The 57,049-nt window shown below is 38.4% G+C and carries 62 protein-coding genes and 1 pseudogene (1 of these 63 cut by a window edge); 24 read left to right on the forward strand and 39 right to left on the reverse strand.

Annotated elements, in window-relative coordinates; all coding sequences use genetic code 11:
• Positions 1-885: 885 nt before the first annotated feature.
• A complete protein-coding gene (locus tag ACN1CD_RS16800; RefSeq protein ID WP_419131553.1) occupies positions 886-1,725 on the reverse strand; it encodes a metallophosphoesterase family protein in 840 nt (279 codons plus the stop codon).
• A 424-nt stretch (positions 1,726-2,149) separates the two neighbouring features.
• Between ACN1CD_RS16800 and ACN1CD_RS16805 the strand changes: the two genes are divergently transcribed.
• Together ACN1CD_RS16805 and ACN1CD_RS16810 are read left to right on the forward strand one after the other, a co-directional pair.
• A complete protein-coding gene (locus ACN1CD_RS16805) occupies positions 2,150-2,425 on the forward strand; it encodes a hypothetical protein (RefSeq protein ID WP_419131554.1) in 276 nt (91 codons plus the stop codon).
• A gap of 246 nt (positions 2,426-2,671) precedes the next feature.
• Positions 2,672-3,079: a hypothetical protein gene (locus ACN1CD_RS16810; protein WP_419131555.1), complete on the forward strand. Its 408-nt coding sequence runs from the start codon at positions 2,672-2,674 to the stop codon at positions 3,077-3,079.
• Positions 3,080-3,137: 58 nt separating this feature from the next.
• Here ACN1CD_RS16810 and ACN1CD_RS16815 read toward each other — a convergent pair whose 3' ends face one another.
• Positions 3,138-3,368: a hypothetical protein gene (locus tag ACN1CD_RS16815; RefSeq protein ID WP_419131556.1), complete on the reverse strand. Its 231-nt coding sequence runs from the start codon at positions 3,366-3,368 to the stop codon at positions 3,138-3,140.
• Between the two features lie 248 nt (positions 3,369-3,616).
• Between ACN1CD_RS16815 and ACN1CD_RS16820 the strand changes: the two genes are divergently transcribed.
• On the forward strand, positions 3,617-5,035 hold the full coding sequence (locus tag ACN1CD_RS16820; protein WP_419131557.1) for an inorganic phosphate transporter: 1,419 nt from the start codon (positions 3,617-3,619) through the stop codon (positions 5,033-5,035).
• A 24-nt stretch (positions 5,036-5,059) separates the two neighbouring features.
• The gene (locus ACN1CD_RS16825; protein ID WP_419131558.1) at positions 5,060-5,881 is read left to right on the forward strand and encodes a universal stress protein; all 822 of its coding nucleotides are present in this window, start codon (positions 5,060-5,062) and stop codon (positions 5,879-5,881) included.
• A 283-nt stretch (positions 5,882-6,164) separates the two neighbouring features.
• On the opposite strand, the gene ACN1CD_RS16830 is transcribed toward ACN1CD_RS16825, so the two are convergent.
• The gene (locus tag ACN1CD_RS16830; RefSeq protein ID WP_419131559.1) at positions 6,165-6,605 is read right to left on the reverse strand and encodes a DUF2147 domain-containing protein; all 441 of its coding nucleotides are present in this window, start codon (positions 6,603-6,605) and stop codon (positions 6,165-6,167) included.
• An 11-nt stretch (positions 6,606-6,616) separates the two neighbouring features.
• Positions 6,617-7,423, reverse strand: a complete 807-nt coding sequence (locus ACN1CD_RS16835; RefSeq protein WP_419131560.1) for an SDR family oxidoreductase — start codon at positions 7,421-7,423, stop codon at positions 6,617-6,619.
• Positions 7,424-7,522: 99 nt separating this feature from the next.
• Here ACN1CD_RS16835 and ACN1CD_RS16840 point away from each other — a divergent pair, with 99 nt between their 5' ends.
• Both ACN1CD_RS16840 and ACN1CD_RS16845 read left to right on the forward strand, forming a co-directional pair.
• On the forward strand, positions 7,523-7,939 hold the full coding sequence (locus ACN1CD_RS16840; RefSeq protein ID WP_419131561.1) for a winged helix-turn-helix transcriptional regulator: 417 nt from the start codon (positions 7,523-7,525) through the stop codon (positions 7,937-7,939).
• A gap of 161 nt (positions 7,940-8,100) precedes the next feature.
• The gene (locus ACN1CD_RS16845; RefSeq protein WP_419131562.1) at positions 8,101-9,756 is read left to right on the forward strand and encodes a hypothetical protein; all 1,656 of its coding nucleotides are present in this window, start codon (positions 8,101-8,103) and stop codon (positions 9,754-9,756) included.
• A gap of 261 nt (positions 9,757-10,017) precedes the next feature.
• Here the strand turns inward: ACN1CD_RS16845 and ACN1CD_RS16850 are convergent, their stop codons facing one another.
• The 3 genes and pseudogenes from ACN1CD_RS16850 to ACN1CD_RS16860 form a co-directional block, all read right to left on the reverse strand.
• Positions 10,018-10,908, reverse strand: coding sequence for a helix-turn-helix domain-containing protein (locus ACN1CD_RS16850; RefSeq protein WP_419131563.1), 891 nt, complete (start codon positions 10,906-10,908; stop codon positions 10,018-10,020).
• Between the two features lie 173 nt (positions 10,909-11,081).
• Positions 11,082-11,900: an SDR family NAD(P)-dependent oxidoreductase gene (locus tag ACN1CD_RS16855; RefSeq protein WP_419131564.1), complete on the reverse strand. Its 819-nt coding sequence runs from the start codon at positions 11,898-11,900 to the stop codon at positions 11,082-11,084.
• 173 nt (positions 11,901-12,073) lie between these two features.
• Positions 12,074-12,724: pseudogene (locus tag ACN1CD_RS16860) on the reverse strand (DUF2461 domain-containing protein); the annotation flags it as partial.
• A gap of 140 nt (positions 12,725-12,864) precedes the next feature.
• Between ACN1CD_RS16860 and ACN1CD_RS16865 the strand changes: the two are divergent.
• Positions 12,865-13,506, forward strand: a complete 642-nt coding sequence (locus ACN1CD_RS16865; protein ID WP_419131565.1) for a DUF2461 family protein — start codon at positions 12,865-12,867, stop codon at positions 13,504-13,506.
• Positions 13,507-13,702: 196 nt separating this feature from the next.
• Positions 13,703-14,167, forward strand: coding sequence for a DUF1905 domain-containing protein (locus ACN1CD_RS16870; RefSeq protein WP_419131566.1), 465 nt, complete (start codon positions 13,703-13,705; stop codon positions 14,165-14,167).
• A gap of 262 nt (positions 14,168-14,429) precedes the next feature.
• Here ACN1CD_RS16870 and ACN1CD_RS16875 read toward each other — a convergent pair whose 3' ends face one another.
• The 12 genes from ACN1CD_RS16875 to ACN1CD_RS16930 form a co-directional block, all read right to left on the reverse strand.
• Positions 14,430-15,431, reverse strand: a complete 1,002-nt coding sequence (locus tag ACN1CD_RS16875) for an NADP-dependent oxidoreductase (RefSeq protein ID WP_419131567.1) — start codon at positions 15,429-15,431, stop codon at positions 14,430-14,432.
• A gap of 48 nt (positions 15,432-15,479) precedes the next feature.
• On the reverse strand, positions 15,480-16,244 hold the full coding sequence (locus ACN1CD_RS16880) for an SDR family oxidoreductase (RefSeq protein WP_419131568.1): 765 nt from the start codon (positions 16,242-16,244) through the stop codon (positions 15,480-15,482).
• Positions 16,245-16,274: 30 nt separating this feature from the next.
• Complete coding sequence (locus tag ACN1CD_RS16885; RefSeq protein WP_419131569.1) at positions 16,275-17,003, reverse strand: SDR family oxidoreductase; 729 nt, start codon at positions 17,001-17,003, stop codon at positions 16,275-16,277.
• 53 nt (positions 17,004-17,056) lie between these two features.
• Positions 17,057-18,151: an alkene reductase gene (locus ACN1CD_RS16890; protein ID WP_419131570.1), complete on the reverse strand. Its 1,095-nt coding sequence runs from the start codon at positions 18,149-18,151 to the stop codon at positions 17,057-17,059.
• Between the two features lie 55 nt (positions 18,152-18,206).
• Complete coding sequence (locus ACN1CD_RS16895; protein WP_419131571.1) at positions 18,207-18,797, reverse strand: TetR/AcrR family transcriptional regulator; 591 nt, start codon at positions 18,795-18,797, stop codon at positions 18,207-18,209.
• A 147-nt stretch (positions 18,798-18,944) separates the two neighbouring features.
• Positions 18,945-19,544, reverse strand: coding sequence for a hypothetical protein (locus ACN1CD_RS16900; protein WP_419131572.1), 600 nt, complete (start codon positions 19,542-19,544; stop codon positions 18,945-18,947).
• Between the two features lie 807 nt (positions 19,545-20,351).
• Positions 20,352-21,413: a cyclic nucleotide-binding domain-containing protein gene (locus tag ACN1CD_RS16905; RefSeq protein ID WP_419131573.1), complete on the reverse strand. Its 1,062-nt coding sequence runs from the start codon at positions 21,411-21,413 to the stop codon at positions 20,352-20,354.
• 726 nt (positions 21,414-22,139) lie between these two features.
• Positions 22,140-22,826, reverse strand: a complete 687-nt coding sequence (locus tag ACN1CD_RS16910) for a hypothetical protein (protein ID WP_419131574.1) — start codon at positions 22,824-22,826, stop codon at positions 22,140-22,142.
• 415 nt (positions 22,827-23,241) lie between these two features.
• Positions 23,242-23,610 carry a DUF4288 domain-containing protein gene (locus ACN1CD_RS16915; RefSeq protein WP_419131575.1) on the reverse strand — a complete coding sequence of 123 codons (369 nt, stop codon included), beginning with the start codon at positions 23,608-23,610 and terminating at the stop codon, positions 23,242-23,244.
• Between the two features lie 110 nt (positions 23,611-23,720).
• Positions 23,721-24,656 carry a DUF6268 family outer membrane beta-barrel protein gene (locus ACN1CD_RS16920; RefSeq protein WP_419131576.1) on the reverse strand — a complete coding sequence of 312 codons (936 nt, stop codon included), beginning with the start codon at positions 24,654-24,656 and terminating at the stop codon, positions 23,721-23,723.
• Between the two features lie 62 nt (positions 24,657-24,718).
• Positions 24,719-25,588 (reverse strand): SDR family NAD(P)-dependent oxidoreductase, encoded by an 870-nt coding sequence (locus ACN1CD_RS16925; protein WP_419131577.1) that lies wholly within the window; start codon positions 25,586-25,588, stop codon positions 24,719-24,721.
• Positions 25,589-25,659: 71 nt separating this feature from the next.
• Complete coding sequence (locus ACN1CD_RS16930; protein ID WP_419131578.1) at positions 25,660-26,520, reverse strand: helix-turn-helix domain-containing protein; 861 nt, start codon at positions 26,518-26,520, stop codon at positions 25,660-25,662.
• 416 nt (positions 26,521-26,936) lie between these two features.
• On the opposite strand from ACN1CD_RS16930, the gene ACN1CD_RS16935 reads away from it, so the two are divergent.
• The 5 genes from ACN1CD_RS16935 (at position 26,937) to ACN1CD_RS16955 (ending at position 31,577) form a co-directional block, all read left to right on the forward strand.
• A complete protein-coding gene (locus ACN1CD_RS16935) occupies positions 26,937-27,677 on the forward strand; it encodes an SDR family oxidoreductase (RefSeq protein ID WP_419131579.1) in 741 nt (246 codons plus the stop codon).
• A 50-nt stretch (positions 27,678-27,727) separates the two neighbouring features.
• Complete coding sequence (locus ACN1CD_RS16940) at positions 27,728-28,219, forward strand: DUF1097 domain-containing protein (protein WP_419131580.1); 492 nt, start codon at positions 27,728-27,730, stop codon at positions 28,217-28,219.
• 23 nt (positions 28,220-28,242) lie between these two features.
• The gene (locus tag ACN1CD_RS16945; RefSeq protein ID WP_419131581.1) at positions 28,243-28,995 is read left to right on the forward strand and encodes an SDR family NAD(P)-dependent oxidoreductase; all 753 of its coding nucleotides are present in this window, start codon (positions 28,243-28,245) and stop codon (positions 28,993-28,995) included.
• A gap of 263 nt (positions 28,996-29,258) precedes the next feature.
• A complete protein-coding gene (locus tag ACN1CD_RS16950) occupies positions 29,259-30,464 on the forward strand; it encodes a DNA cytosine methyltransferase (protein ID WP_419131582.1) in 1,206 nt (401 codons plus the stop codon).
• On the forward strand, positions 30,465-31,577 hold the full coding sequence (locus tag ACN1CD_RS16955; RefSeq protein WP_419131583.1) for a hypothetical protein: 1,113 nt from the start codon (positions 30,465-30,467) through the stop codon (positions 31,575-31,577).
• A gap of 133 nt (positions 31,578-31,710) precedes the next feature.
• Here ACN1CD_RS16955 and ACN1CD_RS16960 read toward each other — a convergent pair whose 3' ends face one another.
• The 11 genes from ACN1CD_RS16960 to ACN1CD_RS17010 all read right to left on the reverse strand — a co-directional run bounded on the left by ACN1CD_RS16960 (position 31,711) and on the right by ACN1CD_RS17010 (position 41,224).
• Positions 31,711-32,685 (reverse strand): helix-turn-helix domain-containing protein, encoded by a 975-nt coding sequence (locus tag ACN1CD_RS16960; protein WP_419131584.1) that lies wholly within the window; start codon positions 32,683-32,685, stop codon positions 31,711-31,713.
• 115 nt (positions 32,686-32,800) lie between these two features.
• Entirely contained in the window at positions 32,801-33,151 is a 351-nt protein-coding gene (locus ACN1CD_RS16965) for a hypothetical protein (protein WP_419131585.1), read from the reverse strand.
• A gap of 113 nt (positions 33,152-33,264) precedes the next feature.
• Positions 33,265-34,191: a helix-turn-helix domain-containing protein gene (locus ACN1CD_RS16970; RefSeq protein WP_419131586.1), complete on the reverse strand. Its 927-nt coding sequence runs from the start codon at positions 34,189-34,191 to the stop codon at positions 33,265-33,267.
• A 101-nt stretch (positions 34,192-34,292) separates the two neighbouring features.
• Entirely contained in the window at positions 34,293-35,126 is an 834-nt protein-coding gene (locus tag ACN1CD_RS16975; RefSeq protein WP_419131587.1) for an SDR family NAD(P)-dependent oxidoreductase, read from the reverse strand.
• A gap of 858 nt (positions 35,127-35,984) precedes the next feature.
• The gene (locus tag ACN1CD_RS16980; protein ID WP_419131588.1) at positions 35,985-36,392 is read right to left on the reverse strand and encodes a cupin domain-containing protein; all 408 of its coding nucleotides are present in this window, start codon (positions 36,390-36,392) and stop codon (positions 35,985-35,987) included.
• Between the two features lie 18 nt (positions 36,393-36,410).
• Positions 36,411-37,298: a carboxymuconolactone decarboxylase family protein gene (locus tag ACN1CD_RS16985; protein ID WP_419131589.1), complete on the reverse strand. Its 888-nt coding sequence runs from the start codon at positions 37,296-37,298 to the stop codon at positions 36,411-36,413.
• 92 nt (positions 37,299-37,390) lie between these two features.
• A complete protein-coding gene (locus ACN1CD_RS16990; RefSeq protein ID WP_419131590.1) occupies positions 37,391-37,867 on the reverse strand; it encodes a cyclophilin-like fold protein in 477 nt (158 codons plus the stop codon).
• A gap of 10 nt (positions 37,868-37,877) precedes the next feature.
• A complete protein-coding gene (locus ACN1CD_RS16995; RefSeq protein WP_419131591.1) occupies positions 37,878-39,059 on the reverse strand; it encodes an NAD(P)-dependent alcohol dehydrogenase in 1,182 nt (393 codons plus the stop codon).
• Between the two features lies 1 nt (position 39,060).
• Positions 39,061-39,555, reverse strand: a complete 495-nt coding sequence (locus ACN1CD_RS17000) for a cupin domain-containing protein (RefSeq protein ID WP_419131592.1) — start codon at positions 39,553-39,555, stop codon at positions 39,061-39,063.
• 24 nt (positions 39,556-39,579) lie between these two features.
• Positions 39,580-40,650 (reverse strand): alpha/beta hydrolase, encoded by a 1,071-nt coding sequence (locus tag ACN1CD_RS17005; protein ID WP_419131593.1) that lies wholly within the window; start codon positions 40,648-40,650, stop codon positions 39,580-39,582.
• 1 nt (position 40,651) lies between these two features.
• Positions 40,652-41,224, reverse strand: a complete 573-nt coding sequence (locus ACN1CD_RS17010; protein ID WP_419131594.1) for a DapH/DapD/GlmU-related protein — start codon at positions 41,222-41,224, stop codon at positions 40,652-40,654.
• Positions 41,225-41,419: 195 nt separating this feature from the next.
• Between ACN1CD_RS17010 and ACN1CD_RS17015 the strand changes: the two genes are divergently transcribed.
• Positions 41,420-42,316 carry a helix-turn-helix domain-containing protein gene (locus ACN1CD_RS17015; RefSeq protein ID WP_419131595.1) on the forward strand — a complete coding sequence of 299 codons (897 nt, stop codon included), beginning with the start codon at positions 41,420-41,422 and terminating at the stop codon, positions 42,314-42,316.
• 44 nt (positions 42,317-42,360) lie between these two features.
• Here ACN1CD_RS17015 and ACN1CD_RS17020 read toward each other — a convergent pair whose 3' ends face one another.
• A complete protein-coding gene (locus ACN1CD_RS17020; protein WP_419131596.1) occupies positions 42,361-43,032 on the reverse strand; it encodes a DUF2461 domain-containing protein in 672 nt (223 codons plus the stop codon).
• 116 nt (positions 43,033-43,148) lie between these two features.
• Here ACN1CD_RS17020 and ACN1CD_RS17025 point away from each other — a divergent pair, with 116 nt between their 5' ends.
• The 5 genes from ACN1CD_RS17025 (at position 43,149) to ACN1CD_RS17045 (ending at position 46,472) form a co-directional block, all read left to right on the forward strand.
• Positions 43,149-43,370, forward strand: a complete 222-nt coding sequence (locus ACN1CD_RS17025; protein WP_419131597.1) for a DUF2461 family protein — start codon at positions 43,149-43,151, stop codon at positions 43,368-43,370.
• Positions 43,367-43,789: a DUF2461 family protein gene (locus ACN1CD_RS17030; protein WP_419131751.1), complete on the forward strand. Its 423-nt coding sequence runs from the start codon at positions 43,367-43,369 to the stop codon at positions 43,787-43,789. The genes ACN1CD_RS17025 and ACN1CD_RS17030 overlap by 4 nt, the downstream gene beginning before the upstream one ends.
• A 190-nt stretch (positions 43,790-43,979) precedes the next feature.
• On the forward strand, positions 43,980-44,390 hold the full coding sequence (locus ACN1CD_RS17035; RefSeq protein WP_419131598.1) for a DUF1905 domain-containing protein: 411 nt from the start codon (positions 43,980-43,982) through the stop codon (positions 44,388-44,390).
• Between the two features lie 117 nt (positions 44,391-44,507).
• Positions 44,508-45,188, forward strand: coding sequence for a DUF6624 domain-containing protein (locus ACN1CD_RS17040; RefSeq protein ID WP_419131599.1), 681 nt, complete (start codon positions 44,508-44,510; stop codon positions 45,186-45,188).
• Between the two features lie 225 nt (positions 45,189-45,413).
• Entirely contained in the window at positions 45,414-46,472 is a 1,059-nt protein-coding gene (locus ACN1CD_RS17045; protein WP_419131600.1) for a DUF4932 domain-containing protein, read from the forward strand.
• A gap of 135 nt (positions 46,473-46,607) precedes the next feature.
• On the opposite strand, the gene ACN1CD_RS17050 is transcribed toward ACN1CD_RS17045, so the two are convergent.
• The gene (locus ACN1CD_RS17050; RefSeq protein WP_419131601.1) at positions 46,608-48,392 is read right to left on the reverse strand and encodes an ABC transporter ATP-binding protein; all 1,785 of its coding nucleotides are present in this window, start codon (positions 48,390-48,392) and stop codon (positions 46,608-46,610) included.
• A gap of 390 nt (positions 48,393-48,782) precedes the next feature.
• Between ACN1CD_RS17050 and ACN1CD_RS17055 the strand changes: the two genes are divergently transcribed.
• A complete protein-coding gene (locus tag ACN1CD_RS17055; RefSeq protein ID WP_419131602.1) occupies positions 48,783-49,688 on the forward strand; it encodes a pirin family protein in 906 nt (301 codons plus the stop codon).
• 207 nt (positions 49,689-49,895) lie between these two features.
• On the opposite strand, the gene ACN1CD_RS17060 is transcribed toward ACN1CD_RS17055, so the two are convergent.
• Both ACN1CD_RS17060 and ACN1CD_RS17065 read right to left on the reverse strand, forming a co-directional pair.
• Positions 49,896-50,060, reverse strand: coding sequence for a hypothetical protein (locus ACN1CD_RS17060; RefSeq protein ID WP_419131603.1), 165 nt, complete (start codon positions 50,058-50,060; stop codon positions 49,896-49,898).
• Positions 50,061-50,518: 458 nt separating this feature from the next.
• A complete protein-coding gene (locus tag ACN1CD_RS17065) occupies positions 50,519-50,866 on the reverse strand; it encodes a winged helix-turn-helix transcriptional regulator (protein ID WP_419131604.1) in 348 nt (115 codons plus the stop codon).
• A gap of 90 nt (positions 50,867-50,956) precedes the next feature.
• Between ACN1CD_RS17065 and ACN1CD_RS17070 the strand changes: the two genes are divergently transcribed.
• A complete protein-coding gene (locus ACN1CD_RS17070) occupies positions 50,957-51,835 on the forward strand; it encodes an NAD(P)H-binding protein (protein WP_419131605.1) in 879 nt (292 codons plus the stop codon).
• A gap of 65 nt (positions 51,836-51,900) precedes the next feature.
• Complete coding sequence (locus ACN1CD_RS17075; RefSeq protein WP_419131606.1) at positions 51,901-52,206, forward strand: winged helix-turn-helix transcriptional regulator; 306 nt, start codon at positions 51,901-51,903, stop codon at positions 52,204-52,206.
• 14 nt (positions 52,207-52,220) lie between these two features.
• Here ACN1CD_RS17075 and ACN1CD_RS17080 read toward each other — a convergent pair whose 3' ends face one another.
• On the reverse strand, positions 52,221-52,511 hold the full coding sequence (locus tag ACN1CD_RS17080) for a hypothetical protein (protein ID WP_419131607.1): 291 nt from the start codon (positions 52,509-52,511) through the stop codon (positions 52,221-52,223).
• A 244-nt stretch (positions 52,512-52,755) separates the two neighbouring features.
• Between ACN1CD_RS17080 and ACN1CD_RS17085 the strand changes: the two genes are divergently transcribed.
• Entirely contained in the window at positions 52,756-53,802 is a 1,047-nt protein-coding gene (locus tag ACN1CD_RS17085; RefSeq protein ID WP_419131608.1) for an Atu2307/SP_0267 family LLM class monooxygenase, read from the forward strand.
• Positions 53,803-53,923: 121 nt separating this feature from the next.
• Here the strand turns inward: ACN1CD_RS17085 and ACN1CD_RS17090 are convergent, their stop codons facing one another.
• Entirely contained in the window at positions 53,924-54,325 is a 402-nt protein-coding gene (locus tag ACN1CD_RS17090; RefSeq protein ID WP_419131609.1) for a winged helix-turn-helix transcriptional regulator, read from the reverse strand.
• A gap of 111 nt (positions 54,326-54,436) precedes the next feature.
• Here ACN1CD_RS17090 and ACN1CD_RS17095 point away from each other — a divergent pair, with 111 nt between their 5' ends.
• Positions 54,437-55,066, forward strand: coding sequence for an FMN-dependent NADH-azoreductase (locus tag ACN1CD_RS17095; protein WP_419131610.1), 630 nt, complete (start codon positions 54,437-54,439; stop codon positions 55,064-55,066).
• A 116-nt stretch (positions 55,067-55,182) separates the two neighbouring features.
• Here the strand turns inward: ACN1CD_RS17095 and ACN1CD_RS17100 are convergent, their stop codons facing one another.
• The 3 genes from ACN1CD_RS17100 to ACN1CD_RS17110 all read right to left on the reverse strand — a co-directional run.
• Positions 55,183-55,359: a hypothetical protein gene (locus ACN1CD_RS17100; RefSeq protein ID WP_419131611.1), complete on the reverse strand. Its 177-nt coding sequence runs from the start codon at positions 55,357-55,359 to the stop codon at positions 55,183-55,185.
• 68 nt (positions 55,360-55,427) lie between these two features.
• Entirely contained in the window at positions 55,428-56,324 is an 897-nt protein-coding gene (locus ACN1CD_RS17105; RefSeq protein WP_419131612.1) for an SDR family NAD(P)-dependent oxidoreductase, read from the reverse strand.
• 26 nt (positions 56,325-56,350) lie between these two features.
• A protein-coding gene (locus tag ACN1CD_RS17110) for an alpha/beta fold hydrolase (RefSeq protein ID WP_419131613.1) crosses the window boundary here: on the reverse strand, positions 56,351-57,049 show its 3' portion. 231 nt of this gene lie beyond the right edge of the window; only the last 699 of its 930 coding nucleotides appear in the window; its start codon lies off the right edge, out of view; the stop codon is at positions 56,351-56,353.

Genomic DNA, 57,049 nt, shown 5'->3' on the forward strand with positions numbered 1-57,049 from the left:
TACCGCCATTTAAATTTCGACGCGCTAATCCGACATCAGATCCAAGCCTTGATTTTTTTGTTACTTTTTTGATCAAGCAAAAAAGTAAGAGTCCTTCGGCGGCTAGCCGAGGAAAGCCAGCGCAGCGAAAAAAACGGCCCCTATCAACCTGGCGGCACTTTTCCCCGGGAGTGAAAGGGCGCAAGAAAAAAGCATTTATCGCACCTCGCGATCGGCACCTACTATTTCCACCCTGCAATCTGCACCCTGCTATCCGGCATAGGAGATGATGGAAGGAGAAGCCGTTGAAATTTTTACACCAACGTTCAAATACCTCAAACCCAAGGTAGCGCGAACGGCTCCTTAAAACAAATCTTTATTAAAAGTCAAATCAAGCCCTTGCGCTACCGCCATTTAAATTTCTACGAGCTAATCCAACATCAGATTCAAGCCTTGGGTTTTTGTTACTTTTGGGCCAAGCCAAAAGTAAAAGCCCTTCGGCGGCTAGCCGAGGCAAGCCTGCGCAGCGGAAAAACAGCACCTTTCCCCGGGAAGAAAAGACTGTCTACGAAGAGAAGACAAGGATTTTTCGCAGCTAGCGATTTAAAAAACGTTCGGTGTCAGTAGTAGTAGTAGTAGTAGTAGTAGTAGTAGAAAACGCTGTTACACTTCGTGCCTCAGGATATAGCGTGAGAAAGGAAAAGCAATATGGCTAATAAAAAAGTACTGAATCAAGTTACCAATGACAGATTAAAAAGCTATTTCTGATTTTAATTAAGAAAGGCTCTTAATCCGCTTTAGCAAAAGATAAAAATCGAGCACCATAAATAATTTCACAAAACGTGCTTACGTCGTTATTGGGTGATATCTGTAAAATTTCAATACTACAGCAAACAGAATTCTAGGCTATAGTTTCTGTTCATTCAATATAGGGCTACCACTCGCATTAATTTGTCGGGTAAAGATCTTGTCATCCATCGCAACCTCCACTAACCTGAATCCTTTGTAAGAAGTACCCCAATTACCTCCAATGTGTGAATCAAAGAAATGAGGCAATTTATCAGTGTAGAAGACTGCATCAAGGCTATGATCATGGCCATGAAATACGGCCTTAACATTTGGATAATCGTGCAGCAGCGAAATAGTTGTTTCTGATTCTACAAACGGATTCTGTGGCACCCATAGATGTGGTGGGATATGAAGGATAACAAAAACAGTAGAAAGAGATCTAAACTTATACAGCTCTCTTTTAAGAAATGTATTGTCTGGAGCCAGGTAAATGCCTTTCGCATTTGAGGTATTAGCCAGCACAAACCCTACACCATTCTTTTCAAAAGAAAAGTTATCCTCATATCCAAAAACTGACATCCAGTGAGCGGTATCTGCATGGTCATGGTTCCCTGGAACGGCATAAAATGGCACTTTCAACCGATCATAATATTGATTTTTTAATTCCTTTAAAAGTGCTGGCTGATCGTGCACAAGATCTCCGTTTATGATAACGAAATCAAGAGGCGCTTGCTCATGAGCTTGGTTAAGCCACCGAACCATATTCTCATGATCTTTTTTATAATCAGTGCCTGGCTGGCCATAGTGCCCATCGGAGGCAATGGCAAAACGCAACTTAACCCCAACATTTTCTGGTGCAGGAACATGATCTATGATATCAGTAGCACTGTTGGAGATACCTGCCAGTACTAATCCTGATACTGTTGCCTTTATAAAATTTCGTCTTGATGATGCCATATATTTCAAATGAATGAATTCTTATTATGCGAACTTAATCAGTTATGATTTCGTTTTCCCTAATTAAGGATAAACTTAATAGAAACTTAATCTTGCTTATCTACCAAAATCCAAACATTATATGAGAATCATTAAGATAGATAGGATAACAATTGACCTTAAGAAATGGATATCGTAGTGATTATCCAAAGGATTAACATCTGAGCGAAAAACAAACAAAACGACCTTACTGAAAATTACGCCTGTTAACGATAATACAACAAAGTGCTAACCTAAAGTAAACATCTCTTTCCTAATTTGTTTTCTGCGTTTGCAATAGCATTACTTTAAATACAACTCAGCCTGGTTAGCAATACTGCTTAAAGCCATGTAAAACCAAAGTTCCCGCTATAAAAAACTTAAACTTATATCTTAACCAAGCCATATGATACAGAAACCAGAAGCAAAACCGGGCAATCTTGTCGAGTTTAATTTCAGCCAATTTAAGCTACCAACCTTTGTTACCAAATTCAAACCAATGCTTTTTAAAGATGGAGGCTACTATTACGCCGTACTCTCTTTAGAAGATGAAAATAGTGTAACAGGACTGGGAACTTCTCCAGAGGATGCACTGATAGACTGGAATGATAAGATTTGTGAACAACTCTCCATATCAGGTTCCATGTGTGCAACACTAAAGCGCTATAACAAAACCAGGTAGAATTATACTAGAACACAACGGAATTAGGCCTGCCGGTATCTTTGAATAAAATTCCAATTTATCTTCTACATCATTTGCTACGACATGGAATATAACTTATCTTCTACTGCCTCGCCCCTGCTAAATGCGACTAGCAAGCCCCAATTGCGACTCCACACATTCATTGAAATTAAAAAACCCTGCGACTGTTCCCTTTCAGAACTCTATTACTTTTTTTTATTGCTTAAAAAAGGAAACAAGGTTTCTTTGATTGATCTTTTTCAAAAAATATACAACTGCGAATTTCTGGGATTCTGCTATCTGGGAAAACGATTGGTTGGTATTTCAGCAATCAAAAGACCCTCCAGATTTTATGTAAAGCAAATTCAATTGAAAGCTGGCATTGAACGTAATGCAAATGATTTCATCTTTGAGGTTGGATACTCCTTTACCGAAGCAGATGTGCGAAGGGTAGGAATTAGCAGCACCCTTAAAGGAATGCTTCAAGATAAGATTATGCATTACCACGGCATGATATTTTCAACAACAGCTACTCCAAGTAGTCAGCGCTACTTAAAATCAAAGGGATTTAGCGCTTGTGGAAGCCCTTATCAAGGAAATTTTGACAGCAACATCATTTATTTCGAAAAAAGTTTATCTATTCAAAATCGGTAAAGAATCTGGTCGCTCTAAGATATAAGGAGATAGTTCAGATCTATCAACAAGCATAATATCAAAGCGAAAGAACTTCAAACCCTTTGTAACTGAGCATCTCCGCATTGTGGCTAACAGAAAGGTTCAAACCCATTTTATCTATAATGGCATTTGCCCTCAACATACTGCCGTGTAAATCGTAAATACCCCTGATCTCAATTCCGCGGGTTAGGATTTTAAATTTGCTTGGTTCAAACTTTTGGATAAACTGCTGTAGATCTGCGTTAATTTGAATGGTACCGTTTTGCATATAATTTGATTATTTAATGCAACAAATATCACTTAGAGATCTTAATTCAAAAAAAACTGTAGGTTAAGTTTTCAAGCATTGTGAATAAATAAATTGCCTTTATTCAAGCTATAAATGAGTTTCACGTACTAGCGATTAAAAAATTGTAAGCCATAACATAACAGTTATTTAACATTAAACATATACACACATCATCATTAAGATGGTAATTTGTAAAAAGTTGCCATACCTAATTTTCGATACATTTTATGCCATCCATTAACGTTATACTTCCCTTTTTGGGCGATACTCATTTAAGCACCCCACTACTGCTAATATTCTTATTGTGCTTACTCGCCGTGATTGCTTTTGAGTTTGTCAATGGATTTCATGATACTGCCAATGCAGTAGCGACAGTTATTTACACTAAAGCGTTAAAGCCAGTCATAGCTATCCCCTGGTCTGGATTCTGGAATTTTATGGGCGTATTTACCGGTGGAATCGCTGTCGCGATGGGGATTCTCAAGCTTGTACCCCTCGATGCACTGATGAATCTTCCTATTGGTGTGGGCGCGTGCATGGTACTTGCTGTATTAATTGCATCCATTGCATGGAATCTGGGTACTTGGTATCTCGGAATTCCCTGCTCCAGTTCTCATACTATGATCGGAGCCATGATTGGTGCCGGACTAGCATTTACCTGGTATTATGGAGGTAATGGAGTAAACTGGGGAAAGGCAGAAGAAATTGGATTATCACTTATCCTTTCTCCAATAATTGGATTTGGTTTTGCTATCTTACTGATGTATTTCTTAAAACATGTAATTAAATACCATGCCCTCTTTCATATCCCTCATGGCGAAAATGATCGGCCACCACTATTGATAAGAGGTTTATTAATCACCACCTGCACCTTAGTGAGCTTTTTTCATGGAAGTAATGACGGACAAAAAGGCGTTGGTCTTTTAATGCTTATCCTAATTGCATTCCTGCCAGCAAAGTTCGCTGTAAACCACAATATCCCTAAACAGGATGTAATGACTGAATTAAATGCTACAGAACAAGTCGTAAAAAATATCTCTAATCTAAATCATGATAAGGGCATTAACATTCTTGATTTTACGAGTAAAATAGAACAGACTAAAAAACATCTTTTATTAAAAAGCGAGACTGATAAGGAAAACACTTACAAGTTTAGAAAGCAGATTGAGGGTGTAATTGCTGTTATAAAAACAGTTGAAAATGATAAGAACCTGGTTATTAACAAGCATGATCAACAAATACTCACCAAAAATAAGGAAGAACTTTCAAAATTGGTAGAGTTCGCTCCGTTGTGGGTAATCCTTACCATATCAATAGCGCTTGGATTAGGCACCATGATCGGGTGGAAACGCATTGTGGTAACTATTGGTGAAAAAATCGGGAATGAACATTTAAACTATGCCCAGGGTGCTACATCAGAGATTGTAGCGGCCTCAACCATTGGCTTAAGTACCGCCTTTGGTCTTCCGGTGAGTACCACCCATGTATTATCAAGCGGAATTGCAGGAGCTATGGTGGCATCTGGCGGAACAAAAAACCTGAATAATAATACCCTGAAAAGTATCGGCATGGCCTGGGTACTTACACTGCCCGTATCAATCATTCTGGCTATATTGTTATTCATGTTGTTTCATCTATTTATCTAACCTGATTTTCAAAATATCTAAACCATGAAACAAATACTTGTTGCAACAGATTTCTCAAAAAGTGCAGCCAATGCATTCGCTTATGCCCTTGCCATGGCAAAAGTATTAAATATGGATGTTGCCGCTATTCATGCCATTCATCCTACAGAAGGGATAAACAATAGCACCTACAATGCCATATTTATAGAATCTTACTATGAAAATAAACGAAATGCCCTGGAACACTGGGCAGCGCAGATTCGTGAAGAACAAAAGCTAACAGAAATTAAAATATCGACCAGTTGTGACGTGGGTTTTTTAAGGGCTGTTATCTCTGAATATACAAAAAAAAATGCGGTAGAATTGCTTGTGATGGGAATAACTGGTGCAACAGGAATTACCGGAATTGTTGGGAGTAATGCGAGTATGGTCGTTTCGAAAATGAGAATCCCTACCTTAATTGTTCCTATAGAAAGCAGCTTTCCATCGCAACCTATAATCACTTTGGCAACAGACTACGAGACCAGGTTATCTCAAAATGATATTCTGGCACTGAATGAAATGCTAAAGGCATCTGGCACTCAAAAAATGCAGGTACTTTATGTAGCGGAAAGGTCAGACGAGCAACACATACAAACTGGAGAAAACAGCATTAGGGCGCTGTTGCCAGAAACCCAGATCGAGTTCAACTATATCAAAGATAACAGTGCACCCAACGGCATCATGGATTTTATTGAGCAAAACCACACCGATATTTTATGTTTGGTTAAGCATCACCATAATATTATCTATCGCTTATTTACCACGAGTACAGTTAATAAGGTACTGAACAGATCAGTAAAAGCAATATTGGTTCTTCATGAATAACTGATTTCTGTGATTAGTTAATAAGCTTAAAGTTACTAACTCTACAGGCAAAATACTCGTCAGAGTTAGTAACTTTTTATCAAAAACTAGGCTGGTTGGTGAAACACCAACCAGTAGGTTAATCTTCGTGTTCTCCGTGATTTTTTCTCTTTGCCCTCTGTGGTTAAATTATTGGGAGATAAATATTTAGGCATACATTTCTATCGGTTGGTGTCTCACCAACCGAAAAATAATGGACTGAAAAGCTAACCATCAGATCCGTCCTTTTTAAAAGGGGCTCTTATTATTTAGCCCTTTCCCAAATGGCAGTTCTTCCGAGAAGAGAAATGCCAATGTATCCTCGAATATTCAATTTTCCATCTGATATTTTCATGGTGCAACTATAGGTTTTGCCACTATAAGGATCGTAAATTTCACCATTATCCCAAACCCCATCATTGTACTTAAAATTTTTGAGCATGAGCAGATCTTTAAGATTGCGGGATCTAAGTTTTTCATCTTTGTTTTTTACATCCTTTTTAGAGGTAGATCCATCGGCTTCATACATGGTTTTACCCCAGATTAGTTTTCCGAAATATTTATTGTCAGACTTGTAAATCTCAATTTTACCATCTTTCTCCTGGCTCATCCAAATCCCCAATATCTTGTCGGAAGAAGCATTTTGAGCCATTGCGTTAAAAATCGATAGAACAGATAGTATTAGTACCAAATATATTTTTTTCATGACTTATTATTTTATTTTTTGAATTTGTTAATGTTTTTGATAATCGCGTTTTCAAATGTTTTGAATGAAAAATACTGTAAGGCCGGGAATAAGGTAGAACCTTTCCCCACCGGATAGTTATATGTCGGATTTTCGTTTTCGACTAATTTTAGAAGGACCTTAACAACAGCATCCGGTTCCTCTGATTTTGAAAACAGATCCTTTGTATAATCCTCCAGTTTTGTGCGATATCTATCATAATCACCGATTTTATTGTTCGCAACTTTTGAGTTACTTACAATATTGGTTTTAAAACCCACTGGCTCCACTATACTTACCTTTATATTGAATTCTTTTAGTTCAAAGCGCAATGCCCTGAAGTACCCTTCCAGTGCATGCTTGGAAGCCGCATAATAAGATCCACCAGGAAGACTGATCAACCCTGCAATGGATCCTACGGTAATTATTTTACCAGAGCGTTGTTTTCTAAAATGCGGCAATAGTTCATTGGTGAGCATAACGGTACCCCAAAAGTTGGTATCTAATTGCTGCTTTCCCTGCTCAATAGTAGTTTCCTCGGCTAACCCTGATAAATAAAATCCTGCATTATTGATCAATACATCCAATCTATCGATTTCGACGAAGAGCTGCTTGCCAAAGGTTTTGATAGAATTACTATCGGTAATATCTAATTCCAACATTTTAAAGGGTACAGACACCGCTGTTTTTTCAGGGTTTCGGCTTGTACCAATAACATTGTATCCTTTATGATGTAACTCCTTTGCGAGCATCAAACCAAAGCCGGAAGATGCTCCTGTTACTAAAATATTCTTCTTCATTTTTAACTATTTAAATTTTTATCAGTAAATTTGCTTGCAATTTGCAAGTACAAATATATAAACAACTTTTAAAATGCAAGTTGTTTTTGCTAAAAATCTATGGAAAAAATAAAAAAAAGATCAGACTGTCCAGTTAGTTGCTCATTGGATGTTTTTGGCGATAAGTGGTCTCTGATTATAATAAGAGATTTAATGTTTTATAATAAAAGTACTTATAATGATTTTCTAAAATCGGAAGAAGGAATCGCAACCAATATTTTAGCATCAAGATTGAAAGTGTTAGAAGAAAATGGAGTTATTGAAAAATTGGCACACCCAGATAGTAAGGCAAAAGTTTTATACAGGCTCACACAGAAGGGCGTTGATTTATTGCCCATCATCATAGAAATTTATATTTGGTCAGAAAAATATTTCCCTACTTCTCCTGAATTGAAAGCAAAAATCAAGGAAGTGAAGAAAGACAAGGATAAATTTATAAAGCAGATGAACGAAGACTTGAAAAGTAATTGGATATAAAAAGCTGTTTTAGTTTGATGCAACGAGGAACGGGCAGACCATGCAACGTTTTAGAAAAAGTGATGTCATTTATGCCCCTAATTTATTGATTAAAATTTATGTTTAACACTTCATTCCTTAGCTACTTAAGATTCTTCAGTCTTATCATTTCCATTACTTTTTTGAGTAATTTTTTAAACGCATTTGGTGCCGGGAACACGGTAAACAAAACCCTTGTATTGCATTTAAAACCATTATATGACAGTGATGGAAAAGCAAACAGCATGCATGTTTCTTATGAAGTAGTTTTTGAGGATGATCTTCGGTCTCATAACCTAAATCTGCATCTGGATCTGATGCAAAGCCTGGGCAGAAAAGCCGACCAAATTTTTAATCTTATTGTTAAAGATGATGATGGAATGGTGTATATAAATCCATCAAAAAAAGATTCTATACATAATACCATGGTGTACGAGGCTTCAAGAACGGTGAATGGAAAAGTAACAGTAGAATATACTATTATGGCAGCCAGTCCTTTTCGCAACCGGGGTGGAAACATTGATATGCAGGCAAGCGGAGGTGGCCTTACCGGGTCTTTTATTAGCATATTGCTTTTACCACCTTTAAAAAATAAATTCTTTGTCAAACTAGATTGGGATTTAACTGAGGGTAATACTGCAGTTTCAAGTTTTGGGATTGGAAATGCAACTTCGCGCACTAAACTCTCTTATACAAGTTTGCAATATGCGCAGTTTATTGTAGGTAATCTTCACATGTATCCTTCTCCTCTACCTGATAAAGGTTTTAGTGTTGCAGGATTGGGGTTAAACGAGGAAAAAATTGGAAATTCTTTACCTAAATTCCAGAATGTTTATGAATATTTAAGGAAGCAATTTCAAGCCTCACCAGACCTGGCCTTTCGCTTTTTCTTTCGTTCTTATCCAAATTTGGAATTGTCTAGTGGTTCAGCAGTACAGGGAGATGGTTATGGGTCTTTTCTACTTTGTATCCCACCATCAGAAAAACTCAAAGATAATGACGATATGCTTTCACTAGTCTCGCATGAAATGCTGCATATATTTATTACGGGTGTAGGTGAAGAATGGTATAGCGAAGGAATAGCCGAATATTTATCGACAGTATTACCCCATAACGGGAAATTTTATTCTGATGAATTTTACCTGAAATCCATTAATGAGAAAGCAGCACAGTATTATACTAATGCGATAAGAATGTTGCCAGATTCGGCTAACAACAACTTGAATTTTTCTACGACAAATTCATGGACCTTACCATACACACGAGGCTTCCTTTACTTTGCCAATCTTGATGCAAAATTAAAATCTCTGACAAAGGGAAACAAAAGCACCGTGCTTTCCTTAGCAATGGAACTTGAGAAACTCAAACAGACCCAAAGCATTACGGAAAAAACCTGGATCGAGCTGCTTCAGAAAAGAGCCGGAAATTGGGCAGTCTCCGATTGGAAAGCTATGAAGGATGGCAAACTAATCATTCCTTACCCTGGTACCTTTGGAAAAAACTTTGTTGCAGAAAAGATAGAAGCTGGCATCTTTGATCTTGGCTTCAATAAGTCAAAAGGTGTATACAAAGGTCAGATCATAGCAGACCTGGTTAAGGATTCTAATGCAGAAAAGGCCGGAATTAAAGAGGGAGACGAGATTATGGAGTTTATTGATTTATATAATTACTATGGCAGCTATGATAAAATACTAACGGTGAAAATTAAAAGGCAAGATCAAATCCTGAATTTCTCTTATTATCCAAGAAGTGGATCGGTAGAAGGATACCACTGGATAGCGGTAGAAAAAAAGGAATAGTTTACAATTCTGGATAGTTCCCAAATATTAGCTTTAAAAGCTGTTTAAAAATTATACCTTTATTAACTTACGAAATTTCAAAAGCCTTGGCGCTGAAGAATTTCGTGAGTTTTGATGATAATGCCACAAACTTTCGAAGTATTTCCCCAAAAAGGCCACCAAAACTTCGCAAGTTGATCTTCGTTTATGAAAAAATAGACAGTTTCTAAGTCATTAGAATAGAAATGATTTAATTAGCACAATAGATGTACAAATAGCATATTAATTGAAAAGTTGATTTTTAAATTGCTTAGGTGTTAAACCTGATTCTCTTTTAAACAAACGTGAAAAATAGGAAAGATTCTCAAATCCCAGTGCATAAGCCGTTTCTGTTACATTGGTATTGGCATCCATCAATAAGTTTTTAGCTTCGGAGATAAGGTAAATATGAATGAGTTCTAGTGCTGTTTTGCCAGTTTCTTGTTTAAGCAGGTCGCTAAGGTAATGTGCAGATAAATTAAGTTTTTCTGCCATATATTTGACAGTTGGAGCCCCATTTTCAATTATTAAACCGCTTTCAGAATAATTTATCAAAACCTCATTGAATTTTGAGGCCGTTTTGCCTGTTAATTCTTTTCGATTTATAAACTGCCTTTTATAATAGCGTTGAGAGTATCTTAAAATGGAGTCAATGTGCCCTATCATAATTTCCCGGCTGTATTCATCCTGGTTATTTAGATATTCAGATTTAATCTTGTCATGAAGATCCCAGATTAGCTTTTCCTCATTAGGAGATAGATGCAGTGCCTCATTAACATCGTAATTGAAGAAATTATATTTTTTGATGCTTTGATAAAGTGGGTGACCGCTTAAGAAATCTTCATGAAAAAATATCAAAAAATCATCCTGCTCAAACTGCAATTCCTGGAAAGCGATTACCTGCCTTGGCCTTACATAAAACATGGAGCCATTCTGATGATCATACTTGGTTTTTCCGTAACTGAAGATTCCTGACTGAATTTTTTTAAAAGCAATCATAAAAAAATCTGTTGTAAATTCATCATTTCCCATACCACAGAAACCACCACATTTCACTAAACTAATCAATGGATTTTCTGGTGGAATAAAATTCTTTTCCTGGTGCAATGCACTCAAACTTTTAAAATGTTTCATATTTAAAATCAAATATAGAGGCTGTATTATAATTATTATTTTTTATTAAGATTTGTTGTGCTGAGCCTTTCGAAACACTATTAATAATCTTTTTCAAAAATCCTTTTACAGGCTACCAATGATATTTCGAATTGATGATACAGCCTCTATTGTAAAATTAATATTTAAATAGTCTATTTTCCGTGTGCCGATGCTGAAACATCTTTCCAGCCTTCCCACACTTCCAGTTTATTCTCATAAACAGACTTGATCCATGGATAAGCTACTTTTCCTAAAAACAATCTCGATGGAGGGTTATCATTATCAACCAGTTCAAGCACTGCTGGAGCGGTTGCAGCAGGATCTCCATAGTCTTCTGGCTTCACACTGCTTTGAAAAGCATCATGAACTGCTTGATATTCTGCCATTGGTTTACTTTTAACAGCAGACGGCCCTGCCCAGTCAGTGGTAAATCCATTTGGTTCCAGCAAAGTTACCTTAATTCCAAATTCTTCTACTTCTGCTGCCAATGCTTCGCTTAATCCCTCTACCGCAAATTTCGATGCACTATAAATACCCAGAGTTGCAACACCAGTTAGGCCCAATGCGCTAGATAACTGGATAATATGACCACTTCCCTGATTTCTCATAATGGGTAAAATAGCCTGAGTTACCCAAAGCAAACCAAATACATTGGTGTCTATTTGTTGCCTTGCTTCTTCTTCAGTAGTTTCTTCAATAGCACCAAATAATCCAAATCCTGCATTATTAATTAATACGTCAATTCTGCCTAAAGTAGCGTTAGCATATTTTAATGCCTCGAAAACAGCATTTCTATCATTAACATCTAATTGTATAGGCGTTACTAAATCGCCAAATTCCTGAACCAAATCATCCAGATCAGATAATTTTCTGGCTGTTGCAGCCACTTTATCTCCACGCTCTAAAAAGGATTTTGCCCACAGCTTTCCAAACCCTTTGGAAGCTCCTGTTATTAAAATTGTTTTTCCCATTATTTAAAATTTGATGGTACAAATCTAGTGCCTCCAACATTTTTAAAATAATACAAAAAAGGGTTTTAATGACACAAAAGAAGTATGCGAAAGGATTATATTACACCAGCTGACAAATTTATTTTTGCCATAACTAAAGTAATTCCTTTATTTTAAACCTATTAAATTGGCGATTATCCATCTATTGCCTTATTAATAAAATTATTTAATTTTCCCGCAGATTTGTAGCTTTCAATTATGGTGCTCAGATTTTCTTTTTTTAAAAAGAATTCATCACTATAGTTGTGAGCAACATAAAAGTCTTTCATCTTTAGAAATTCCAAAGCCGGATTACTTTCTTCTGTATCTTTTGGCGTTTTTTTGAGGTATTGATTGGAGATGATGCCTGCTGGAAATTTCAACAAAAGATCTTGATCTTCTACAGTGGTAAGCCATTCCTTAAAATTAAAATCGATCTCCTGATGAAGCTTCTTTAATATTTGCTTATCAGGTTGAAATGCGCCGGCACCAATGCCGCTTTCACCTGGTTTGATCACGATATAATAAACAGCATTGCCACTTTTCCGCCCATTTTTACTTATAACAGCATATAGATAGGTTTTGTATGGAGACTTATCCTTTGAAAAACGAAGATCTCTATTTAGCCTCGGTATGCAATCTTTCGCTTTCAAATCAGATTTAGAAATGTCGCCATCAAATTGTGCAATTTCGTTGATCACCATTTGTATAAAATCTGAGAAATCGTCCATGCACTTATTATAGGCATCACGATTGCTATTCATCCACTCCGTATTATTATTTTTTGCTAGTTTAGATAAAAATGTAAACGTTGCTTTATTTTACATGTTTTTAAATGAAATGGTAAGTGTAAATCAAAATAGATTTTTAATTATTATGACGACATGAAAAAAACATTTACAATGTCATTTTGTTTCCAAATTTGTATTCCATGCTCATCCATCACATGAAAAAAACCCTTGAATTTCTACTTAATCTAAAATCCAATAATGATCAGACTTGGTTTATGGATCACATTGGCGAATATGAAAGGGCTAAAACTGAGATCGGTGATTTGGCCTATCTATTATTAGAACAGCTCACTCCTATCGATACCAAGTTAAATGATGAAATTGAAGTGGAAAGGTTTATCTCAAATCTTGTAAATTTCAAGCCCAAAAAGGCTATTACCTACAATGCCTTTTTTGAAATAGCGATTAGTCCATTAGCAAATAATGGTAATGAACCTGTATACCTTGTACATATTGAACCTGGCCTAAACTATATTAGCGTTAAATACGATCCTGATATTTTTGGACTACAGGTAATGAGGAGTTACATTTCAAAGCATGCAGAACGGTTTGACAGGATACTTCAGGATATCTATTCATCGGGATTCACTCTAGAGCAATCTTCATCGTTAAGTTCCTTACCTAAGGGATATCCTATTGGAATTCCTGGCGAGGCTTACATCAAACTTCAACGATACGAACTGAAAAGCCCAATAGATATGTTAAAAACTAAAGATGAATTGATTCAGGATATACTCTTCAGCTTTAGCGCCGCATTACCCTTTATTCAGTTTTTACGTAATGGACTTGGATTATAGACTGATGCCTTTTCCAATATCAATGACTTAAGCTCCGGCTCACTTTTACCCCCTATTTTCATCAATACCAATCAAGATTAATGTTCAATTTTACATTTAGTGTTTGGATAAAAAAAATCCGAAATGGCGAAACAAGATAATCTGTCATTGCGTTATTTACGGGATTATATCTATCAAATAATGTGAAAAGAAAATTATGAAAGAACTTCTGAAAAACGAAAAATTGAAGATCCGGCACGAACCGGGTAAGGGTGCATGGACGTATAATCTGGTGATTCCGGGCACTAAAGATATTCGAGGGAAATGGGGTTTCATGAAAGTTTCCGGCACAATTGATGGCTACGAATTCAATGATTTAAATCTGGCACCACTTAAAAATCAAGACAAACGCATCTCCCTAAACAGCACCATTCGCAAAGCTATAAACAAAGGTGGTGGTGATGAAGTAACAGTAAGTATGGTAAAAACATCAGATGACCGATTAACCCATGAAGATGAGGTTAAAGATTGTTTCAAGGATGCTGAGGTATATAAAAAATTCATGAGCCTGGCGGAGGATGAAAAAACGGCTATCCTTGATGATATTGTTTCTCAAAAAACGGAAGACAGTCAGGAAAAAAGAATCATTGCCCACATCAAAAAACTGGACTCAAAAAAGTAACAGTCCTATGTTCCTCTTCCGCAAACTTTAAAATAACTGGGCAACTATAAAAAAGATGAGGGTACACCATTTGTGTGCCCTCAGGAACGAAGATTATTTTTGACTCCTGATGATTTTAAGTCAAACCCGCATTCATTAGCTAAACGATGGGGCTATGTGCTTAAGTTAAAGAATTAGTTGCCTTCACCTTGTAAGTAAAATATAAAGAATTTAGAATCAGTTGGCGAATAATCTGTTCGAATAACGATACCCCTTAATAAACTTATTTTACCTTAATCACCACTTTTCCTTTTGCACGTCCACTTTCCACATATTGTAGCGCTTCATTGGTCTGTTCGAAAGTAAAGATCTTATCAACTACTGGCTTAATAATATCAGCCTCAATTAGTTTAGTAATCTTTTCAAGCTGGCTTCCGTTGGCTTTCATAAAGAGAAAATAGAAATCAATGTTACGTTTTTTTGCTTTTCTTCTGATGCCAAAACTGATTAATGATAAGACGGTCTTCAAGTACCATGGCAGTCCGATTTCATCAGCAAATTCGGGAGTTGGCGGACCAGAAATGGAAATGGCTTGGCCTTCTGGCTTCAGGATTTTGATTGATTTTTCGAGTGTTTTGGTATCCTGGCTGTTGAGTACAACATTGTAATCTTTCAGCATCGTTTCAAAATCCTGCGTTTTGTAATCAATTAATACATCTGCGCCCAGGCTTTTTAATAATTCAAAACTTTTATTACTGGCAGTGGTGGCAACAGTTGCGCCCAAATGTTTTGCCAGTTGGATAGCGATCGTTCCCACCCCACCAGAACCTGCCTGGATAAACACTTTCTGCCCTTTTTGCAAATCAGCACGCTCAACCAATGCCTGCCAAGCGGTAAGTGCTACCAATGGAATGGAGGCAGCTTCTTCCATAGTCAGGTTTTTGGGTTTAAAGGCTACATCCTTTTCGTCTATGGCAATAAACTCTGCCAATGTACCGATGCGAAAATCAGCAGGACGCGAATAGACTTCATCACCGACTTTGAATTTTGTTACTTTTGAACCAACCTTAGTAACTATACCAGCTACATCATGACCTAAAATCAATGGGAGCTTATAAGGTAAGATCAGCTTAAACTCTCCTGTTTTAATTTTGGAATCCAAAAGATTTAGGCCCGATGCGTGTATCTCTACTAAAACATCGTTTTCTTTAATATTCGGAACGGGCAATTCAACAAGATTTAGTTTATCGGTTTTGCTATACTTAGAAATACTGTATGCTTTCATGTTTCTGTTTTTATTGGTGTTCTATTCGTGTATTTTTATGTTAAACCCTCACCTAAGTATCTGCTCATCCTTTTTCGGATTAATTAGTCCGAAGGTCAGCTTTGGAAAGAAACGATTAAGCTGATAAACCAGTTTTGTATCGCCTATGCGTATAGTGTACTGATCTTTCTGAAGTCCACTTATCAAAGCTTTCACAAATTGGTCCGGACTGAGTTTCTTCTCGCTTCGCTGTGCGGTCATTTCGGTATCTACCAGAGGCGGCAACAGTTCAAATACCTTTATGCTGCTGTCAATAATGCGCAAATGCTCCCTCAGCGATTTGGTATAAAAGGCCAATGCTGTTTTAGATGCAGAATAGGTAGCCTCCAAAAGAGATGGTACCATGCTGAGTATAGATGTGGTGTTAATGATTGCGGCCTCCTTTCTGGATTTAAGCATATCCATAAAGAGATTATTCAGTCGTATTACCCCCAGGTAATTTATTTGCATTTCATAGGCCGCACCTTCCAAATGCTTGTCGCTGGGAACTCCTAGGTTGGTTGGTGGAACGCCTACTCCTGCATTATTATATAGGATATCGATGCCTCCCAATTCTTTTACAGTATTAAAAAGGGCTTTTGCATCTGCTTCATTTCCGGCATCACTTTGTAGCGCAATTAGTGCCGGATATGCTTTTATGGCCGCATCCAGTTTCGCCTGATTTCTACCCGTAATGATTACTTTAGCACCAATTGCTAAAAATTGCCTTGCCGCTTCAAGTCCGATGCCTGATGCACCACCCGTAATCAGGATTGTTTTTCCTTTTAAGTTCATGTCTTTTGAATTTTATTTTTTAAAAAGAAATTAGTGAGGTGCCTGTTCTGTGATTGGGTTTAGCAGGGAGTGTAGTTTTTTACTGTCTCCAACCGGAACTTCAAATTGATTGTTCGCTAAGGCTGTAAACAGTTCATCGGCTACTTCTGATGGAGGTATGCCATTAGCGCCTCCAATTTCTGCTGAAAATTCGGTATTAACCAAAGGCGGATATACTTCGTAGACATTCAATTTTTCGTTTTCTGAAAAAGTATCTCTCAGTCCCTGTGTGTAACTGTGGAGCGCCGCTTTGCTGGCAGAGTAAGTAGGCAGGTATTTATTTGACCTGAATGCAGCAATGGAAGTGATGTTGATGACTGCAGCTTCTTCCTGTTGCAAAAGCTGTGGAATTAACAGCGAAGTAAAATGGATCACGCTGATATAATTGGTATTTATTTCCTGATACGCTTTCTCAGCTGCGTTATTATTGTGATCACTTAGATCATTGATAAAGGCAGCACCGGCATTGTTTACAATGATATTCAGCTCAGGGTAATTCGTTTTCAGGTCTTCTGCAATGCGAATCCGGTCTGCTTCTACCGATAAGTCACCTTGAATGGCAACGGTATGATCTAATTCTTTTAAAGCGTTTTGAAGGCGTTCTTCGCTACGTCCGTTGATGATGATTTTATTGCCGGCAGCACTTAGCTTTTTGGCAATTGCCAAACCGATACCTGCACTTCCACCGCTGATGAATATGGTATTTCCTGTTGTTTTCATTATTTTTTATTTTTAAAATCTAGAAATATAATTTTTGTTGTTCTTTTTAAAGGCTATTCAGATATAAAAGGATAATCGGTATAACCCTTTTCGCCTGGTGTGTAAAAGGTATTTTGATCGGGGGCATTGAGTGCAGCATCTGTTTTAAATCTTTCTACCAAATCTGGATTAGCAATAAACGGAACACCAAAGGATACAAGGTCAGCATCGCCATCATTCAAAACTTTTGTAGCGGTTTCTTTATTAAATGCCCTGTTAATGATGATGGTACCTTTGTAGATCTTCCGGAAATGCTTTGCCACTTCCTGTATCGCTTCCGGAATTGCAGAAACATCTGTGAATGGCTCTATAAGGTGGATATATGCTAATCCGTAGTCATTTAATCTATTCACGATAGCATCATAAAGCGCAATCGTTTCATCATCAACCAATATCCCCATTATACCATTTAATGATGGATTAAAGCGGATGCCAACACGATTTAAGTTTACAACTCCTTTTAATTCATCCAGAATATCGAAAAGAATCCGAGCTCTGTTTTCTACAGAACCTCCGTATTCATCCTGACGTTGGTTGCTGTTCTTGCTGAAGAATTGCTGTAACAGATAGCCATTTGCCCCGTGCAATTCAACGCCATCAAAACCCGCTTCGAAAGCATTGATTGCAGCTTGTTTAAAGTCAGCTACCGTTTGTTTGATGTCTTCCAAAGTCATCGCTTTCGAACACTCACTTTGCTTAAACCCGGTTGGAGTAAAAACCTCTACATTAGGGTTGTAAGCAGATGGTGCAAGCGGAGATTCGCCATTATGGTGCTCAGGGTGCGAATATGAGCCTGTATGCCATAATTGGGCAAAGATTTTACCTCCTTTTTCATGTACTGCTGAAGTACTCAGTTTCCAGCCTTCTACCTGATCTTTAGTATAGATACCAGGAACGTTAGGCACGCCAACCGCATCCTCGCTAATGAATGTACCCTCTGTAATAATAAGACCAGCAGTGGCACGCTGACTATAATATTTTGCAGTCAATTCAGTTGCGGTATGTTCTTCGTTATCAGAACGGCTTCGGGTCATGGGAGCCATAACAATCCTGTTTTTTAATTCAATATCCCCGATTAAATGAGGATCAAATAAATTTGTAATATTCATAGTCTATAATTTATATTTTATACCTTTTAGTATATTTTAAGCCAAAAAAAGAGCATTAATGCTCATATTGTGCTAATTCAGATTTGAAACCTTTAATTAATACCAGCATTGGTTTACTTACTTCCATAGCCCTGCACATTACCGTAGCACCTTCAATGGCCGCCACCAGCTTAAACGCAAAGTTTGCCGGATCCAGTTCCGTTGAAAACTCTCCATTGTCAATCCCGCTTTGAAGTAGTGCAGTAATTTCCTGTTGACCAGCCCTTAATACTTTTGCCACTTTTTGTTTTAATGCCGGATAATTATCATCCGTTTCAACAGCTGTATTGAAAATCGGGCACCCCCCTGGTATAAGCGAATTAAGCGGATCCTTATAAAAATCCATAAATGCCCAAACCTTAGCCTTGGCAGATTTCCCCTTTGAAACGACAGATCTGATGCGTTGAGAAAGTTTATCCAATGAATAATCAACAACTTGGGCAGAAAGATCCTCTTTACCATCAAAATGCCCATACAAAGCCCCTTTAGTTAGTTTGGTAGCGGAAAGAATATCATCAATAGTCACCCCAGATATACCTTTTTCGTTATATAAGGGCGTTGCCGTTTCCAATATAAATTGCTTTGTCTTCTCTGCTTTTGTTAACATAAAACCTAATTCGTACACAAATATACTAAAAAGTATATTTTAAACAAAAATAATTAAAAATACTTTTGTCTATTCCATTTGCCTTTTGTATTGAAGCGGATGGATATAATTTATCAACTTACGAAATTTCAAAAGCCTGTAAAACGGTTAAAGAAAGTGATTGCTGGCGTACGTCTGATAAATTCTTGCCGGCACACGATGCCAAACGCCAGGATACATCCTTTGAAAATAGCTAAACCTGGATGAAGGTGAATCCAGTTTTGAAAGAATACTATAATGGTTGAGATCCCTGATGGCATTAGGAAAAATCAAATGGGTAAACAGGCGGTTCAGGACAGGAAAAGCCTCGCATCCTGATTCTAGTTCTTTCCTGGAAATAACGATCAGCAGCGAGTGATCTATAGCTTCCAGATTCACCGCTTGCGACCCATCACCCGACCTATTATAAATAAATACGCTATTAGATTCTCCCAGCCATGTATCGTATCTTTTTCCTAAACCAGAATTCAGGTAACCGCTTACCAGACCCTTGAGTAAGATAATCATATTATCACCCTCACCCATAAGCCTTTCCGACAATGCCTTCTCTCCCACTGCGAGCTGAACAAACACCGCATGCCTATAAACATACCTTAATGCATGCCGGTATTGGTCCCCCAGAACCGGAACAAATAACGCCAAAAAAGCTTTTCTTTCACAAACGGAGGTACTTGACAAAGTATTTAATTCAGTTTTATTTAAGTCCATAAAATCCATTTATAAATAGGAGGATGTGCAGCAATCAGTTCAAGGTTCATAACGAATTATATTGATGACAGTAGAACCTGATGAAAACCACCCAAATATTCTACTCTTTTGACTAAAAAAATTTGATTATGGACAACACCAGTCTTGATTGTTTTCAAAATGATGTTAACTTAGGCTGGTTGGGTAACTATGTTGGGTACATAATTAACCACCGAGTGCACAGAGGTCTACACAGAGAAAAAACAGAGCAATAATTTTAAATCCAGCTTAGCGTTCTCTGTGCCTTCCCTTATATTTCTTTGCGGTTAAAGCCATTTAAACCAAACTTTGTGTGCGCGGGTGGCTTTTTCTCTTTGTCCTCAGTGGTTAAAATGATGATGGTAACTATGTTGGGCACATAATTAACTACCAAGTGCACAGAGATCTGCACAAAGAAAAGACAGAGCAATAATTTTAAATCCAGCTTGGGGTTCTCTGCGCCTTCTCTTATATTTTTTTGCGGTTAAAGCCATTTAAACCCAGCTTTGTGTGCTCAGTGCCTTTTCTCTTTGCCCTCCGTGGTTAAATAATGATGGTAACTAAGTCGGGTGCATAATTAACCACCGAGTGCCACAGAGGTTACACAGAGAAAAAACAGAACAATAATTTTAAATCCAGCTTGGCGTTCTCTGCGCCTTCTCTTATATTTCTTTGCGGTTAAAGCCATTTAAGCCAAACTTTGTGTGCGCGGGTGCCTTTTTCTCTTTGCCCTCCGTGGTTAAAATGATAGGCTGGTTGATGAGCCACCAACAAGTAGATTAGCCAAGCTTAGTTTTTCATGCCTTTCAGCTGTTCAGGCTTCCTTAAAATAATCTCATTTCCATCTTTTTCGATCAGTCCCTCGCGTTGAAAATCCCCCAAAACTCTACTGAGCGTTTCTGTTGCAACCCCTACTGCGCATGCGAGGTCATTTCTTGGCATCACAAAACCGCTCTTCTTTGCGGAGTCATCTGATTGTTTGCTGAAATTTAATATGCTTTTTGCAATCCGCTTCCTTACTGAATAATAGGCAATATCCAAAAGCTTTCCGTGGCTTTCATTAACCTCCCTTGCCAATTGCCTGAAAAAAAACCTGTTTAAATCCGTATCCTCAGTTAAAATACTCTCGATACTACCCACTTTAAGGATGGAGATTTCGGCAGAATCCATTGCTTCAGCACTCTCCATGCTTTCGCTCCCCAAAATAGCACCAAGGAGGCCAAAGCATTCACCAGGTCCAAAAACACCTGTGATAAATTCATTTCCTGCATCATCAACCACATAGGTTTTGACCCGTCCTGATAATATATAATATATTTCTGCCGCTTTATCACCTGGATAATAGATTACCTGATGTTTCCTGATCATTCTGGGTATCAGCCCATCGAACCTTGACCTGAGCCACACCATTTCATCGTTCCTATTCCCGCCATCACTAAACCTTTCTTTGTGTTTTGAAAAATACTCCCGCTGAAGTCTCTTTTTTCTTATCCTTACTTCTACCTGATTAAGAAGTTCCCCATGATCAAAGTGGTTTAGCAAATATCCATCCGCACCAAGCTCCATAACCCTACGGGTTTGGTCATGCTCATCGGCATTGAGCAGCATAATAAAGCCTACGCCTGCATTTTCAACAAATTTATTGACCATGCGCAGAACGCCAAAGCCATCAATCTCTAAGAGCTTTATGCCACTTATAATAATATCTACCGGATATCTGCGGATAATGTCCATCGCCCGTTTTCCGCTATTGGTCGAATTTACATTATACTTTCCCACTGTAAGTATCTTGGAGATTTTTGACATTAAATCGGCATCATCCAGAATAATCAGGATTTTAGATCCTTCCATTCAAATGTTTGGTTTAATCCCGATCTGGTCACCCTTCTCTGGGATAGCTATAAAAAATTATCGGTTAGTTATTAGGTAACCAACGAACAGCTGGAACCTAAAAATCTTTCATCCCGGAGTGTAAAACTTCCGGCAAGAGAGAATTATCAATATTACTGTTCCAGGGAGAATCTACGGAACCTCCCAACCCCTAAAAGGCCAGAGCGCGGATATGTTCCCAAAAGTAATAGGAATATTAACATGTAATATGCATACATAGTAACAATATAAAAAAACTTCATTTACAGGCTATGATTTGGCCTATCAATCGGCATCCATTAAAGCTAATCCTCAAAAAATTATATATTGCATACAGCCCATTGCAGCAGGTCAACTGATCTTTTTACCTATAGAAATATATAATATTGAAATGCATAAATAGAATCCTGATAGGATCATGTTAAATGATAGACAATTACCCATGAAAATCGGAAATCATTCGTGATGTAAGCTTGATGGCTGTCAATAGTACTATTGACCACAGTCAATAATCATGAATTAATGATTTATTATATCATAAAAACAGATCTTCCCCTTATGCATCCTGAATGCAATACGCAGCGATTGCAAAACACTTCATTATTGATCCAGACAGTTAATTAATCATCACCCTTCCTTTAGGAATTATGCGGTCATGCCTAATAATCAGTATAAAAATGAGCTTTTAAGCATTTTTCCTTCAACCATCTATTGATACATTCTGTTGAAGTCTGGCACCTGGGGCATAAGAACGGTGCAATCCCTGCCCCGGTCATAGTACATATCCCATTCCCCGATGCATCCGATAAAAACCGAATTTTTTAAAATGCATGATGGTTCTGAATAAACACAATCGGAAGGGCTATTAAGACACTTAGCCGCCTGCGTATCAGCATTATTACATGCGGCATGCGCAAGAATGAGTGCAAACAAGAAAAAGACATGCATGGAAAAGTACCGGATCTCAAACTGCCGGACATGATAAAACACAAGCCATAGGGAGATGGTTAGCACCATTACGCCTGCCGGCCATACCGTAAAGAACACTTCTCCATTATTCAGCATGCTGGCCAACAACCAGATCATGGGCAATATACCTAGAACAAAAAACAGTTTTCTACAAAAGCTGACTGATAAGATATCCCTGAGCCAACAGTGTCCTATAAAGATGATACTAATGACTAATGGCACTGCCAAAAGAAAGATCAGCTGACCCCAAATCGACAAGGTCCTATGGGACATCAGCACCTCCACCGGGCCTGCGAGTTCCAAAATATCAACTTTGAATCTTCCATAATAAACGGTTTCCCCAATAATTGAGGAAATGGCAAGGAGGATACCAGCAAAGAGCATATACTTCAAAAAAAGCATAAGTATATTGATCTGGTTATCCATGACAATGAATTTTGGAACTTTTCAACAACGGAGTTCTGACTGTTCTAAGACCATACGTATGGCATCCTGGATCGCCATGACTACTAAAAAGCAGTACTTTTACTTTGAAAGAGTTAATAGACATAAATGGGTTGATTGTACGGTAAAACTCGACATACGAACCCTAAACGCTCTTAACTTAAATTAACCATATCATTGATTTTGATCAGAAGAAGTTGCATAAAAAGAATATTGCGATTTTTTTCTCGCATAGAAGCTGACAAATTATTAATCACAAGATTATAGCGGAAGTACGAGTTAATGGATTTTCATTTAATAGAAAAAGGATTTTCATTGACGCCTATTTTAACCAATCTTGCAGAATGGTATGAATCCTAAACGATATGAATTTCACAGCGGCAAAAGCGCTGCCGGATTAAGTGTTTCTGTCCTGGTTTTTATTTTCACACTGGATTTGCTGCTGTAAGAATAGCTTACGCTGTTCAATCGCATTCAAAAAAGCAGTTATATCTTCAGGCTCATGCAATATGGAGGTTACTTCCACACCATCAGCTGGTATCTGTACTTCATGAATATCTGCAACACAGATAAACTTCCAGGTTACCAACTCGCCGATACAGTTTTTAAAAGGCAGTTGAAAACCATCTGCCTGGTTTTCTGCTTTTCTGAATGCATCATTAATATCAGGTGCTTGCATCAGCCTGAATTGCTCGTCAAACTGAGTGTTATAATTACCTTCACTGCAGACAATCTGATAAATATATTTTACCATGAACCATTTCATAAAATAAGGTTTAAAATTTTTAATAACTACACCACCTCATAACACTATCCCCTTTTATGAACACTCTTTTTCGGTTATATTACCCACCTTAATTAACAGGGTTAGCATTTTCAAAAAAGGTAATTGATCCCTACACCCACCGAAATACCAGTTTTATTGAGTTCTCTCAACGGAATCCTATCATCCAGGCTGTCGAACGGTGCCAGGTCTATCTTTTGATCTTTGTTATAAATCCCGAGTTTTTGAACGTAGTTATAACCTGCATTGAACTCAATTGAGAAATTTTTTGATGGCATATAATTATAGAATAAAGAAATTTTAGATTGCTGCGCCTGGAAATATGCAGCGTTCATTTCCTCCGATAAACGGTAGGTACCGCCCCCTATTCCAAGATTATTGTTAATACCTAAAGCGTTTTTAGCAGATAGGCTGTATTTTAATCTTTGAGATACAGGTAGCGATCCAGATAGATTAAGTTTGTTATTGATCTGCCAGTCGATTCCTACCAGAGGCAGCAATAAAGCACCGAAAAACTGCTTTGAGTAAACCGCTCCAAGAGAATAAGAAAATCTTTCCGAAACCTTTACCTTAAATGCAGCCGCACCCGTGTAGATCATATCTTCACCGGAGATATCCTTCAGATCGGATGAAAGCGTGGGTATAAAAGTTACAGAAAATGAATACCTGGTTGAAAGTGATTTCTGATAGCTAATTGGAATTGAAAGAGAATGAAAAGCAGATGCTCCAAGTTCAGTATTATTACCAGAAAGGAATAGCCCCGTATACCCTATACCAGCGAGTAAAAAATCGAGTTTCCCATCTTTTAGTTTACTATAAAGAGGAAATATCAGACTGGTATTGGCCTGCTGTGCCTGCACATCTTCGCCGTTAACATTAAATGGTGAGTAAGTATAATCGGCTTTAAAAGCGCCCAATTGGAGAGTCGGTTTGGTGCTGCCCTGTTGAATTGATTTTTCTTGTGCCTGAACATTCAATTTAAACAAGACAGAAACTATAGCTATTAATACAGATACTTTTATTTTCATTTTTGTGATTTTTAAACCTCCAACTTATTTTAGAGGCTAGATTTACGTTGAGATAAATTTGATTATGCGTGCTGACCCAATTCTTTCTGCATGGTCTTTTTAATGGCACTATCAATAATTTTTTCGGGAAGAAGAGATATTAAGAAACTTTGTATGGCATGTGGCCAATAAGGCATAATACTCTTTCTGCCACAGCCTACAACCGAAAGCACATGCCTGGCATATGTTGCTGCACTGGGGCGTAAAAACGTAACCGGCTTGGTGTTACTGCCCGTATTTACGCTTCCGGTTATCAGCGAAATCACTTCAATATTCTCCAGTTCCCGGGAAAGCGAAATAGAAAAAGCATTATTGTAAGCCTTTGTAGCTGCATAAACCGCTAAATAAGGAGGTGGGTATATTCCGGTATACGATGAAACATTTAAAATAAGTGATTGCGTCCTGTTCAGTTGGGGCAATAGTTTACGTGTCAGCTGTGAAGGGAATAAAGTATTAAGGGTTATAGTTTCAGCGATTCCATGATTTGTAAATGCTGCAAATCTCCCCATTGGGCCGGCACCGACATTGTTTACGAGTATGTTTATGGGTAAATGCCTGATTTTTTCAACATCCATCTGGCTATCCCTGCTTCCGTCATGGAGCATGCAGACTACCTTACGAGCTGGATAATCCGAATTTATTTTCTTCTCTACGGCCTGTAACTTAGCAAGGCTACGTCCATGTAAAATAATATTGAACCCTTTTTCTGCAAGCGCAATAGCAATAGCCTTACCTATGCCATCGGTAGCACCTGTTACCATCGCGAAGGCATCATTTTGAAGGTATTTTTTGAGATTTGATGCGCTGATGTAAGGGTAAATAAAATATATCAGACTATAAAACAGCCGTATAACACACAAAACACCTATAACAAAGACAATATGATTTCCCATTTCTAATTTTTTGAACAAAGTTAGAGGAGGGCACTATCGCTGGAAATGGATAAACTATGGTAGCTGTTGGATTATTTGCGGTAGTTCATCCTAAAAACAGAGGGAGACTGACCTTCAGCGTTAGAAAAATAGCGGGTAAAGTAGGCATGATCAGTAAAACCCAGCAGATAGGCTATTTCTTTTACTGTTGTATCCGTAGCATATAGCAGACGTTTTGCTTCTAACATAATAGCCTGTTGTACCCAAAAACCTACCGGAAACCCAGTAGTGAGTTTCACCGCTTCGTTTAGGTATGCCGGACTGATATTCAGATCTGCGGCGTAATCTGATGTACTTTTATGGGTCTTAAACTGGAGTAGAAGCAGCCGTTTAAACTCCCTTGTCAAAATCTGTGTACGCAGTACGGCTTCTTCCCCATTCTCTACCTGTTGATAGGCAGAAGCAAAAATACCCACACAGGCACCGATAAGCGAGTGCATTACGTGAGGAAGAAAATTCAGACCATCCCGGTCTCTATTTATCGATGCCATCAGTTCCACGCAATTATCCAATAAGGCACTTTGCGCATCTGGCAAGGCCAAAGGAGTACACTGAAAATAATGGTGATCAAAAATTGCCCTATAATCATTTGCTATAAAATTGCTATCTATAGTAATTAACCAGGCTTCGGTATGATCACAGACAGCAACACCATAATGAACCTGCCCTGGCAATATAGATAGCACGGTACTTCCTATTAATTCTACATCTTTGAAGTCGATTACAATTTTGCTTTTCCCGCTTTTTTGAAAAATAAACAGATAGTGGTCATCCCTCCGATGTGCAGGTTTTGTATAAGACACCAAATTACTCTCACTTCCAATAAATTTATTTACACTGATTACCTGATCCGTAATGTCTTTTAAAGAGTGGGTCGAAATTCTATCTGTCATAAGGTCCCTGAAAGGATGGTAGTCCAATTATAGGAATAAAGATCCTGTTTGCAAAAACAAAGCCCAGCTTTGTAGCCATCAACTTATGGATTTTATTACAGATTCTGCGGTAAAAGTATATGCAAATTATTTATGAATGTAATGCAGTATTGAACGTTTATTGTCGTGATAGTTCTTTGATCCTTAAAAACTATCAAATTCATGAATGAAGATCAACTCGCGAAGTTTTGGCTATCAAGGTGTACATAGAGTAGCCATCTTTAAAGAAGATTTCTATTCAGATCAGCTGCAGGTGACTTTCAAAGTTGCAGTCTTTGAATTTTGCATACAATGCTTTGGATCCTGCATTTTTCCCGGATGTTTTAAGTAGACCTTTGGTATATCAAAAAGAAACAAAAACTTAAAACAACAACGACATGAAAAATCTAACAGAAAAAGTAATCCTGGTAACCGGGGCATCAAGAGGAATCGGAGCCGCAATTGCAACTACATTAGCCGCTCGCGGAGCCAAAGTGATCATCAATTTTGCGGGAGATGAAAATGCAGCCGAGCAGCAGGTGCAGAAAATAAGAGCTACTGGTGGCGATGCCATTGCCATCAAGGCTGATGTGAGCAAAGCTAATGAGGTAAAAAATCTATTTGATGCTGCCATTGCTCACTATGGAAGAATCGATGTGCTGGTTAACAATGCCGGCATCATGATTACCAAATTGCTTAAGGATACGACTGATGAAGATTTCGCCCGCCAGTTCGACATCAATGTAAAGGGAACTTTTAACACCATGCGGGAAGCAGCAACAAAGCTTGCCGACAACGGTAGTATCATTAATTTCTCTTCAACCACCACCCGTGTAATGATGCCTACCTATAGCACCTATGTAGCGTCGAAAGCGGCAGTTGAACAACTTACCAGAGTGTTTGCCAAAGAGGTTGGTACCAGGGGCATAAACGTGAATTCAGTATCCCCAGGCCCTACCAATACCGAGCTTTTCACAAAGGGGAAACCACAAGAAGTTATCGACCGCCTGGCTTCACTATCTGCTTTTAACCGCATCGGTGAGCCCGAAGATATTGCAAAGATTGTGGCTTTTCTTTCCAGTGATGATGCCAAATGGATCTCGGCACAGAACATCGGGGCCAACGGCGCCATGGCATAACGGAGCAATCAATAATCACTATTCATTCACAACCATTAATCTTAAAATTTATGAAAACGTTTATAACCGCAATCATTTTCGGCCTGTTTGGCGCAGTTGCAGTAAGCATTTCCTTCGCTATGGCGTGGCCAACCTGGGTAATGTTCATCGCTTGGGTAAGCTATTACCTATTTGGAAAAACAGTATTATCCTCACTTAAGGCATTTATGCAGATTGGCCTTGGCATCCTGATGGGCGTGCTGATCCAAATAACCGGCGGTGCACTTAGCAAAGAAATTGGTGCCTTTGGCTTTCCAATTGCCGTGTTCCTCTTTATCGGATCATTGGCCTATTTCGCCAGAACAAAAACGCTGAACAATATCCCAGCGTGGTTCTTAGGGTTGATTGTCGTATTCGGCGTACATCCGCCCTTGGCCCCGCTCCCAATTTTACAATTAGCCATTCCATTATTCTTTGGGTTTCTGTTCGCCTGGCTTAACGACTCGGCGGTAGAAAAAGTACAGGCCCAAAAAGCTAACCATTCCCTTAACCAAAATCATTAATAAACATTTTAACTATTCAAATCATGACAAATTTAACTAACAAAGTAGCATTAATCACAGGCTCAGCAAGAGGCCTGGGAAAAGCAATCGCAGAACGTTATGCAGCATTGGGCGCAGATATTATCATCAACTATTCACGCGACAAATCCTCCGCAGATGAAGTAGTGAGCAACATCAGGGCCATGGGCGTTAGGGTAATTTCCGTTCAGGCAGATGTGAGCAAGGTAGCAGACGTACAACGCCTGTTCGCTGAAGCCATCAGTGCTTTCGGTAAGATTGATATCGTAGTGGCAAATGCGGGCATCGAACTGGTAGAAACCGCGGTAACCGACTTTACAGAAGAGCAGTTCGACCGCGTATTTTCCATCAATACCAAAGGCACCTATTTCACCATGCAACAGGCAGCAAAGCACATAACCGATAACGGCCGCATCATTTACATCGCCTCTAGTACAACCTCATATCCAGTTCCTGGAATGGCCGTGTATGGCGGTAGCAAGACCACACCAAAATACCTTGTAGAAATCCTTTCAAAGGAGATTGGCCACAAAGGGGTTACAGTAAATACCATCATTCCGTTTGCAGTAGATCACTCTGGAATATTCGCCGAAGCCGATAGCTATCCCGAACTCCGCAAGCAACTGTTAGACAGCTGTCCAATGGGACGTTTAGCAGAAGTGGAAGACGTGGCCAATGCGGCAGAATTCTTTGCAAGCGACCTTTCCTCTTTCATCTCTGGCCAACACCTGTTGGTAAACGGTGGGGCAACCAACTAAGCTGAAATATCGATAGAAAAAACTAAAGATCCCTTTTTTGACTGGCATGAATTCTATTTCATGCCAGTTTTTTTATGTTATTTGCTGGATTGCTCCAACTGTATTAGCATTATAAAAATGGGGATTATTTTGATTAATCGGAATTAACCAGATAAATCGAATAATTTTCAAACATTCATGTTGAAAATTATATGAAGGAACTTAAAGAAATAATTGACCGAATTTAACGACATTGCAACGATTTATTCGACCAGAATTAGTAAATGATTAAATATTCAACAGTAAAGAAAAAATTGAAAATTGAAGTTGACAAAGCTTTCGATAATGGAATCGCCCACCTCACACACTATTTTCAAAATCATTTAAATGGAGTTTCTCAGCATTATAAAGAACCGGCTAAAGAATACCTGCAATCAATTACCGAACAACTAAATCTAGTTGAAGAGCCATTACAGCTCTACTTACCAATGAAATTTGATGTACCATTTCCTCCACCTGAAGAACCTGACTTTACTTTCATTGACCTCTTTGCTGGAATTGGGGGGTTTAGGATACCCCTGCAAGAATTAAAAGGCAAATGTGTATTTACTTCGGAATTTAATTTACATGCTCAAAGAAGCTACGAAGCTAATTTTGGCGAAGTTCCATTTGGTGATATTACAAAACTTGACTTAAATATTGTTCCGAAACATGATGTTTTAACCGCAGGCTTCCCTTGCCAGCCATTCAGTATTTCAGGTAAGATGAAGGGTTTTGAGGATACTAGAGGCACACTAATCTATAACGTTTTTCAAATCATAGAAAAAAGAAAGCCGAAAGTTGTTTTTTTGGAAAATGTAAAACATTTAGTGCATCATGATAAAGGAAATACATTTAAAACCATAATAAAAGATTTAGAAGTCTTAGGATATAAAGTAACTTGGAAAGTTCTGAATGCTTCAGATTTTGGCGTAGCCCAGAATAGGGAGCGAGTTGTTATAATTGGACATCAATCAAAATATTTTGATTTTAACAAATTAGCAACAAAACCTAAAGTAAATTTAAAAACAATTTTAGATAAAAATGCTGATTTTGAGTATCTAAACGAACCTTATACACTTATTGAAAATTTTAAAAAGCAAGAATCAGGTTTAATTTTCATTGGCTATCGAAATAAAACTATTCGCAAAGCTGGCGTTAGACCGGGAACTGAACATTTATCTCGTGTACATAAACAGCCTAATAGAATATACTCAACAGATGGTTTGCATCCTGCATTACCTTCTCAAGAGTCTTCTGGAAGATTTTGGATTTACAATAATGGTCAAGTTAGAAAGTTAACGATTAATGAATGTTATAAGATTATGGGGTTTCCAGAAAAATTTATAAAAATAAACAACACGTCCGAGCTTTATCGTCAAATTGGAAATTCAGTTTGTATACCTATGATAAAGGAAATATCAAAGCAAATTAAAACTCAATTGTTGTAAATGGCTCCAGCTACAGAAGATTTTTTAAATGGGTATTACAATATAGCAATGACTGCTGTAGGTTCGAATGAAAACATTTCAAGTGATTTAAGTGAAGCTGAAAAAGCACTTTTAGATACCGTTCTGCAATATTCAGAATCTGCAAAGGGTGTGCTAACCGTATTTATTACAAGTGTTGTTTATAAAATACTTCATCCCACTCAAGATATTAGAAACCATCAAGATGGAATCCAAAATGGATATTCGGGAAGAACTTTTGATAGTAAAAACATAACCCCGTTTTTAAAAAAATGCAAATTTCCAGCAATGGCAGAAAGTGGTTGGCTAACGCGTTCTCTTGAGCAAAAGGTGCCTTACGATCAAAATTATACTGGAGCTATTAATCCTAGTGGTTTAAAAGCAGCATTCCTTACGTTATTGGACAACATTCAAAATGGAGCTGACTGTAAAAAATATCTTCATTATATATTTCAAGGTCTTATAATTAAGCGAAATCAACATACAATTGACCTAGCCAAACCAACCACTTTGTCGATAAATTCAATTTTAGGAATTTTAGATGAGCATTTTCATTCTTCATACAAAGCAGAGGGTGCATCAAGATTACCGGTTTTAGCGATATATGCTATTTACGAATGTTTGTTACATGAGGCTAAAAGGTTTGAAAACAAAAAACTTCTACCAATTGAAAGTCACACTTCAGCTGACTCTAGAAGTGGAAGAGTTGGTGATATTGAAATAATTGACGATAATAACAGAACATTCGAAGCCGTTGAGGTGAAACATGGAATAACTATAACCTTGCAAATTGTACAAGATGCGTATTCTAAATTTCAAACAACTCCGGTAAATAGATATTATATACTTTCGACAGGGCAACCACCAAATAAAGAAGATTGGGCTAAAATACAAGCTGAGGTACAAAAAATTAAAAATGTCCACGGTTGTCAATTGATAGTTAATGGTATAATGCATTCTCTAAAATATTATTTGCGATTACTTGATAACACATTTGAGTTTATTGATAAATATGTAAATCTAATAGAGAACGACACAGCCTTAAAATTTGAACATAAAGAAAAATGGAACAAAATTATTAGCGAGTTGCGCTAATTGCCAAAAGCAAAAACTTCAGTTAACAAGCTTGCAAAACTGGCGAAAAACCCTCTCCCACCTTCCCAATTTATTAGTTAATTTTATCTTAACCGCCAAATCATAAAGACTTGGAACAATATGCGAACACCTACTATTGCGAAAGCTTGATATGTTCGCTACGAAAGCTAGCAGGAGAAATTTTAGTATGCTTCTTAAAATAATTGCTGAAGTGTGCCGATTCGGAAAAACCCAACATAAAACTAATCTCCTTGATTGAAATAGACGAATTCTGCAACAGGGACTTTGCCTCCGCTATCGTCTTCTCCGCTATCCAGGTACCAATGGCCTTTCCGGTCTTTGCCTTGATTACGCTACTGAGGTAATTGGGATGCAGGTTCTGGTCATCGGCATACTCCTGCACACGGAAAGCACGGTCAAGCAGACCACTACTGAGGTCACGATAGTGCTTTTCAAGGAGCCTTTTAAAGTTCTTAACGATATGCGAACTCCTGTTGCCCTCGTATATAGGGTTATAATCAAGCCAAAAGTACTCCTTGATCTTGAGCAACAGCACCACAAAAAGATTCCCGATCAGGCGGTTGCGAAACGGTGAATGAGACACGTACTCTTTATGAATCTGTAGATAAAGTCGTTCAAATTCTTCAAAGACCTCGGGCGTGAGCACACGTGCCGGAAATGTTTCGGCAAGCAGAAAAGGAAACTCCTCGAATATATCTGCATGTACATTCTCCTTCAGAAAGGATTCGCTCAGGGTGATCAGATAAACCTCCTCAACTTCTGCCCAGTCGAATGATCTCGAGTGCCCCGGGTTGGTAAAATATACGGTACTCGGACGGATATCAAAACGCTGTTCGTCGATGGTATAGTTCCCCTGGCCGTTCTTCACAAATGCAAACACAAAAAAATTCAGCCTACTAATGGGCGAGCGGAAAGTAATCACGTCTTTTATATCCGCAAGATTGAAGATGGTAAAATCGCTCTGCCTGTCCATCAGCGAAACAGGCAATCCAAGATGTTTATACTGTTCATGGAGATCATTGAAGATCCTTAACTTTTCCTCTTTCATGTGCGTCGAATTCTCGCTAAAATTAACAAGTAATTCCATAAAACCCAATCCATTCGAGCCAGCCTTAACAAAATAAGGTTTTGGTCCTTAGAACCAAAACCCATTTCTATTGCTGTCGAACGGAGGAAATATTAAATTCAGAAATGTCAAAATTCTATTTTTTTATCGTTGGATATTGAAAGTAGATCAGTGCAAGGTTCATTAATAGAAAAGGCACCTCAATCATTGCGCCCCTGATATCCATTATTGAAAGCTGGAGGCACAAGATCAACAGGATCAGGGAAGCCATCAAAACATTACCAACTACATAAGTTTGTGGGAACAGCACCATAATCGCTGCCAATATGGTTAGTCCTCCAATTACTTTTACCCAAAACCTGTTAAAATTGAACTTACCGAACATTTCCAACATACCATCATTCCCATTGAACATCGCCAGGCCCTGTTTTAGGCCCATCAGCACCACCACAATCAGCAATACAGCTATAAAAATTCTTGCCATCATTTCTTTGTTTTTGTTTGAACAAAGATCCTCAATAGACGAAAGAAAGAATTGCGAGAACCAAATGAAGAGTTGCAAATAACGAAGGAAGCAGGTTATTTGGGATGAGGCTTTCTTTAGTTCGGACCAAAGGAATTCCTATATTCCAAAGGAGAAACAGCGGTCTTCTTCTTGAACAGCTTATTGAGCGATTGTGGGTACTCAAAACCCAACTGGTAGGCAATCTCGCTTACCGACAGGTCTGTTGTTGCCAATATTTCCTTCGCTTTTTCAATCAAATGATGATGGATATGCTGCTGGGTATTCATTCCCGTAAGATTGCGGAGCATATCGCTCAGATAATCTGCCGATACATTTAATTCGGAAGAGATGTACTGAACCGTAGGAATCCCTAATGCCTGTACCTGCCCACTGTTGAAATAATTAGACAGTATGTTTTCCAATTTGATCAGCAAGTCGTTGTTTGCCGTGCGTCGGGTTATAAACTGTCTGTTGTAAAAACGGTTGCAATAATTTAGTAACACCTCGATGTGGGATACGATAACGTCCTGGCTATAATTATCAATGGGAAAGGCAACTTCTTTGGCGATATTGGCCATCACGGTCTCCACCATTATTTCCTCGCTTTCCGAAAGATGCAAGGCTTCATTCACGGCATAATCAAAATAACCAAATGATTTTATTGTTTTCCCCAACGGATAGTTACGTATGAAATCCGGATGCAGCACCAACCAATAGCCCGACAGTTTTATGCCATCTAAAATATGGGTGGTTACCACTTGCAAAGGCGAAAAAAAGGTCATTACGCCGCCATCAAAATCATAATACTGCTGCCCGTATTTCATCTTCCCTTCAAAATTTTTCTTGATGGCGATACAATAGAAATTATAGGAAACAGACCGCAGCACTTCGTCATCGAAGCATTTTATTTCCTCGAAATTGATTACGCTTACCAGCGGATTTTTAGGCTGTGAAACTTCTAGAACCCGGTGCAGATCAGCAATGGAATTAAAGACGTATGGTTTGTTCCCTGCTTTTTTCATCTATATGAAATTTGTTTTCAGTGGTGATGAAGCTATTATGTTTTTTTTTTCCATGTTGGCTTTGGAAAAATCATGATGGTTTCATTTTACAAATATAAGGATTAATCGAAATTGGTGGACAGGGTCAAATGCTTCCATGCTTCAAATTCCTGCATTTCCTTTTCACGATGTGCCTTCAAAAGCTCATACGTATCAGGGCCCAAAAGCAGATGTAATGGCGGATTCTCCAGGGCTGCTATCTCAGTTAAAATTCTGACTAGTTTTTCCGGATCGCCAGCTTGCTGACCGCTGAAATTTGTCCACATTCTTTCTGCTTGATCCAGGCCATACACATCAATCCTGTTTTTTGCAAATGTTAAAGAGCCTTTATCCATAAAGTTTGTCCGGAACTGTCCTGGTGCTATCACGGTAACCTTAATGCCAAAAGGATTTACTTCTTGTGCCAAGGCTTCGGAAAGTCCTAAAACTGCAAACTTAGCGGCATTGTAACTCGATGCATTGGCAAAACCTACATAGCCTGCGTTGGAAGAAATGTTAATGATATGCGCAGATTGCTGTGCCCTTAAATAAGGCATCGCATTTCTTATAATATTAACTGTACCAAACAGGTTAACATCTACAGTTTGACGAAATTCCTCATCTGTCATTTCTTCCATGCTGCCTACCAGGGAATAACCAGCATTATTTACAATTACATCAATTCTGCCAAATTTTTCAATACTTTGTTGAATTGCGTTCTTTACGTCCTTGTCAGAAGTAATGTCCAGTTTCAAAGGCAGAAAATTCTCTTGATGTTCAGAAATTGAACTTTTGAAATCCTCAATATTTCTGGAAGTTGCAATCACCTTATTGCCTTGTGATAATACTAATTTGGTCAGTGCAAGTCCTAGACCTTTTGATGCACCTGTGATCAACCATACTTTTTGTTCGTTCATAATTTTATTTTTTAATTATGATACAAAACTCCGCAAGTTGAAGAACATGGAAGTATCCAAATCCAGTTAAGTTGTATCCGAAATAGGGAACCTTTTTATGGTCGTTCGAGAACATATGACCTCGTTTATTTATTTCCAGAACAGGCATTTAAACTATATGATGCTAGCAAAATTTCAATCCCTCCAAAATTCAGCAGCATCGAACCAAAAATTACTGTACTAGAAGCAAAGCTGCCATAAGTCGCTATTAATCTTATGGGGTTGTGTGATTTGGAGAGTATATTGGATGGTGCAATTGACAAGTTTACCAGATTGGATAGAATCTACATTGATTGCGACGTTTCTGTCCAGAGAAAAATAATTGGTTCGATGTACTCTGAAAAATTCACTTTTGAATTTGAGACATCGACGACTAACCTTAGCTTTTTATTGAGTATTATCTATCAGAAAAACAGCAAATTAGAAGAAAAAATGCAAGCGACCGTTTTACGGTGCTTGCCAATTATGGCTGCGGACACTGGGCTCGAACCAAAAATCGGCCTCTATTTAAGGTATACAACGATTTGAAAATCAGTTAAAAACAAAAAAGCCCTACATCTCTGTAAGGCTTTAAATCTGCTCCCGAAGCTGTGTACTTTTCTAGAAATTTGCTTGATGACTTGACTAGAATTTCAAAGATTGATGAAGATTATTCAGAATAATGCAAAAATTAAATTTAATTAATATAAATATTTGAATGCATTCACCAAAACTGGTCGACTTAATTTCATTTCAAACTGTCAATGCCGGTGGTGTCGATTTCGTAGCAACGTATCGCTGGGCTATAGATTAACGATGGAATAAGGACAAACCAGGAGTTTAAATTTGGTTGTAATGTTCGTCGTTTACAGGTTCCAACCATTCAGGCGTCCCCGCCGTGATTACAATATGCTCAAACCAACTATCTTTTGTGGCACCATGCCAGTGTTTTACACCATCATTAATTACGATCACATCTCCAACTTTCAGGGCTTGTGCAGATTTTCCAAATTCCTGGTACCATCCCTCACCGCCGGTTACCATCAAAATCTGAAATCCACCATTATGGCGATGCCAGTTATTTCTGCAGCCTGGTTCAAAGGAAACATTACCTACGCCCACGCTTATATTAGGGTCTGCGACTAAAGCATTATAATAACTCTGTCCAATAAAGTATTGAGCGTATGCATCATTTTTTTCGCCTATTGGAAATATAACTCCATTTTGTACTTCTTCGTGTTTTGCCATTGCGATAAATATTATATATTAATTTTCGATAAAAATTTCATTTACATAAGCCAGTGCATTAAGTGTTCTTGGAAATCCCATATATGGTAGACACTGGGTGATCACGCTAATTAATGTTGCTTTATCATTTCCAACATTCTTATTGGCCTGTACATGTGCTTTCACCTGACTATCGGCGCCACCAAGACTGCTTACCATGCTGAGTGTTAACAATTCTCTCGTTTTTAGATCAAGCCCGCCACGGGTGTAGAAATCGCCAAAGCAAAATGCAGATAAATAATCTTGTATATGTTTTTGGTTTTCAGGTGCATTTGCCCTCATCTTTGGTATGAGATCACCAAATATTTCTGTCTGCACAGCAATTCCCTTACTTAAACGAGTATCTTCTGTTACCGTCTTTTGACTTTTAAGAGGTAGCACAATGTTATTTGCTTTAAATACCTCATTTATTTCATGGATAGCATTCAATGTTTTTGGGAAACCAATATATGGTGCGCATTGGTAAACTGCTTCTTTTATTTCGATCGGCGTTACTCCAATATTTAGTGCCGCAGCAACCTGTGATTTAAGTTGAAGCAAATTTTGGTTCACTGTAAGCACAACTATTGTTGTAAGCTCACGCATCCTGTTATCTAGTTTGCCCTGTTTATAAACCTCTCCAAAAATGAAGCTGTTCATTATTTCCTGAAAATCAGGATCAGTTGCTTCTATGCCATTTATCTCTTCGCCGAACAACTGTTTAAATTTTTCTTCGCTCTTCTCCATACGTGTCATAATTGTTATCTCTTTTATTTTTTGGTTATTAACCTCGCCTTCCGACTTGCCTTTAGGAAAAACTGCCTCTACTTTCGATTTGGCCGACTGTTTGGTTTCCTGTGAATAAGCTGTGCTTATGAATGTAACCAAAGTTAACATTGTAATTAGCGAAGTTTTTATCATTATTTTTATGCTTTCAATTTTTTTGGCTTATCTGATTTCTTAAACATTTCTGATAATGTTTACTGTGATTCAAACCTGACATTTACATCTCCAGAACCCAATGCAGCAACAAGCCCGGTTACATTATCGATCTTACCAAGTCTGGTGTAACTATATGAAGTATTGAAGCCCTTGTAAAAAAGCACCAAACAGTTATTACCATACAACATTAGATCTCCAACCTGAATATTCCCTCCCACAGAAGCACTGGTTGGCAAGGTGCCAGGGAAATTATAAAATTTCTCGTTCGCGTTGAGATCCTCCATTTTGATACTGAGCGGCAACATAGCTTTCAATGCATTAGCAGACTGGTTATCGTTAAGTGTTGCTGTAAAAACAGCTGCTCCTACTGTGATCTTCATCTTACTTGCTGTTGGATTGCTTGTGTTTCCATTCTCCCTGTCTGTCGCTACAACTGCATCCTTGTCTTTATCACAACTGGACATGCCCAAACACAGAGAGCCGAGCAACATGGTACTCATTAATAAATGTTTCATGATTTTAATTTTAAAATGTAGCCGCATCAATCACATACCTATACCTCGCTTCTTTATTCACGACTTTCTCCCATGCATCATTTATTTCCGAAGCTTTAATGATTTCTATTTGCGGATAGATTTTGTTGTCGGCACAATAATCCATCACTTCCTGGGTTTCGGGAATACCACCAATCAGAGAGCCGTTGAAATTTACCCGATTGAAAATCATATTGAAATTATTGATGGCCAATTCGCCATTAATAGGTTGCCCAACTTGAGTAAAGTACCCGTATTTTTTTACACAATCGATGTAGGGCGACATTTCATAAGCATAAGGCACGGTAGAAATCATAAAGTCGAGTTTGCCTTTGTAGGGCTTTAAATCTTCTGCCGATTTTACTACTATTACCTCTTTTGCACCAAAGCTTTTGATGTCACTTATTTTTGAAGGCGAAGTAGTAAACGCGTACACTTCCGCTCCTTTAGAAACAGCCAACTTAATCGCCATGTGTCCTAAACCACCAATTCCCACTACGCCAATCTTATCTCCTTTTTTAAACTTCACTTTCATCATGGGAGAATAGGTGGTGATACCGGCACACAACAATGGCGCTGCGTATTTCAAATCGATACTTTCGGGAATTTTAATGGCAAAATGTTCTGTTACCACAATATTATTGGCATAGCCGCCTTGGGTAATTCCTGAAGGTGATGATTTTTCAGGTGAACCGTAAGTGCCTACCATTCCCGTAGTTTCGCAATGGTGCTCTTCGCCATTTTTACAGCTTTCACATTCCATACAGCTGTTTACCATGCAACCAACGCCTGCCTTATCGCCTATTTTGAACTTGGTCACCTTTTTCCCGACTGCAGTAACAATCCCCGCAATTTCATGTCCTGGTACTTGTGGGTATTGTTGTGGCCCCCAATGCCCTTTAATGGTATGGATATCTGAGTGGCAAATGCCAGAAAATTTGATGTCGATCAATATGTCGTTGTCCCCAACCGTCTTGCGCTCAAAGTTCCAGGGAACCAATGTTCCTTGTTTATCTTTTCCTGCGTAACCTTTTGATGCTATATTATTGCTCATGATTTTTTTATTATCTGTTTGTGCTAGACTTTTTATTGGACCTGCAAGCATTAACCCTGCGCCTACAACTGCCGATTGCTGAATAAATTTCCTTCTTGATGTGTGACCTGTATGTTCCATGTTAAAATTGTTTATTAACTGTCGAGTATTCTTCGTCTGTTACCCTCTGCAACCAGGTTACAATGCCCTTTTCTGTCTTTGGCAAGATGTACATTTGTAGCATTCCGGTTTGGGGGCTTGCACCATGCCAATGTTCTACATTTGGCGGGCACTTCACGATGTCGCCTTTTTTGAGGATCTGTCTTGGCTGACCTTTTATCTGGTGATAACCCTCACCATCGGTGATGATCAGTATCTGTCCCGAGGGATGTGTGTGCCAGTTGCTTCTGGCACCAGGCTCAAAATAGACATTTCCCACTACGGTATGATAGACCGTGTCATTTTCTACCAGACCGATGTTCCAGGCCTTCCCCGTGAAATTTTCAGCAGGTCCAAGTTCACCTTTCGGAAATATAAAATTCAGTTTATTCTGATCTGCCTTACTGGCGATCTGTGCACTACTGCTAATGCCCAGGAGCACCATGGAAGTAAATGCGATCAACGATAATATCTTCATATGTTTTTTTGATTTAGGTTTTCACTATCTTTTTTCTTTTAGATGTTTAGCAAAGAAAGTTTCCAGCTTATCGAATGGGATCAGGTCAGTTTTGTCGTAAAGGTCAACGTGGCCTGCGTTTGGAACGATGACCAATTCTTTCGGTTGGCCCGCACGTTTGTATGCATCTTCGCTAAATTCCCTGGAGTGGGCCTTATCTCCGGTAATAAACAACATCGGACGGGGAGAAATGGTTTCTATGTCATTGAAAGGATAGAAGTTGTTGAACTTTGTGTTACTGCTCAATGTAGGATGTGTGGTAGTTTTCGGTGATCCGCCTTTTGGGGTATATTCGCCCCTTGGGGTGCGATAGAATTCATAGAATTCACGCTGTATTGGATGAGTATTTTCATCCAGCTGATGGGTAGTCCCACCGGTGTATTTCGTCTCGCCACCAGTAAATTCAACATATCGTTGTTCAGCGGCTTCAGCCTGATTTTTTTTCCTTTGTTCAAGGCTTTGCGAATGATTCAGCGCATTTCGGGTGGCCGAACCCATATCGTACATGCTTACTGTCGCAACGGCTTTCATCCTTGGATCAATCTTAGCAGCACTGATCACAAAACTTCCACTTCCACAGATGCCTAAAACCCCAATATTTTCCCTGTCAACAAACGGGCGTGTACCCAAAAAGTCGACAGCCGCACTAAAATCTTCTGCATACATATCTGGCAATACTGCATTGCGGGGTTCGCCCTCGCTTTCGCCCCAGAAAGACAGGTCTATTGCCAAAGTGATAAAACCTCTGTCTGCCATATTCGAAGCATAAACATCAGCACTTTGTTCCTTTACCGCACCCATCGGATGACCAACAATGATTGCCGGATTTTTGGCTTTTCTGTCCATATTTTTCGGAACAAAAAGGTGTCCGGCTACTTGCAGATTATATTGATTTTTGAACCTTACGGCATACAAAGTAACCTTATCACTTACCTTAAAAGTGGTATATTCTTTAGCTGAGATTTCTTTCATCTGTACTAGGTTTAATGTTGATTGTGCGCTTGCGTTACCATAGAAAAGCACTGCTGTAAGCGCAATAAAAATTGTTTTTTTCATGTTAAATATTTTTGATAAATCTTGCCGGAACCCCTCCGACAACGGTATTTGGAGCAACGTTCTTCGAGACAACGGCTCCGGCGGCAACGACAGCATTTTCTCCAATGCTAACTCCAGGAAGTATGGTTACTCCGGCACCAATCCAGGCATTTTGCTTAATGATAATAGGCCTTGTAATTAATGCTGTTCTATCTCTGGGATCCAAAGGATGGTTCTCCGTTACCAGGTTAACCCGTGGCCCGATCAGCACATTATCTTCAATAGTAATACCACCCATATCAAGAAATGAACAGGCATGGTTGATGAACACGTTCTTACCTATAGTGATAAACTTTCCGAAGTTGGTATAGAAAGGGGCAAAAACGGTGGTACTGTCATCAATTCTCGCACCAATGATTTTACCAAGCATATCGCGTATAGAATTGATGTCGGCAGCAGTATTAAGCAACTGCGAAAGTTTTATTGTTCTGTTAACAACCTCACTTATCCTGTAATATTCTTGGTCGTTCAACCTAATGGGTTCACCAGACCTTAACCTATCTAAAATATCCTCTTGTTCTACTACTATATTCATGCTCATAGAATTTAAATTTTGTGTACCCATCTGGATAGGCTTACCTCATCCAAAAAATCCACATTGCAAATATCACTAGTAAACACTGCTTCCGTTTTATACAGATTACAGTATTGTTTACCACTTTTACTGATTCGAGGTCAGAGGTGAGCAAGAAAGATTCGTTTTTGTTAAATTTGATCTATAAACAAGGTTATGGAAGAAGTGAAAAGGCTGGACACTGTCCGCCAGTATAATGATTATGTTGGGGTAGATACATTGCATCCATTGGTTACAGTGGTTAATTTCAATGAAGCACCAACCATTATCCACTACAGGCATTACATGGGCATTTATGCCATATTCTTCAAGAACATAAGATGTGGAAATATAACTTACGGCTGCCAGTCTTATGATTACGAGGATGGAACTATGGTATTTGTTCAACCTGGGCAGGTTTATGGGATAGACAGCAATGGCCAGGCAGTGATTCCTTCCGGTTATGGGTTGGTTTTTCATCCCGATCTGCTAAAGGGAACACATCTAGGGAAGACCATTGCAGAGTACAGCTTCTTTTCATATGAGGTGAACGAGGCCCTTCATCTTTCAAAAAAGGAAAAAAAGACGATAATAGAATCCCTGGAAAAGATTTCGGCAGAAATAGAACAAAATATCGATAAGCATAGCAAGACGCTAATCGTTTCCAATATCGAACTATTCCTGAACTATTGCATGCGGTTTTATGATCGCCAGTTTATAACCAGGAGCCATGCAAATAAGGATATCCTTGTACGTTTCGAGAATCTGTTGACCGACTATTTCCGCTCTGGCAAGGCATCGCAATTGGGCCTGCCAGGTGTGGCCTATTGCGCAGAACAATTGCACTTGTCTCCTAACTATTTTGGCGACCTCATCAAGAAGGAAACGGGCAGTACTGCACTGGATTACATTCAGTCTAAAATGATAGACCAGGCAAAAACCTACATTTTTGACCGTTCAAAAACTTTCAATGAAATTGCCAGCGACCTGGGATTTAAATACCAACAGCATTTCACAAGGTTGTTCAAGCAAAAAACAGGATTGACACCCAATGAATATCGGACATTAAATTAAGATAAAGCATTCTGTTACATGCCTTAGGTCATCATAACTGGCGTTTATTCAGCTAATGCCGTATTAATAAAATCTTTCAATTTTCTGGCAGATTTGTAGCTTTCTATTATCGTGTTCAGGTTTTCCTTTTTTAAAAAGAATTCATCATTATAGTGATGGTCAACATAAAAATCTTTCATCTTTAAAAACTTTAAAGCGGGATTACTTTCTTCCGTATCTTTTGGCGTTTTTTTGAGGTATTGATTGGAGATGATACCTTCCGGAAATTTTGATAAAAGACCTTTATCTTCTACAATGGAAAGCCATTCCTTTAAATTAAAATCAATTTCCTGGTGAAGCTTTTTTAATATTTGCTTTTCTGGTTGAAAGGCGCCGGCACCAATGCCACTTTCGCCTGGTTTAATCACGATGTAATAAACTGCATTACCACTTTTCCGGCCATTTTTACTGATCACCGCATAGAGATAGGTTTTGTATGGAGACTTATCCTTTGAAAAGCGAAGATCTCTATTTAGCCTCGGTATGCAATCTTTCGCTTTCAAATCAGATTTCGAAATGTCGTTATCAAATTGTGCAATTTCGTTAATTAACATTTGTACGAAATCAGAGAAATCGTCCATGCAATTATTATAGGCATCGCGATGGTTATTCATCCACTCCGTATTATTATTTTTTGTTAGTTTAGATAAAAATGTAAACGTTGCTTTATTTAACATGCTTTTAAACCCTAAGTGTACAATCAAAAATAGATTTTTAATGATCATAACGGCATGAGAAAAATATTTGTAACGTCATTTTGTTTCCAAATTTGTATTCCAATCTCCTTAATCAAATGAAAAAAAAGCTAGAGTTTTTATCTAATTTAAAATCGAATAACAATCAAACCTGGTTTATGGATCATATTGGCGAATATGAGCGGGCAAAAACTGAGATCGGAGATTTGGCCTACCTCTTATTAGCGCAGCTCTCTCCTATCGATACCAAGTTAAATGATGAAATTGAGGTAGAAAGGTTTGTCTCAAATCTGGTAAACTTTAAGCCTAAAAAGGAATAACCTACAATGCCTTTTTTGAAATAGCCATTAGCCCTTTAGCAAATGATGGCAATGAACCTGCATACCTTGTACACATTGAACCTAACCTAAACTATATCAGCGTTAAATACGACCCTGATATTTTTGGCCTACAGGTGATGAGAAGTTACCTTTCCAGGCACACAGAAGAGTTTGATCTGATCCTTCAGGATATGTATTCATCAGGATTTAGTTTAGAACAGTCTTCATCATTAACTTCCTTACCAAAGGGATATCCTATTGGAATTCCTGGCGAGGCTTACATTAAACTTCAACGATATGAACTGAAAAGCCCGATAGACATGCTAAAAACGAAGGATGAATTGATGCAGGATATACTCATCAGTTTTAGTGCCGCATTACCCTTTATTCAGTTTTTACGTAGCGGCCTTGGCTTATAGGTTGAGGTCTGTTCCAAAATCGATGGCTTAAGTTCCGGCACGTTTTTACTTACTATTTTCATCAATACCAATTAAATGGTGAAACAAGGCAATCTTTAATTGCGTTATTACCTCTATCAAATTTTAAAGAAAATTATGAAAGAACTTTTGAAAAACGAAAAATTGAAAATCCAGCATGAACCGGGTAAGGATGCATGGACATATAATTTGGTTATCCCGGGCACTTAAAGATATTCGTGGTAAATGGGGATTCATGAAGGTTTCGGGCACTATTGATGGCTACGAATTTAAAGATCTGAATCTGGCTCCGCTAACTAATAAAGACAAACGAATTTCGCTGAACAGCACCATTCGCAAGGCAATAAATAAAGGTGCTGGTGATGAAGTAACGGTAAGTATGTTTAAAACATCAGATGATCGGTTAACCCATGAGGATGAAGTTAAAGATTGTTTTAAGGATGCCGAGGTATATAAAAAATTTATGAGCCTGCCGGAAGATGAAAAAACAGCTATCCTGGACGACATCATTTCTCAAAAAACGGAAGATAGCCAGGAAAAAAGAATTATCGCCCACATTAAAAAGCTGGATGCTAAAAAGTAAAAAAGGTGATGCCGTTTAAATAGGAATCAAGACACGAATTGTTACAGGCTTATTTCTTTTACAAAAATCACAGATGAATCTCTGGCATTTCATAAACTTCTATGTTAAACCTTCAATATGAGTAAATTCATACTTCTGATCTTACTATGTCTAATTGGATTCGGATGTAAATCCCAAACTAAAATCAATAAAGATTTAAAAAAACAACTTGATAGCATACTTGTTCAAGACCAGGTATTTAGAGAGTATACTGATAATCAAACCACTGACTTGCGAAAGCAAGAAATAGCAAGGATAGTTGGCTGTAAAAGAGACTATTTAGACAAAAACATCTGGACATTAATAACAAAAACAGACAGCATTAATCTAATAAAAGTCGAAAATATTGTTCAGAGATATGGTTACCCCGGCAAAACAATGGTTGGCGAACCAACCAATACTGCTGTTTTTCTTGTTATACAGCATTCTCCAAAAATTGCCAAATACTATCCATTAATTGAGGAAGCAGGAAAAAATAAAGAGATACACCTTACTGATGTTGCCATGATGCTTGACAGAAAATTAACAGAGGAAAGGAAGCCACAAATCTATGGCACGCAGTTGGAAGGAAAATTTATCACCGATAAGCAAACTGGCGAAAAGCGACAGATAATTTATGTATTGCCGATTGAGAACGCTAAAGCGGTAAATAACCGAAGAAGAAAAGTCGGATTTGAGACTACTGTAGAAGAGAACGCAAGAAGATTCGGGATTGAATACAAGCAATATACCTATGAAGAGATTAAAAAGATGAAATAAACTATGGCATACCACAATTATCAGCACCATTGGAACGCCAGTCTCAAAAAACTGCCCTGGTATTTATCAATCCCTTTAACATCATCTACAGGAAAGTTTCCGGAAAATCAATGATCCATTTGGCAAGTCTTTCAAAGCATGACGATTTCATATTAACCCAAAATAAGGAAAGAAACATTTAAAGACAATAAGATATTTTACAAGATCTCTTTATAAATTTGGAGCATGAGCAGAAAACTTTTCCTTCATTTTCTTTTGGTTTTAACCTTAACACTTTTACAAACTGCATCGTATGGACAAAAAATATTTTCCATACAAACTGACCCTAGAGTTGAGGCACTGAGCATTTTCTTTACACTTGCTACCGCTGATACACTGGACACAAAACCAACTCCATCAACCTATTACAGGGATGTATTAACTTATTTCAAACCGTACAATAACCATCCATCATTAAACTGGTACAGAAAACTAAAAAATTGGGACGGACCTGATATGGCTTCGTTAGGTCTTTTTTTATCCAATAAGCATCCCTTTAAATTGGAGATCAAACCAGAAGTTAATTATATCAGAAATGCTCCCCTGGATACGTTTCTATTTCGGTTCAACACCTTTTATAAAGATTGCCAGGTAGCAAGGTTCATTAACCAACATCGCAAAGCATACGAGCGTATTAATAAGAATGGAGAATTATATATTGGGAAAAGTGGAATACTCAATAGCGTGGATTCCTTTTATAGATCAAAACAAAACGGAGAATATGTGATTTATACGGATATTCTATGTAACCACGGCAGTAATGCGGTAAGCTCAAAAGATAAAAGGTTTGCTGGAAAGATCATAGCTAAGGCAGGATATATTGAAGATAAATCCAAAAAACTGACCAATGATAGTCCGGTAGTTTTTGAGCCGGCATTAAATGTGGTTGCTCATGAATGTAGTCATATCTACCTGAAAAACTTTGTAAATAATTATCATGACCGATTATTTAAGATCAGGAATAATTTCCTTACTACAGCTAAAGGAAAAAAGCTGGCTGATGAGCAATGGGAAAATGAAGTTGACGAACTATTGGTAAGAACCTGTGTAGCAAAAATACTGGCGCAAAAATTTGGAAACAAAAGTGGTGAAGAGGAAATTTCCAACCAAGCAAAGCATTTCAAATGGGCGAATGATTTGTATTTATTTATGGATAAATATATCCAGCATGGCGATCAATATCGAAATATTGAAGACTTCTACCCTGAATTGATTTCTTTTTTGGAAACTAAAACCAGCATCTAAGTTGACAAAATTTCTATGAAACCTGTTTTCAAATTAACTTACCTGTCTTCTAAAAAAACCTCTCCTGCTCTTTAACTTCTTACTTTTATTTTTAAATAATATCGCTTTAGTTCGGCAACAATCTCGACGTACTGATTAATTCAGTAATAATTCATCAAGTTTATTAATTTCATCAACCAGTTTACGCCTGCCGATTTGTTGGCGCCACATGGCATAATAAAGCCCTTTTTGCTCAATTAGTTCATCATGATTACCGCTCTCCACAATTTCCCCGTTTTCCAGAACATAAATTCGGTTAGCGTGCATGATCGTTGATAAGCGGTGGGCGATGATTAAGGTAATATGATCTTTAAGTTCAGATAACTTATTCACCGTTTTAGTAATTTCCTCTTCTGTAAGGGAATCCAATGCCGAAGTGGCCTCGTCAAACAGCAAAACATTTGGCTTTCTTAATAATGCCCTCGCTATGGATAATCTCTGCTTTTCGCCACCAGAAACTTTTACGCCACTCTCTCCGATAAGCGTATCAAGGCCATCTTCTGCTCTCGATAACAAAGACTGGCAGGCGGCTTTATTAAGCGCTTCCATGCACTCCTCATCTGTTGCATCAGGTCTTACAAACCTAAGGTTGTCTCTGATATTGCCAGAAAACAGCTGCGTATCCTGCGTTACAAAACCAATCTTCCTTCTCAGCTCATCAAGGTGAATTTCATCTGTGTGCGTCTTATTATAAAATACATCTCCTTTAAATGGTTTGTATAAGCCAACCAATAATTTAATCAATGTGGTTTTCCCTGATCCGGAAGGCCCTACAAATGCGACTGTCTCCCCTTCTTCGGCATGGAAAGAGATGCCATTCAAAGCATTGCGATTGCTGTTTTTATATTTAAAGAACACATCCTTAAATTCAATATGATCAATTTTGTGTAATGCGGTCGGTTCATCGGGTACGGCTTCCACAGGCATATCCATAATGCGTTTGAAGTTACCGAAAGATATTTGAGCTTCACGCCAGGTTAAAGCCATATGTCCGAATTCCTGTAATGGTCCAAATAGAAAATAGGAATATAATAAGAAACTAAAGTATTGACCGGCTGAAAGTTCTTTGTCAAAAATCAGCATAAGCATGACTACAATCATTACACTTCTCACAACATTAACCGTACTTCCCTGAATAAAACTCAGCATTCGCAAAATTTTGGTTTTTACAATTTCCAGGTTTAGAATCTTATAAGTTGCCGAATTTAAGCGATCAATTTCCTGTTCGCCCAGGCCGTGACTTTTTACCAGCTCAATATTTCTCAGCGACTCTGTAGATCGTCCTGCCAAGACTGAAGTCTTGGATATAATTGCCCGGTGAATAACCTTTACCTTCTCAGATAGCTTCCAGCTTAAATAAGTAATAATTGGAACGGAAGCAATGAACACCAATGTAACTTTGTAGCTAATTAAGGCAGAATATACACTTACAAAAATGATCCCAAATAAGGCCATAAAGGTGACATTGATCGAAGATTTTATAAAGTTCTCGGAGTCGCTTCTCACCCTGCCTAGCATGTCGAGCTTTGCTCCGCTTCGTTGCTCTTCAAAAACATAATAAGGCATATCCAACGAATGTTTCATTCCATCGGCATACATTTCTGCCCCTGTTTTCTGAGCAATGGTGATGGTAAAAAAGTCCTGAAAATTATTGGCTATCCGGGAGATCAGCGATGCACCTATACCTAAACCGATTAAGGTCAGAATCCCTTTAAAATATTCAGCCCTGGTGAGTAGTTCTCTCTTATTGATGTAATCATCAACAAGTTTCCCGGTAATTAATGGCTCAACGAGTGAAAAACCCTGATTGATTGCTGTCATCAACAACGCCAATAAGACAATATACTTGTGTTTTTTTAAATAGCTTAACAGAATCTTCATAGTTTCGGCAAATTACATACGGTATTTTATAACGTAATAAAACTTGTTTTATGATTATACTTTAGAATTGTTACGACCGTTTTGTTTGATTTTATCATCTATAATCCCACAACAAGGAGGAATGAATATTGTTTTACATTTGATTTCCAGGGTTATAGAACGGTTGATCAATTGATCTAAACTTCCCAAATTCTTCAGCGCACCGGCTCTGGAAAATTTGTAAGTTGATACATTATGGGTTGCAGACTAACATTAAGGATGACTATAATGTGAAATTGAAGTCGAGTTTATAAGCGAAGTAAAAGAATAGTAATCATCGTGAACAAATTATTCGGAGATCTATAGATATTATTCTTAATTATCAGCAATTTTATACAAATTTTACAGCCTATGCTCGATATTGTAATAGAAGCCAGACAGGCGATCATCTCTCCGGGTTTCTCGGTAAAACGTATCCTTCCATTCCAGCTCAGAAGAATGGTTGGTCCTTTTATCTTCATGGATCATGGAGGTCCGATTGATGTTCCAGCTACCACCAACCTGGATGTACTGCCCCATCCACATATTGGTCTTTCTACCGTTAGCTACCTTTTTAGCGGAAATGTAACCCATAGGGATAGTCTCGGTGTAGAGCAGTTAATCAAACCAGGTGAAGTGAACTGGATGAATGCAGGAAAAGGCATAGCGCACAGCGAACGCTTTGAAGATCCGGCCATGCGGGCGGGCGGCTTGGAAATGATCCAAACCTGGGTAGCACTCCCTGAAAAAGATGAAGAATCTGATCCTTCTTTTAAAAACTATGCTTCAGAAGAACTGCCAATTTTTACCGATAAGGGCGTATGGATGCGTTTAATTGCTGGAGATGCCTTCGGTCTATCCAGCAGGGTAAAAACAAGCTCTCCATTATTCTATCTGCATGTGGTACTTGAACAAGGCGCCAGATTTGGTCTACCAAAAGAACATAGCGAAAGAGGCACCTACATTGTGAAAGGCAGTGTAGAAGTAAATGGAATTACTTATGGCGAAGGTAAGTTATTGGTATTTACAAAAGGGGTTGACCCGCTGATTATTGCCCGGGAGAATGCTACACTGATGATGCTTGGCGGGGAACACCTGGGCGAGCGGTATATCTGGTGGAACTTTGTATCCAGCCGTAAAGAAAGAATTGAACAGGCTAAAGAAGATTGGCTACAGGGCCGTATTCTCTTACCACCAACAGATAATGAGGTATTTATTCCCTTACCACAAGACCGTTCAAAACCTGCAGGTGGTCCACCACCAGGAGCGCTTTCTTAAACGAAGTCTATTAAAAAATGAAGAGTTATATATAATAAAAAAGCTGTCAGATTGCAGATAGTTGCACCTGTAAAATCTGACAACCTGTTTGACAATGATTGTCTCGCATTATTTTCAATTATTTTCGCATTAAGAACTGTTTCACCCATAGATACATCTACCATATCTATTCTTGCTTCTACCAGTTTTTCACTCAGCCAAACCGGGTCATCGTATGTTCCATCCGCCCTCTACCCAATCTGTTGCAGAGATGCAAAAAGCGATGGGAAGATTTGAAGGCCGAATTCCCTTCACCTTTTCAACTACCCAGAACAAAATCCGGGTACAGTTTTCACGATTTCCCTCATATTCTTCAGTCTGCTGATTAAGCATAGGTGATAAAAATCACAGCAATATTAGAATTCCTAGAAAGAGTGGTGATCAAGTAATTGACTTGCTCATTGTGTGGGTTATAAACTATCATTTTAAAATGCAATTAAATCGTTTCCTTACATCGGAATTAAGCAGATTAAAAATAAGAATAGAAAGGACCGTAACCTGGAAAACCTCGTTGATCCTGTCAAAAACATCCCTCAGATGGCATATTGGTTCGATGTTACCCGAAAAATTCGATTTTAAAAACTTGTAATATCGAACCGCTTTGCTAGGCAAAACATTTCACCATACTTGATAACAATAGATTATAGAGAAATAAAAAGGGCAAAAGATTATTAAAACCCTTTGCCCTGTTAAGGGTCAGTAACGGTGCGTAATTCGAACTATTTTGTGAACGAATTGATTGAAATTGGCGGTTTTCGGAAAATTTAATAGAATATAAATGAATAGTATTATTACATACTTTCAACTGCCCATTGAGCCATTGCATGGATAACGGGAATGATTTTATGCCCGGAATCACTAAGCCTATAGGTCACAAAGGGCGGCACTACAGGTTTTGCTTCCCTGATCACCAATCCGTCCGCTTCCATTTGCTTCAGGTGCTGGATCAATACCTTTTCGGTTATCGCAGGAATTGCTCTTCTGAGCTCACCATATCTTTTGCCACCGGTAGACAGATGATAGATAATGACAGGCTTCCAATATCCGCCAATTTTTTCCATAGTATAGGTTACTGGACACAGTTCCAGAGCTATTTTTTTGTTCTGCTGTATAGTTGAGGATTCCTTTACAATTGACATAACGATACATACTTTAGGGTAAGTACTTGTATAAAAGTATGTACAAATATACCTTTGTGCTGTTAAATAAAAAAATTAAATTATAAACAGATGAAAATAACAATATCAGGTTCATTGGGAAATATAGGTAAACACCTATCACAAATTTTAATAGATGGTGGACATGAACTGACCGTGATCAGCAGCAATCCCGAAAAAAAGGCTGACATCGAAAAAATTGGCGCAAAAGCAGCTATAGGCTCCGTTAGTGATGTTACTTTTTTACATTCCGCTTTTAACGGAGCTGATGCAGTATTCGTGATGACCCCGCCAAATTTGGGCGGCCAGAACATTATCCAAAATACAGTTGATGCAGGAAAGGCATTTACTGCCGCGATCAAATCTTCGGACGTAAAAAGAGTGGTGATGCTGAGCAGCATTGGTGCCGATATTGAGGCAGGAACTGGTCCAATCGCTGGCCTGTACCATATCGAACAGCTCTACAAAACCTTGGAAAATACGTCGGTTACTTTCCTTCGTGCGGGATATTTTTACACCAATTACTACAATGATATTCCGATGATCAAAAATGCGGGAATAATGGGCGGAAACTATCCATCAAACGCTAAATTACCGTTAGTGTACGCTGCCGACATCGCTGTTGCAGCTGCCCAGGAGCTTGAAAAAACTGGGGAAGGTCAGAATATTCGTTATATCGTTAGCGATTATATTTCTGCCGAGGAAGCTACGAAAGCCATCGCAGACGCAGTTGGAAAACCAGATCTTAACTGGGTAGAATTTACAGACGAACAGTCGTTAAACGGCATGAAGCAGGCTGGTATTCCAGAAGAAATCGCTGGGCTATACACTGAAATGGGCATTGCCATCAGAACCGGAAAATTGCAATCCGACTTCGAAAAGATCGGTACCCCAATAACTGGAGCGACTAAATTCGTAGATTTTGCAAAAGAACTTGTTGCTAATTTCTAATAATAGTGGTTATCTGCGTCAGGCTGGTTCATCAAGCCTGACGCTATAATCCCACAAATAAATTGATGCAACCCAATCAAGAACTTAACCGTCCAAACTGCCCAGCTGAAGATGTGCTCAAAATCATGTCTGGTAAATGGCGTCCCCAAATCTTCAAGTTGGCACTCGATGGCCCAGTTCGTTTTAGTGGATTGCTGAAAACACTCGAAAAATCAAACAAACAAAGTATAGCCCTCGCACTTAAAGAATTGGAATACGAGGACCTACTGGATAAAAAGGTAATTAAAGTTAAACCCCTGCATATTGAGTATACTTTATCGGCAAAGGGAAAAGAACTGATTACAGTTTTTAGACAGCTGGAAGACATTTAAGCACTCCCATTATTTTAATTGTCTTTGACACTAAGTATGTAGAGCGGTCCGTTTTTGGATGGTTCTTTTTGAAGTTCTCCAGATTCAACAAAAGCTTCTAACTGGTGTAGCGCTCTATCTCTAGTTATCGCTCCCAATTCTGCAAACTCCCTAATGGTTAAGGTTGGATATACGTTAAACAATCCAATCAGAGAATGGTCATACTCTTTCTTTGAGATTTCCGCATCAAGGGCCAAAACTTTATTTTCATAAATGTGATAAGGTTGTGATCCACGAATGATATGCTGCCCATGGTCACTGCCCACAAAAAAGTGGAAATCACCGCTCCTATTGCATAAACTGCGTCATTAAGGTAGATATCCTGAACAAAACAAGGAAGACTACTAACCTAAAGGTTATCACTAACTTTTTGATTACTAGTAACTTAACAACAGTAAATATACCTATTTTTGCACGGATGATTCATTACATCAAAGGAGCCGCTTCAAACAATGCTCCTAAAGTACAGGATAATGGATCATTTATTTAAACACACAAACATTAAACAATATGGAATTAGGTATAGGCATGTTCGGGGATCTGCAGACCAATGTAAAAGGAGAAGTTCAATCCGCAGGACAAAGACTTCAGGAAATGATTGAAGAAATAAAACTGATGGACGAAGTGGGACTGGATTTCTTTGGCGTTGGCGAGCATCATCGTCTTGAATATGCGGTTTCAAGTCCCGAAATCATTCTAGCTGCCGCCGCAACCGTTACCAAAAATATAAAGTTGAGCAGTGCCGTAACCGTGCTGAGTTCATCGGATCCGGTAAAACTTTACCAACAATTTGCCACGGTTGACCTGATTTCAAATGGCAGGACAGAGCTGATGGCCGGTCGTGGAAGTTTTATTGAATCCTTCCCATTGTATGGTTACAACCTTCAGGATTACGATGAGCTTTATAGAGAAAAATTAGAACTGCTTTTAAAATTGAATAACGAGCCAAAGATAAGCTGGAAAGGCAGGCATCGTCCTGAATTGGTTAATCAGCAGGTGATGCCACGTGCGACAAATGATAAGTTAAAAATCTGGGTAGCCGTTGGCGGAACCCCAGAATCGATAGAACGAGCAGGAAGATTGGGGCTACCGGTAATGTTTGCTGTTATTGGCGGTCAGCCGGCACAGTTCAAGCCTTTGTTTGATTATTACAGGAATGTTTACCAGGCTAACGGACACGACATGGCTAAATTAAAAACAGGTGTTCATATGTTTTCCTTGTTCGGCGAAAACAGCCAGGAAATTGCTGATTATTATTTTCCATTATATGCAGCACAGATGAACAGGATTGGGAGATCAAGGGGATGGGCACCTTTGCAGAGATCCCAATTTGAGGATGGCAGAAGCCCTAACGGCGCATTGGTTATAGGAGATGTAAACCAATCCGTAGATAAGATTCTTGCACTAGACGAAATGTTTGGTCTAACGCGTTTCTCGGCCCATATGGATGTTGGAGCACCATCACACGCCACGTTGATGAAATCGATCGAGATCTACGGAACCAAGATTGCACCCCAGATTAGGGCTGCGCTGAAAGATAAAATAACTATAGGCTAGTTATACAAGACGCAAAAGTAAAAATCCAGGTTAAGGCCTCGTCAGGTAATAAATAGATCAAATCTGCCAAGGCCTAATACCCATAAAGTTATCCCAAAACTTATGTTTGAGCATAAAAAAATCAGCGTTGATGTTGCTCTTGCAAATCAGCCTCAGTATGCTGTGTGAGTTTCCTTTTATGCTCGTGGCCCCAGTCGGTCAGTGCAGCAATAATATCTCCAAGTGTTTGAGCATATGCTGTTGCAATATATTCTACAACAACAGGATGTTTGTCTGCCTGCACAACGCGGTCTACCAGTCCGTTCAGTTCCAGTTCCTTTAATTCATTGGAAAGTACCCTTGCAGATATCCCCTTGATGGTTCGTTGTATCTCATTGAAGCGACAATAGCCGCTTACCAGGGCAATCACAATCCGCAATTTCCATTTTCCGCCCAATACATATAAGGCGTCTTCAATTGCTGCCAGATTTCTGAGGCATTGCAGTTCGGTATACATCACCGTTTGGTTCTTTTTTCCTATCATAACTTCTATGGCACTAACCTAAAAGTTACCACTAACCTTTTGATTACTAATAACTTATTGCCAGCAAATATACATAAGTTTGCAGTGTTAAAAAAGTAGAAAATTAAAATCATGAAAAAAATATTGCACGTTAAATCAAGTCCTAGAATGGATATATCTGTCACTAGAAAACTAGGAAATGCTATCGTAGATAAAATTATCGAAACGTATCCGGGAAGTGAGGTAAAAGAATATGACCTTATCAAAAATCCTTTTCCACACTTGAGCCAGGATCTCATAAACGCATTTTACACTCCAGTAGAAAATCGTACTCCAGAACAGGCGGCCGCTTCTAAATTTTCAGACGATGCCATTTCAGCCCTGGTAGAATCTGATATTATCGTGATTGAATCACCGATGTTTAATTTTACGATTACATCCAACTTAAAAACCTATTTGGATCATATCACCAGGGTCAATGCTACCTTTCAATATACGCCAACTGGTCCCGAAGGTTTAGTACATGGCAAAAAAGTATATATCGCTTTCTCATCAGGCTGGATATATAATCCAAACGCTCCTGAAATACCAGAATTCAATATACCTTACCTGGATAAAGACTTTAACGTGCCTTTGCTTAAATCAAGTTTGGCATTTCTTGGACTGACTGATTTTACAGCTTTCCGTGCCGATGGTGCTCAACTTGAAGGTATTAAGGAAACAGCAATTCAAAGAGCTTTTGATAGTATCCAGATTAATTAATTATAACAAGACTATAAGAGCCCCAATAAAAATACGGTTGTTCAACATGCCGCAAAAAATTCAGGAGCTTCCTTACAAGGGAAGCTCCTGAATTATATAATAGGGTCGAATTAAATTTAGTTGATAAAACTACCATCACCTCTTCGTTGAGGTTGGGTATTATTTCTACTTTTTGCACCCGTCAATTTCTGTAAGCGCACACTCAATCTCAACATAAAATAACGGATTAGTGTATTTGTTTTGGTATCGGTAATCCCGTTGTCGGTAATTACCCTGTTTACAAAGTTATTCATCTTCTGTTGTAATGAGGATAGCTATTCTTATGTAGATTTAACTTTAAAATCTTCTAAATGAAGATGTTTTATTTAACAAAAGACCTTATATACTCCAACCCCGTTGTCCAACTCAGGTTTTCATAACGCAGATTAGACAGTTGATGATGATGGGTTGAAAACATGGAATACATATATTGAGCTTGCTGCCATTTGGCATACAATTCAAACTCTCCCGCAGGATTATCACCCCTTTGCTTTTTTATAAACTGTGCAAAATCGTCCAGACTTGACAGTTGTTGCATGCTGAATTCCTGACCTGTAGCTTCTTTCACATCTGCCCGAATCATATTGGGGCTAATCTGGAAACTTGCGATCTGTAGATCTCTCGGTGAGTTTTCATCCAAAGCTACTTCGGCTGTAAAGGCTGCTGTATTATCCATTGTGGTAAAATCTAGTGTCCAGTCTGCTTTTTCACCCCAGTAACCAATGCTCTTATCTTTTAAATTTAAGATAGGTGTATTGTATTTCAGTATATCTGCAAAAGCACCATTAAAAATAGAAGATGCTTTAATGTCCGTGCTATCCAGGTAAACTTTAAACTGCCTCCTTAAATCAAAATTCCTGTTTTCGCCAGGTGCCAGGTAATTGTAATCCGTGCAAAAATCTGAAGGAATAAATCTCGGCACGCCTGCTTTTAAGGCACCATCCAACACCCTTTTTTGTAAATCTATAATCACATCGCCAAGACCTGCTAGTGCAGAAACTACACAATCCACACCTTTACAAGCATTTTCTATTTCATCGGTTTTGGTTAAGTCTGCTTCTATAACCCTCACCCCAATTTTTGTTAGGATTTCTTTTTTTTCAGGATCGGTGGCCGTTCGAACGATGGTGATCACTGCTGCATCTCTTTTTATTAGTTCCCTGCAGATTTTATTCCCTAAGTTACCCGTAGCACCAGCTACTAAGATTGTTTTTTTCATGATAAATTATTATGAATGTTTGTTTATTATAGGGCTAAAAAGTTGAAAACAGCGTCCAAAACTTGTTTGGGTTGTTCTTCGAACATATAGTGGCCACTATCTAAAATACCGACTACATTAACATCTTTTGCAACGTAAGGCAATCCCGCTTTCATGTAATTGTAACTCACATAACTACCAATCCCCAACACAGGCATAGAAAGTGGTTGATAGATTTTTGCATCTTCAATATCCTGTGCAAAACTTTGGTACCAGGCATTGGAAGCCCTGATGTTCTTAGCTTCATTATAAACCGAAGCATATACTGCCCTATCGAATGAAGTCATTTTACTTTCATCAATCATTACATATTGAAAAAGCCAATCCAGGAGATATTGAAAACGACCTTCCAATATCTTTTCTGGTAATTCTTTTACCTGATTAAACCCCATCCACCAGGCATAAGGCATATTGGCATCCATTTTTTCATTAAACGTGCCAGAGGCAGGCATCAAAGGCATTTGCATCATGCCTTCGCTTGGGTGTGCACCATCTGCAACAATTAGCTTATCCGTGAATTCAGGATAGTTAAAGGCGAAACTCATGGCTACCATACCGCCTATATCATGCCCCAGAAGATGAACTTTCGATAATCCAAGTTGCTGTATCAACTCCAAAATATCGGTAGCCATTGTTTTCTTGTCGTAGCCCGAATCGGTTTTTTCCGAACTGCCCATACCCCTGAT

The organism is Pedobacter sp. N23S346, assembly GCF_048515415.1.
Taxonomy (GTDB): Bacteria; Bacteroidota; Bacteroidia; order Sphingobacteriales; family Sphingobacteriaceae; genus Pedobacter.

Bases quoted from the DNA above. Each gene is read 5' to 3' on its own strand.
- ACN1CD_RS16800 (WP_419131553.1), bottom strand. From the start codon at position 1,725: ATGGCATCATCAAGACGAAATTTTATAAAGGCAACAGTATCAGGATTA.
- ACN1CD_RS16805 (WP_419131554.1), top strand. From the start codon at position 2,150: ATGATACAGAAACCAGAAGCAAAACCGGGCAATCTTGTCGAGTTTAAT.
- ACN1CD_RS16815 (WP_419131556.1), bottom strand. From the start codon at position 3,368: ATGCAAAACGGTACCATTCAAATTAACGCAGATCTACAGCAGTTTATC.
- ACN1CD_RS16820 (WP_419131557.1), top strand. From the start codon at position 3,617: ATGCCATCCATTAACGTTATACTTCCCTTTTTGGGCGATACTCATTTA.
- ACN1CD_RS16825 (WP_419131558.1), top strand. From the start codon at position 5,060: ATGAAACAAATACTTGTTGCAACAGATTTCTCAAAAAGTGCAGCCAAT.
- ACN1CD_RS16830 (WP_419131559.1), bottom strand. From the start codon at position 6,605: ATGAAAAAAATATATTTGGTACTAATACTATCTGTTCTATCGATTTTT.
- ACN1CD_RS16835 (WP_419131560.1), bottom strand. From the start codon at position 7,423: ATGAAGAAGAATATTTTAGTAACAGGAGCATCTTCCGGCTTTGGTTTG.
- ACN1CD_RS16840 (WP_419131561.1), top strand. From the start codon at position 7,523: ATGGAAAAAATAAAAAAAAGATCAGACTGTCCAGTTAGTTGCTCATTG.
- ACN1CD_RS16850 (WP_419131563.1), bottom strand. From the start codon at position 10,908: ATGAAACATTTTAAAAGTTTGAGTGCATTGCACCAGGAAAAGAATTTT.
- ACN1CD_RS16855 (WP_419131564.1), bottom strand. From the start codon at position 11,900: ATGGGAAAAACAATTTTAATAACAGGAGCTTCCAAAGGGTTTGGAAAG.
- ACN1CD_RS16865 (WP_419131565.1), top strand. From the start codon at position 12,865: ATGAAAAAAACCCTTGAATTTCTACTTAATCTAAAATCCAATAATGAT.
- ACN1CD_RS16870 (WP_419131566.1), top strand. From the start codon at position 13,703: ATGAAAGAACTTCTGAAAAACGAAAAATTGAAGATCCGGCACGAACCG.
- ACN1CD_RS16875 (WP_419131567.1), bottom strand. From the start codon at position 15,431: ATGAAAGCATACAGTATTTCTAAGTATAGCAAAACCGATAAACTAAAT.
- ACN1CD_RS16880 (WP_419131568.1), bottom strand. From the start codon at position 16,244: ATGAACTTAAAAGGAAAAACAATCCTGATTACGGGTGGTGCATCAGGC.
- ACN1CD_RS16885 (WP_419131569.1), bottom strand. From the start codon at position 17,003: ATGAAAACAACAGGAAATACCATATTCATCAGCGGTGGAAGTGCAGGT.
- ACN1CD_RS16890 (WP_419131570.1), bottom strand. From the start codon at position 18,151: ATGAATATTACAAATTTATTTGATCCTCATTTAATCGGGGATATTGAA.
- ACN1CD_RS16895 (WP_419131571.1), bottom strand. From the start codon at position 18,797: ATGTTAACAAAAGCAGAGAAGACAAAGCAATTTATATTGGAAACGGCA.
- ACN1CD_RS16900 (WP_419131572.1), bottom strand. From the start codon at position 19,544: ATGGACTTAAATAAAACTGAATTAAATACTTTGTCAAGTACCTCCGTT.
- ACN1CD_RS16905 (WP_419131573.1), bottom strand. From the start codon at position 21,413: ATGGAAGGATCTAAAATCCTGATTATTCTGGATGATGCCGATTTAATG.
- ACN1CD_RS16910 (WP_419131574.1), bottom strand. From the start codon at position 22,826: ATGGATAACCAGATCAATATACTTATGCTTTTTTTGAAGTATATGCTC.
- ACN1CD_RS16915 (WP_419131575.1), bottom strand. From the start codon at position 23,610: ATGAAATGGTTCATGGTAAAATATATTTATCAGATTGTCTGCAGTGAA.
- ACN1CD_RS16920 (WP_419131576.1), bottom strand. From the start codon at position 24,656: ATGAAAATAAAAGTATCTGTATTAATAGCTATAGTTTCTGTCTTGTTT.
- ACN1CD_RS16925 (WP_419131577.1), bottom strand. From the start codon at position 25,588: ATGGGAAATCATATTGTCTTTGTTATAGGTGTTTTGTGTGTTATACGG.
- ACN1CD_RS16930 (WP_419131578.1), bottom strand. From the start codon at position 26,520: ATGACAGATAGAATTTCGACCCACTCTTTAAAAGACATTACGGATCAG.
- ACN1CD_RS16935 (WP_419131579.1), top strand. From the start codon at position 26,937: ATGAAAAATCTAACAGAAAAAGTAATCCTGGTAACCGGGGCATCAAGA.
- ACN1CD_RS16940 (WP_419131580.1), top strand. From the start codon at position 27,728: ATGAAAACGTTTATAACCGCAATCATTTTCGGCCTGTTTGGCGCAGTT.
- ACN1CD_RS16945 (WP_419131581.1), top strand. From the start codon at position 28,243: ATGACAAATTTAACTAACAAAGTAGCATTAATCACAGGCTCAGCAAGA.
- ACN1CD_RS16950 (WP_419131582.1), top strand. From the start codon at position 29,259: ATGATTAAATATTCAACAGTAAAGAAAAAATTGAAAATTGAAGTTGAC.
- ACN1CD_RS16955 (WP_419131583.1), top strand. From the start codon at position 30,465: ATGGCTCCAGCTACAGAAGATTTTTTAAATGGGTATTACAATATAGCA.
- ACN1CD_RS16960 (WP_419131584.1), bottom strand. From the start codon at position 32,685: ATGGAATTACTTGTTAATTTTAGCGAGAATTCGACGCACATGAAAGAG.
- ACN1CD_RS16965 (WP_419131585.1), bottom strand. From the start codon at position 33,151: ATGATGGCAAGAATTTTTATAGCTGTATTGCTGATTGTGGTGGTGCTG.
- ACN1CD_RS16970 (WP_419131586.1), bottom strand. From the start codon at position 34,191: ATGAAAAAAGCAGGGAACAAACCATACGTCTTTAATTCCATTGCTGAT.
- ACN1CD_RS16975 (WP_419131587.1), bottom strand. From the start codon at position 35,126: ATGAACGAACAAAAAGTATGGTTGATCACAGGTGCATCAAAAGGTCTA.
- ACN1CD_RS16980 (WP_419131588.1), bottom strand. From the start codon at position 36,392: ATGGCAAAACACGAAGAAGTACAAAATGGAGTTATATTTCCAATAGGC.
- ACN1CD_RS16990 (WP_419131590.1), bottom strand. From the start codon at position 37,867: ATGAAACATTTATTAATGAGTACCATGTTGCTCGGCTCTCTGTGTTTG.
- ACN1CD_RS16995 (WP_419131591.1), bottom strand. From the start codon at position 39,059: ATGGAACATACAGGTCACACATCAAGAAGGAAATTTATTCAGCAATCG.
- ACN1CD_RS17000 (WP_419131592.1), bottom strand. From the start codon at position 39,555: ATGAAGATATTATCGTTGATCGCATTTACTTCCATGGTGCTCCTGGGC.
- ACN1CD_RS17005 (WP_419131593.1), bottom strand. From the start codon at position 40,650: ATGAAAAAAACAATTTTTATTGCGCTTACAGCAGTGCTTTTCTATGGT.
- ACN1CD_RS17010 (WP_419131594.1), bottom strand. From the start codon at position 41,224: ATGAATATAGTAGTAGAACAAGAGGATATTTTAGATAGGTTAAGGTCT.
- ACN1CD_RS17015 (WP_419131595.1), top strand. From the start codon at position 41,420: ATGGAAGAAGTGAAAAGGCTGGACACTGTCCGCCAGTATAATGATTAT.
- ACN1CD_RS17020 (WP_419131596.1), bottom strand. From the start codon at position 43,032: ATGTTAAATAAAGCAACGTTTACATTTTTATCTAAACTAACAAAAAAT.
- ACN1CD_RS17025 (WP_419131597.1), top strand. From the start codon at position 43,149: ATGAAAAAAAAGCTAGAGTTTTTATCTAATTTAAAATCGAATAACAAT.
- ACN1CD_RS17035 (WP_419131598.1), top strand. From the start codon at position 43,980: ATGCATGGACATATAATTTGGTTATCCCGGGCACTTAAAGATATTCGT.
- ACN1CD_RS17040 (WP_419131599.1), top strand. From the start codon at position 44,508: ATGAGTAAATTCATACTTCTGATCTTACTATGTCTAATTGGATTCGGA.
- ACN1CD_RS17045 (WP_419131600.1), top strand. From the start codon at position 45,414: ATGAGCAGAAAACTTTTCCTTCATTTTCTTTTGGTTTTAACCTTAACA.
- ACN1CD_RS17050 (WP_419131601.1), bottom strand. From the start codon at position 48,392: ATGAAGATTCTGTTAAGCTATTTAAAAAAACACAAGTATATTGTCTTA.
- ACN1CD_RS17055 (WP_419131602.1), top strand. From the start codon at position 48,783: ATGCTCGATATTGTAATAGAAGCCAGACAGGCGATCATCTCTCCGGGT.
- ACN1CD_RS17060 (WP_419131603.1), bottom strand. From the start codon at position 50,060: ATGCTTAATCAGCAGACTGAAGAATATGAGGGAAATCGTGAAAACTGT.
- ACN1CD_RS17065 (WP_419131604.1), bottom strand. From the start codon at position 50,866: ATGTCAATTGTAAAGGAATCCTCAACTATACAGCAGAACAAAAAAATA.
- ACN1CD_RS17070 (WP_419131605.1), top strand. From the start codon at position 50,957: ATGAAAATAACAATATCAGGTTCATTGGGAAATATAGGTAAACACCTA.
- ACN1CD_RS17075 (WP_419131606.1), top strand. From the start codon at position 51,901: ATGCAACCCAATCAAGAACTTAACCGTCCAAACTGCCCAGCTGAAGAT.
- ACN1CD_RS17085 (WP_419131608.1), top strand. From the start codon at position 52,756: ATGGAATTAGGTATAGGCATGTTCGGGGATCTGCAGACCAATGTAAAA.
- ACN1CD_RS17090 (WP_419131609.1), bottom strand. From the start codon at position 54,325: ATGATAGGAAAAAAGAACCAAACGGTGATGTATACCGAACTGCAATGC.
- ACN1CD_RS17095 (WP_419131610.1), top strand. From the start codon at position 54,437: ATGAAAAAAATATTGCACGTTAAATCAAGTCCTAGAATGGATATATCT.
- ACN1CD_RS17100 (WP_419131611.1), bottom strand. From the start codon at position 55,359: ATGAATAACTTTGTAAACAGGGTAATTACCGACAACGGGATTACCGAT.
- ACN1CD_RS17105 (WP_419131612.1), bottom strand. From the start codon at position 56,324: ATGAAAAAAACAATCTTAGTAGCTGGTGCTACGGGTAACTTAGGGAAT.